We start from the raw sequence: 57,671 nt of genomic DNA, 5'->3' as shown, positions 1-57,671 counted from the left end.
ATCACGGTGCACTTGGTGGCGCCGGGCGCGGTGAACACGCCGCTGGTGCAAAGCGTCGAGCTGGCCGGGGTGAACAAAGAGGACCCGAAGATCAAGCGGCTCACCGCCGCTTTCGCCGAGCACGCGGTGCCGCCGGAACGGGTGGCCGCGGCGATCCTGCGCGGGATCGAACGCAACCGGTTCCTGGTCTACAGCTCGTTCGACATCCGCTTCGGATATTGGTGGGCACGCAAGTTCGCGTTCCCCTACGAGTTCGTGATGCGACGCACCAGTGCGCGTTTCAGCAGGCTGCTGGCTTCGACGGGCAGTTGAGCTGGACGTCGAGCACGCGGGCGCCCGGACCCTCGGCGCCGAGCCGGTCGTGCTCGTTGACCAGGCGGCAGCTGCCAAGCGACAGGCAGCCGCAGCCGATGCAGCCGGTGAGGCTGTCGCGCAGGCGGATCAGCTGAGTGATCCGGTCGTCGAGATCGGCACGCCAGACGGTGGAAAGGGCCTCCCAGTCGCGCCGGGTGGGGGTGCGGCCCTCGGGCAGCTGATCGAGGGCGGCCCGGATCTCGCTCAGCGGTATGCCGACGCGCTGGGAGATGCGGATGAACGCCACGCGACGCAAGGTCTCGCGGGCATATCTGCGCTGATTGCCGCTGGTACGTCTACTCGTGATGAGCCCCTCGCGTTCGTAGAAGTGCAACGCGGAGACCGCGACTCCACTACGCTCGGAAAGCTGCCCGGGGGTCAGCTCCTTCGCCCGCCAATCGGCTGCTGTCGACATGCACGCTCCTCCCAATCACCTCAACAATACTTGAGGTACGGAGGTGCCGGGACCGGATTCGGTGATCGCGGGCGATCGGCATCCGAAGCCGGGAATTCCGTGCTCTCCGGGCCTCGGCGCACTACGGTCTGATCATGGGAGCAGATGCTGTATCCGCGCGGGAGGGTGCGCGCCTGGCCGTGACGTCCGAAGTCGGCACGCTGCGTACGGTGCTGCTGCACCGGCCGGGCAACGAGCTGCGCAGGCTTACTCCGCGCAACAACGATCAGCTGCTGTTCGACGGCATCCCCTGGGTGGAGCGCGCGCAGCAGGAACACGACGCTTTCGCCGAGGTCCTGCGCGGCCGCGGCACCGAGGTGCTGCTGCTGTCGGACCTGCTCGCCGAAACCATCGAGGTCAGCGGCGCCGCCCGCATCCAGGGCATCGCCGCCGCGGTCGACGCGCGCAGGCTCGGGCACACGCTGGCCGACGAGCTGGCCGCCTTCCTGCGCGGGGTGCCCGCCACGGAACTGGCCGAGATCCTGGTGGCGGGAATGACCTTCGACGAATTGCCCTTCGGGCCCGATGCCACCTCGCTGGTACGCCGCATGCACCACGGCGGCGACTTCGTCATCGATCCGCTGCCCAATCTGCTGTTCACCAGGGACTCCTCGTTCTGGGTCGGTCCGCGTGTCGCGATCACCTCGCTCGCGCTGCCCGCCCGCGGCAGGGAAACCTCGCTGACCGACCTCATCTACGCCTTCCATCCCCGGTTTCTCGGGGTGCGCCGCGCCTATGAATCGCACACCGCTCCGATCGAAGGGGGCGACGTGCTGCTGCTCTCGGAAGGAGTGGTCGCGGTGGGCGTCGGGGAGCGCACCTCGCCCGCGGGTGCGGAGGCGTTGGCGCGCAGCTTGTTCGACGACGACCTCGCCCACACCGTGCTCGTGGTGCCGATCGTGCAGACCCGCGCGACCATGCACCTGGACACGGTGTGCACCATGGTGGACGCGGACGCCGTCGTGATGTATCCGGCGGTGCGGGAGTCGCTGTGCGCCTTCACGATTCGCAAGGAGGACGATTACGGCGGACGGTCCGGCAGCGGCCGGGTCGGGATCAGCGGCCCGGACCCGTTCCTGCCCGCGGCCGCCGAAGCCATGGGCATCGGCAAGCTGCGGGTGATCGACACGGGGCTGGACGGCGTCACCGCCGAACGCGAGCAGTGGGACGACGGCAACAACACCCTCGCCCTCGCTCCCGGCGTGGTGGTCGCCTACGAGCGCAACGAGATGACCAACGCCAGGCTGGAGGACGCGGGCATCGAGGTGCTGCGCATCCCCGGCTCCGAGTTGGGCTCCGGCCGCGGCGGACCCCGCTGCCTGTCCTGCCCGCTGTCCCGAGACGACTTGTGAGCGCGGGCATGTTCACCGTCACGGTCTCCCACGAATCCGCTGTGCCGCCCTACGAGCAGCTACGCCTCGCCGTCGTCGCCCAGGTGCGTTCCGGCGAGCTGACGGCCGGAACCAAGATCCCGACCGTCCGCGCCCTGGCCGCCCAACTCGGCCTCGCCCCCAACACGGTGGCGCGCGCCTACCGTGAGCTGGAGGCCGACGGCGTGGTCGAAACCCGGGGCAGGCAAGGCTCGTTCATCGCGTCGTCCGGCGACCCCACCCGCGACGTCGCGGGCCGCGCGGCCACCGCCTACGTCGCGACGGTGCGCAGATTGGGATTGGACGACGCCACGGCCCTGCACTACGTGCAGGCGGCCTTGGAGGGGTAACCCTCACTTCCAGCTGGGCAGCCAGAGATGGTCGTGCCAGTTGCCCGGGGTGATCGGGAGGGCGGTGAGAATGGGCCAGAGCCAGATGAAGTTGGCGATCACCAGGCCCAGGTAGAGACAGACCGCGAGCAGTCCGAGGCTGCGCCGTTCGTTCGGCGGGGCGGGTAGGTAGGTCCCGGCGGGGCTGCGCGGAATGGTGCTCGGGTGCGCCGGGCCCAACACGTCGCCGAGTGCCAGCGCCACGCCCATCACCAGGAATGGGGCCATCGGGACGGCGTAGAAGTAGTACATCTGCCGGTCGAGTGTGGCGAACCAGGGCAGCAGCGCGGCGCCGTAGCCGACCAGCACGGCGCCGTAGCGCCAGTCGCGACGGGTTACGGCGCGCCACAGCATCCAGGCCAGTACCGGGCCCGCGACCCACCAGATGGCGGGCGTCCCGATCAGCATCACGGCCTTCACGCATTGGGTCTGGCCGCAACCGCTGACGCCGCTGTCGGCGTAGTAGTACAGCATCGGGCGCAGACCCATGGGCCAGGTCCATGGTTTGGATTCCCACGGGTGATGGTTGCCCGCCGAGTTGGTCAGCTCCGTGTGGAATTCCAGGGACCTGGCGTTGAAGTACCAGAGCGAACGAAGCGCGCCCGGCACCACGTGCGACCAGAAGCCGCCGGTGCCGATCGCGTCGCTCGGCGCGGACGGATTGCCCGGCATGTACCGGTACACGCCCGTCTCGCTCGCGAACCAGGCCCAGTAGCTGGCCAGATAGACGCCCAGGGGCACGAGCACCAGCGCGTAGAGCGCGGGCCCGATATCGCGCAGCGCGACGCCGAGCCACGGACGGCGCACCCCGTAGTCGCGCCGCGCCGCGAGATCGTAGTAGACGCTCAGCAGGCCGAAGGCGGCGATGAAATAGACGCCGGACCATTTGGTTCCGCAGGCCAGGCCGAGCAGCACGCCCGCGCCGAAGCGCCACCAGCGCACCCCGAGGCGCGGCCCCCAGTCCGTCATGCCGATCCGGCCGTCGGCGTCCGCGCGGGCGAACCGGGCGCGGACCTCGTCGCGGTCGACGATCAGGCAACCGAAGGCTGCGGTGACGAACAACCCCATGAAGATATCGAGCATGCCGATGCGCGAGGACACGAAGGTGAGCCCGTCGGCGATCAGCAAAATGCCCGCGATCGCGCCGATCAGGGTGGAGCGCGCCATCCGGCGCACGATCCGGATCACCAGCAGCACCAGCACGGTTCCGGCCAGCGCGGCGGTGAAGCGCCAGCCCCAGCCGTTGTAGCCGAATATCGCCTCGCCGATCGCGATGAACTGCTTGCCGACCGGAGGGTGCACCACCAGCCCGTAGCCGGGGTTGTCCTCCACCCAGCCGCCGGTGAGCATCTGCCAGGCCTGCGGGGCGTAGTGCTTCTCGTCGAACACCGGGGTGCCGGCGTCGGTCGGGTAGTTGAGCATCGTGAAGCGGGTCACCGCCGCGATCGCGGTGAGGAACGCCGTCACCAGCCAGCCGCGCAGGCGGTCGTCGGGCCCGAAGTCGGGTGGCGGCCGCAGCGGGCCCGGGCTCGACCAGGAGGGCACGTTTCCGAACCGTGCGGTCGCGCGCTGGTCGGTCACCTGGGTCACGCCCCGATCGTATGCTGTGCCGCCTCTGGGAGTATTCAGGCCGTACGCGTTGGGTGGTTTCGCCGAGACCGGAATACGCTACGAACCGATTTCGTCAGCACACGGGTAACTCGCGAATCCTTCGACACCCGACTCGGACGGCCTGACTACTCGGAGAGGCGGAACAGCGACAGTGACGACGGGCAGGCTGGTGCTCGCGGCGACACCGATGGGCGACATCGGGGACGCCTCGCAGCGCCTGCGCGAGGGACTGGCGACCGCCGACGTGGTGGCCGCCGAGGACACCCGGCGCACCAGGTCGCTGGCCAAGGCGCTGGGTGTCGAGATCTCCGGCCGGGTGGTGAGTTTCTACGACCACGTCGAGACCGCGCGGATCCCGATGCTGCTCGACGAGATCGCCGACGGCCGCACGGTGCTGCTGGTCACCGACGCGGGCATGCCGTCGGTGAGCGATCCCGGCTACCGCATGGTGGCGGCGTGCGTCGAGCGCGACCTGCCGGTGACCTGCCTGCCCGGCCCCTCGGCGGTGACCACGGCGCTCGCGCTGTCGGCCTTGCCGGTGGAACGGTTCTGCTTCGACGGATTCCCGCCGCGTAAATCCGGCCAGCGCCGGGAATGGTTGCGCACGCTGGCCGCCGAATCACGTGCCTGCGTCTTCTTCGAGGCGCCGCACCGGCTCGCCGACTGCCTGGCCGACGCGGTCGAGATCCTCGGTCCGGACCGCCGCGCCGCCGTCTGCCGGGAGCTGACCAAGACCTACGAGGAAGTGGTGCGCGGCACCCTGGCCGAACTCGCCCGGTGGGCCGTCGAGGGCGCGCGCGGCGAGATCACGGTGGTGCTGGCCGGCGCCCAGCCTTCCGCCGCCGACCCCGCGGACCTGGTCGACGCCGTCGAATCGCTGACCGCCGCGGGCGCGCGCCTCAAGGATGCCTGCGCGGAGGTCGCCGCCGTTCACGCCGTATCCCGTCGCGAGCTCTACGACGCGGTTCTCGCCGCGCGCCGCACCTCGTAGGCCGGCCGCATCCCTGTGCGGTTTCGCTCCGCCGCGGGTGGTCGACCCGAGGTGGTGCGCCGGGCATGATCATCGGTATGACTTCTCTGGAGAGCAAGGCCACGACGTTCCTCGGATTGCACGTGCCGGGGGACCCCGGAGTCTTCCCGACGGTGTGGGATGCCTGGTCCGCGAAAGTCGCCGTGGCGGCGGGCTTTCCGGCCTTGACGGTCGGCAGTCACCCGCTGGCCGACTCGATCGGCCGCGAGGACGGGGAGAAGATGACGTTCGACGAGTCGATGACCCGGGTACGGCAGATCACGGCGGCGGTGGACGTTCCGGTGTCGGTCGACATCGAGTCGGGATACGGGCAGGAGCCCGCCCGGCTGGTCGACGGGCTGCTGGAAGCGGGTGCGATCGGGCTCAACATCGAGGACACGGTGCACAGCGAGGGCAAGCGGCTGCGCGCGGCGAAGGAGCACGCCGACCTCGTGCACGGCCTGCGCGAGGCCGCCGACGCGGCGGGTGTGCACCTGGTGATCAACGCGCGCACGGATCTGTTCCTGCGTCAGGACGGCGAGGCTTCCGATCGCCTCGACCGCGCCATCGAGCGCCTGAAGCTGGCCGCCGAGGCGGGCGCGGACGTGCTGTTCCCGGTGGGCCGCCACGCCGAGGCCGACATGCGCCGTCTGACCGGTGAACTGCCGCTGCCGATCAGCGCCACCGTCGCGCCGGACCAGGCCGACAAGGCCGCCCTCGCCGATCAGGGCGTCGCACGGATCACCTTCGGCCCGTTCCTGCAAGCCGTGCTGACCAAGGAGATCGAGACCTTGCTCGGCCGCTGGAAGTGAGACCCGCGGCCGGTACCCCACCGGACGACGGGTGGGGTACCGGCCGCGCACTGTGAAAGGCGCGCACGGTAGTGGCGGTATTCAGGACGGAACCGCCAGCCCGAGGGCGGTCATGACGAACTCGACGAACAGCGGCGCCAGATCCGGCACCCGCGCGGGCCCGTCGGAGACGATCACCCGCCGTGTCCGTTCGCCGATCGCGTCCGGGATCAAGGCGATCAGCCCGTCGGAGAGTTCCGGCAGCGCCGGGTCCGCCGCGCGCGCCTGGTCGTAGAACACCCGATACAGCTGGGCGAACCGGTCGACTGCCAGGTCGCGGTAGCCGACGGCGTCCTGGTTCACCTTGAACGACTCCACCAGCACCAGCCGGGCGAAATCCGGCTCGGTGGCGACGGTCCGGCAGAAGGTGACCACGATGGATTCGATCTTCGCGTAGGCGTCGGCGTCCGGCGGCAACTGGGCGAGTTCGTCCGCGATCCGGGTCGCCATGATGTCGACCCCGGTGTGCACCGCCTCGGCGAAGCACTCCTCTTTGTTGGCGAAATGGTCGTAGAAGGTGGTGCGCGAAACCCTGGCTCTGGCAACGATGTCGGTGAGCGTGGTGGCCGGGTAGCCCTTGCTGTCCACGGATTCCACCATCGCCTCGACCAGCCTGCCGCGTTGCGACGTGAGCACGGCTTCGCGTGCCGCCCGATGCCGCTCGGCGAAACCGGACCGGTGAATGGATGCCGTCGCGTGCTGCTGGCCCATATGTGCCCTCTCTGTGCCGGAACCGATCCCGAACGGAACGTCGTCGTACCGATCGCACACGGTCCGGGGTGTCGCCAGGCCGCGAACCGGTGTTTCATTATCCGACAACGCATTCCACGGTGGGAAGGCAGGTGGATCCACCCGTGGGCATGCTGCCGCGCAACAGGGCGAAAGTGTTGTGTGCCTTATCGTTCCGGCCCGCCGCGACGCCGGGCCGCGGCGATCAGTCCTTCGGTTCGACGTACTTGGGGAACACCGGTTCCGGCGCGGGCAGCGTCAGTCCGGGCTCGATCGCGGTCGCGATATCGGCGAACGTCCGGCTGTGTTGCCCCAGCTGGTCGAGGATGCGGCTCGCAGACCCCGGCAGTACCGGCTGCACCAGGATCGCGACGATGCGCAGCACTTCCAGCGTCACGTACAACACGGTGGCCTCGCGGGCGAGATCCTCCGGCGTACCGGACTTCGCCAGCGCCCACGGCGCCTGCGCGGAGAAGTACCGGTTGGTCTCGCCCAGGGTCAGCCAGATCGCCTCCAGCGCGAGATGCATCTGCTGCGCGTCGAACTCGGCCCGGCAGCGCTCCAGCAATCCGCCCGCCAGATCCAGCAGGGCGCGGTCGTCATCGGTGAACTCACCGGGGGTCGGCACCACGCCGCCGCAGTCCCGCGCGACCAGCTTGGTGCTGCGCTGCACCAGATTGCCGAACTCGTTGGCCAGGTCGGTGTTGATCCGGCCCACGATGGCCTCGTGGCTGTAACTGCCGTCCTGGCCGTAGGAGATCTCGCGCAGCAGGAAGAAGCGCACCGCGTCCAAGCCGTAGTTCTCGACCAGTTCCAGCGGGTCGACCACGTTGCCGACCGACTTGGACATCTTCTCGCCCTTGTTGTACAGGAACCCGTGCACGAACACGCGTTTGGGCAGCTCGATACCAGCCGACATCAGGAACGCGGGCCAGTACACCGTGTGGAATCGCGTGATGTCCTTGCCGATGATGTGCACATCGGCGGGCCAGAACTTGCCGAAGGCGGCGGAGGAGGTGTCGGGGAATCCGACGCCGGTGATGTAGTTCGTCAGCGCGTCCACCCACACGTACATGACGTGGTCGGGGTGGCCGGGCACCGGCACACCCCAGTCGAAGGTGGTGCGCGAGATGGACAGGTCCTTCAGGCCCGCCTTGACGTAGCTGACGATCTCGTTGCGCCGGGTGGCGGGCGCGATGAATTCCGGGTGCTCCTCGTAGAGCGCCAGCAGCTTGTCCTGGTAGGCCGACAGCCGGAAGAAGTAGTTCGACTCCTCGGTCCAGGTGACCGGCGTCTTGGACTCGGTCGAGATGCGGGTGCCGTCCTCCAGCACCGTGGTCTCCTCGTCGGTGTAGAACGCCTCGTCGCGCACCGAGTACCAGCCCGAGTAGTTGCCCAGGTAGATGTCGCCGTTGGCCAGCATCCGTTCCCAGATGGCCGCGCTGGCCACCTGGTGATCGTCGTCGGTGGTGCGGATGAACCGGTCGAAGGAGATGTCGAGCGTCTTGTCCAGCGCCTCGAACACGTCGGAGTTGCGCGCCGCGAGCTCTTCCACCGGGATGCCCTCGGCGGCCGCTGCCTGCTGCATCTTCTGGCCGTGCTCGTCGGTGCCGGTCATGAAGAACACGTCGTAACCGTCGAGGCGCTTGAAGCGGGCGATGGCGTCGGCCGAGATGTACTCGTACGCGTGCCCGATGTGCGGTGCGCCGTTCGGGTAGGCGATGGCCGTGGTGATGTAGAAGGCGGGGCGGTCAGCTTCGCTCATGGTGTGTCTACTGTAATGCGCGTGCATTCTTTCGCTCGCGTGAATATGCCCTGCGCCGACGCGCGGGTCCCCGCGTCCGCTCCGCGCGGTGGCCGCCGATGAGCGCAGCACGTCCCGCGCCGGAGCTGCCCGAGCCGCTGGCGCCGATCGTGGACGCGCACACCCACCTGGACGCCTGCGGAGCCACCGACGCGGCGTCCACCGCCGCGATCGTCGACCGCGCCGCCTCGGTCGGCGTCGGCCGAGTGGTCACCGTCGCCGACGACCTGGCGGCCGCGCAGTGGGCGGTGCGGGCCGCGCACTGGGACGATCGCGTGTACGCCGCCGTCGCGCTGCATCCGACCAGGGCGAACGCACTCGACGACGACGCCAAGGCCGAGCTGGAGCGCCTGGCCGACGACCAGCGGGTGGTCGCTGTCGGCGAGACCGGCCTCGATTACTACTGGCCGGGCAAGCTGGACGGCTGCGCCGACATCGAGACGCAGATCGACGGTTTCCGCTGGCACATCGACCTGGCCAAGCGGGTCCGCAAGCCGCTCATGATCCACAACCGCGAGGCCGATCACGACCTGCTGACCGTGCTGCTGGACGAGGGCCCGCCGGATCGGGTGATCTTCCACTGCTTCTCCTCGGACACGAACATGGCGCTGTCCTGCGTGGCCGAGGGCTACATCCTCAGCTTCTCCGGGACGGTGAGCTTCAAGAACGCGCACGAATTGCGGGAAGCGGCGAAGGTGGTGCCCGACGACCAGATCCTGGTGGAGACGGACGCGCCGTATCTGACCCCGCATCCGTTCCGCGGAGCGCCGAACGAGCCGTATTGCCTGCCGTACACCGTGCGGGCGCTGGCCGAGGTGCGCGGCCAGGATCCGCTGGAACTGGCGAAGATCACCACGGACAACGCGCGGCGCGTCTACCGGCTCTGAGCGCCGCGCCCGCATACCCGCGGGGGCTCACGGATGCCCGGAATGCATCGGTGTATGCGAAATGTGTCCTATGTCACTTTCGGTGTTCCGTTTCGTGATTTACCTGCGGGGTCGATATTTGATCGTGATATTGAAAAGGCGCTGTTCCTGAGCTTGCTGTTGTCCGCCCCCGCCCCCCTCGTTATCGTGCTGTGACCATGTCCCCCTTCACGCGGATCAACCAGTCGCGTTCGCCGCTGCTGCACATCGCGGTCGGCGCGCTGCTGCTGACGCTGATCATCGGCGCCGGCCTCGCGATCGTGAATCGCAAGACGGTGACCGTCGTCGTGGACGGTGAGAAGCTCTTCCAGACCACCATGTCGCGCGACGTGCGCGGTGTGCTGAAGGCCGCGGGCTTCGCCGTGACCGATCGGGACAAGGTGGCGCCCGCCCTGGCCGCGCACATCGGCGACGGCGCGACCATCACGCTCAACCGCGCCCGCGAGGTGGATCTGTCCGTCGACGGGATGACCCAGCGGGTCTGGACCACCGGCGTGACCGCGGGGGAGGCGCTCGAGCAGCTGAAGATCTCGAAAGAGGTGTACGTCTCGCCCGCCCGCGACGAGCGGCTCCCGTTGCAGGGCGCCACGCTCATGATCGCGACCCCGCGCGTGGTCTCGCTGGTCGACGGCATCGGTAACCCGGTGGACGTGCGCGCCGCTGCCCCCACCGTGGGCAAATTCCTCGAGGTGGCGGGCATCCCGCTGATCGAGCAGGATTCCGTCGAACCGGCCGCGTCCACTCCGGTGACGAACGGCTTGCGCGTCACCGTGACGCGCAAGCGGGTGGAACAGCACACCGAGACGTTGCCGCTGGACCCGCCGGAGAACGTCATCGAAGACCCGACCATGAACATGAGCCGCACGGTGGTGGAGTCACCCGGCGCTCCCGGCGTCCAGGACGTCACGTTCGCGGTCACCATGGTCAACGGCCAGGAAGTGGACCGTCAGGCGGTCGGTTCCACGGTGACCGTGGCGGCGCAGCCGAAGACCGTCCGCAAGGGCGCCAAGCCGGGCACCGAGGTGCCGCCGGTGCGCGACGGTGCGATCTGGGACGCGCTGGCCCGCTGCGAGTCGACCGGAAACTGGTCGATCAACACCGGCAACGGCTACTACGGCGGTGTGCAGTTCGACCAGGGCACCTGGGAGCGGCAGGGCGGCCTGCGGTACGCCCCCCGCGCCGACATGGCCACCAGGGAAGAGCAGATCGCTATCGCCGAGATCACCCGCCAGCGGCAGGGCTGGGGCGCGTGGCCCGCGTGCACCGGCCGGCTCGGTATCAGCTGACGCTCCACCGGACGCCGGGGGCGTCGCGACGCGGTTGATAGATTCTCGAGGTGTCCGAACCTGAAATCTCCGCTCGTGGAAGCGCGGCGCTGCTCGGGCCCGCCGAAGTGCGGGTGCTCGCCGAGCGGCTGGGGGTGCGGCCGACCAAGCAACTCGGGCAGAACTTCGTGCACGACGCGAACACGGTGCGGCGGATCGTCGCGGCCGCCGGGGTAGGGCGCGGGGACGTGGTGCTCGAGGTCGGGCCCGGTCTCGGTTCGCTGACCCTCGCGCTGCTGGACGTGGTGGACTCGGTGGTCGCGGTGGAAATCGATCCCGTGCTGGCGCGCCACCTTCCGATGACGGTCGCGGACCGGGCGCCGGAGCTGGCGGCGCGGTTGTCGGTGGTCGAGGCGGACGCGCTGCGCGTCAGCGCCGCGGATCTGCCCGCGGCGCCGACCGCGCTGGTGGCCAATCTCCCGTACAACGTGGCGGTGCCCGTGCTGCTGCATCTGCTCGCCGAATTGCCCGGCATCGCGGTCGCTTTGGTGATGGTGCAGGCGGAGGTGGCCGATCGGCTCGCCGCCGATCCCGGCAGTCGCACCTACGGTGTGCCCAGTGTGAAAGCGGGCTTCTTCGGGACGGTCCGGCGTGCGGGAGCGGTGGGCACCCAGGTGTTCTGGCCGGTTCCGCGAGTCGAGTCGGGGCTGGTCCGGATCGACCGCTACGCCCAGCCCCCGTGGCCGATGGACGCCGAGCATCGCCGCCGCGTCTTCGCGGTCGTCGACGCCGCGTTCGCGCAGCGCCGCAAGACCCTCCGTGCCGCGCTCGCCGGCTGGGCGGGCTCGCCCGCCGAAGCCGAACGCCGCCTGCTCGCCGCGGGCATCGCCCCCACCGCTCGCGGCGAAACCCTGGACACCGCCGCCTTCGTCCGCCTTGCGGCCCAGGCGTAGCACTGCGCACAAGGCAGTGGCTCCCCGTACCGGCATCGGCCGGAGCGAGGAGCCACGCGAACGGTCCGGATCAGACGGCGACTTCGTAGCCCGCTTCGTCCACCGCGGCGACGATGTCGGCGTCGGCGATCTGCGCGGTGCTGTCGACGCGGACGGCGCCGCTGGCGAGATCCACCTCCACGCCGGTCACGCCGTCGATCTTGCCGATCTCGGTCTTGACGGAGCTGACGCAGTGCCCGCAGGTCATCCCCGTGACGGTGTAGGTGGTGGTGGGCATGTCCGACTCCTTCGCATCCAGATTCTCATACGGCCGGGGGGTACCCCGACCTTCGAAAGGTACCCCCTATGGGTATGAATCCGCAAGGGTGCCGCGAACTCACACGCCGTCGGCCAGTTCCAGCCAGCGCTCCTCGGCCGTCTCCTTCTCCGCGAGCACCTGCTTGAGTTCCGCGCCCAAGGTGACCAGCTTGTCCGGCTCGGTGGCCGCGTCGGCGAGCGCCGAGTGCAAGCGCTGCTCGCGCTCGGAGAGCTTGTCGATGGCGCGTTCCAGCCGGGTGAGTTCCTTGCGGGCCGCGCGGTAGGTGGCGGAGTCGGTGGCCGGTGCGTCGGCGGGCTTGGCCTCCGGCGCGGCGGCGCGGCTCCGGCTCGCCGTGAGGGCCGCGCGCCTGGTGAGGTACTCCTCGATGCCGCCGGGCAGGTTCGTGAGCTTGCCGTCGCCGAACAGCGCCCAGGTCGAGTCGCAGATCCGCTCGATGAGATACCGGTCGTGGCTGATCACGACCAGCGTGCCCGCCCAGTTGTCGAGCAGGTCCTCCAGCTGTTGCAGGGTGTCGATGTCCAGGTCGTTGGTGGGCTCGTCGAGCAGCAGCACGTTCGGCTCGGACATCAGGATGCGGGTCAGTTGCAGGCGCCGCCGCTCGCCGCCGGACAGGTCGCCGACCGGGGTGCGCTGGCGGGCGGGGGTGAAGCCGAGCCGCTCGGCCAGCTGACCGGCGGACACCTCCTTGTCGCCCAGCATGATTCGCTGTGCGACCTGCTGCACCGCCTCCAGCACCCGCAGGCCGGTCGGCAGGTCGTCGAGTTCCTGGCGCAGCCAGCCGATCTGGACGGTCTGGCCCTGGACGCGCTTGCCCCCGGCCCAGATCGCGCCGGTGTCTCCGGCCAGAGCGCGCAGCAACGTCGTCTTGCCCGAGCCGTTGACGCCGACCAGGCCGACGCGCTCGCCCGGCGCCAGCCGCCAGGTCAGGTCCCGCACCAGCTCCCTGCCGTCCGGGGTGGTGAGCGTGGCGTCTTCCAACTCGACGACGACGCGGCCGAGGCGTTTGCGCGCGAAGGCCGCCAGCGAGACGCTGTCGCGCGGCGGCGGCACGTCGGCGATCAGGGCCTCGGCGGCCTCGACCCGATAGCGCGGCTTGGAGGTGCGCGCCTGCGGGCCGCGCCGCAGCCAGGCCAATTCCTTGCGGGCCAGATTGCGCCGCCGGGCCTCGGAGGCGTCCGCCTGACGGGCGCGCTCGGCGCGGGCGAAGATCCAATCGCCGTAGCCGCCCTCGTAGCTCTCGACCTTGCCGCCGACCACTTCCCAGGTGTTGGTGGCGACGGTGTCGAGGAACCAGCGGTCGTGGGTCACCACGACGAGCGCGCTGCGTCGGCCGAGTAGATGCGCGGCCAGCCACTGCACGCCCTCCACGTCCAAGTGGTTGGTCGGCTCGTCGAGCACCAGCAGGTCGAGTTCGCGCACCAGCGCGGCGGCGAGCGCGACCCGGCGGCGCTCGCCGCCGGAGAGATTGTCCACCGAGGTGTCCAAGCCGAGATCGGCGATGCCGATGCCTTCCATCACCGAGCGGATGCGCGGGTCGGCGGCCCACTCGTGTTCGGCGACCTCGTCGGTCATGGCGTCGTCGGCCAGCCCGGCCAGTACCACCGAACCGACCGTCGCCCCCGGGGGCAGCACGCCGCGCTGGGTCACCACCGCGATACGCAGGCCGCCGAGCCGGCTGACCCGGCCGCTGTCCGGTTCCTCGATACCGGTGAGCACCTCGAGCAGGGTGGTCTTGCCGCCGCCGTTGAGGCCGACGACTCCGATCCGTTCGCCCGCGTGCACGCCGAGCGAGACGTTGTCCAGCAGCGGCTTGATCCCGAAGCTCTTGTGGACCTGTTCGAGATTGATCAGGTTGGACATGGATCCTTCCGTGTCTTGCGGGGGCGGTCCGATGAGACCTGTTTGTCGCGGTCGTGGGCCCCGGGCCAGCGTACCGACCCGGGCGGGGCGTCCGTTCGCCCGGCGAGCAGCGGGAGAGCTTGCGGGACGAACAATGTTCGTTTAGATTGAGCGGCGAACGAACACTGTTCGTTCCATGTAACCGATCCGGCGTTCCCCAGAAGTACAGCCGCAGAGTGGGACGCCCACCTCGCCTCGAGGTGTCGGCGGGCGGCACCCGTCCCATTCCGCATCGCTTCCCCGGAGGAATTCCATGCACGTCGGCCTCGGCCTGCCCATTTCCGATCCCGCCGCCCTGCTCGACTGGGCCCGGCGCGCCGACGCGGGCCCGTTCCGCACCCTCGGCCTGCTCGACCGGCTGGTCTACGACAACCCCGAACCGCTGATCGCGCTGGCCACGATCGCCGGCGCGACCAGCCGCGTCAAGGTGCAGACCGAAGTGCTGCTCGCGCCGCTGCGCGATCCGGTGCTGCTCGCCAAGCAGGCCGCCACGCTCGACCGGATGACCGGCGGACGGCTGGTGCTCGGCCTCGGCGTCGGCGGTCGCGCCGACGACCACCTCGCCTCGGGCACCGACCTGCGCACCCGCGGCCGCCGCCTCGACGAGCAACTCGCGCTCCTGCGCCGCCTGTGGGCGGGGGAGGCCTACAGCGACGAGTGCGGGCCGATCGGCCCCGCGCCGCTGCGCCCGGAAGGGCCCGAGATTCTGTTCGGCGGTTTCCAGCCCGCCGCGCTCGGGCGCGTCGGGCGGTGGGGCGGCGGATTCCTCGCCGCCGCGCCGCCCTCCTGGGCGGGCAACCTCTTCGACACCGTGCGCCGTTCCTGGACCGATCACGGCCGCTCGGGTGAGCCGAGGATCGTCGCCCAGGTCAACGTGGCCCTCGGCCCGGATCACGTCATCGAGGACGCCCGCGCGTCGATGGGCGCCTACTACGCGTTCAGCGATTACGCCGAGGGCTTCCTCGCCGGAATGCTCACCACGCCCGCGCAGATCCGCGCCACCATCGCCGAATTCGGCGATCTGGGCGCGGACGAGGTGATGTTCTACTGCTACGGGCGCGATGCCGATCAGGTCGATCGGCTCGCCGACGCGCTGCCCTGAGCAACGCGCCTTCGTGCCGCGGCGGAGGACTGGACGCTTCAGGGCTGTCCTCGCGTCGCTGCCGGTCGGGCGCCTTCGTCCGTCGGCGAGGCGCTGCCGGTCAGTGCTTCCCCGACGGGTCGGCGCTGAGAACGCGCGCACCGGGCACGGGCCCGCCGGCCGTCCGCACGCTGCGGCAGACGCCCGCGCCCGCGAGTTCGGCGGCCACCGAGATCGCCGATTCCTCGCTCTCGCACAGGAACGCGCACGTGGGCCCGGAGCCGGAAACCAGCCCGGCCAGCGCGCCCGCCGTGACGCCCGCCCGCAGCGTGCGGCGCAGTTCCGGCTTCAGCGACACCGCCGCCGCCTGGAGGTCGTTGCCGAGCAAGGGTGCGAGCTGGTGCGCGTCGCCGGAGGCCAGCGCTTGCATCAACTGCTGCGGTTCGCCGACCCGAGGCGGATCGCCGTGCTCGCGCAACCGGTCGAGTTCGGCGAAGACCGCGGGCGTGGACAGACCGCCTTTGGCGAAGGCGAGCACCCAGTGAAAGGTACTGCGCGACAGCACCGGCAGCAGGCGCTCCCCGCGGCCGGTGCCGAGCGCGGTGCCGCCGTGCAGGGCGAACGGCACATCGCTGCCGAGTTCGGCCGCCACCGCGCTCAGTTCCTCCCTGGACAATCCCAGGTCCCACAGTTCGTTCAGCCCGACCAGCGCGGCGGCGGCGTCGGCGCTCCCGCCCGCCATGCCCCCGGCTACCGGAATGCCTTTGGCGATGGCGATTTCCACCAGGGGAGCGCGGCCGCCGAGGTGCGCGAGCCGGACGGCCGCCTTCCAGACCAGGTTCGTCCGGTCGGTCGGCACGTCCGCGGCGCCCTCGCCGGTGACCCGGACGGCCAGCGAACCCGAGGGGGAGATCTCCAGATCGTCGCTCAGGGACAGCGCTTGGAACACCGTGGTCAGGTCGTGGTAGCCGTCGGCACGCAGGTCGCCCACTCCGAGATGGAGGTTCACCTTCGACGGCGCCCGCACGGTGACGGGACTCGGCACAACTGACAGCACGGTGCTCAAGCCTAATGGGAGCGGCCGGCCGATGCTGTTCCGTAGCGGGCGTTGCGAAAAGGAACCGGGGGCGGGGCGATCCCCGGGCCGTTACAGCAGTCCACCGCCGGTGGCGTCGATCCACTGCCCGGTCACCCAGCGCGCCTCGTCGGAGGCGAGGAACCCGACCACGTCGGCCACGTCGGCGGGCTGCCCCACTCGTTGCAGCGGGGACATCGCCGCCACCGCCGCCTGGGTTTCGGCGTTGCGCAGCCAGTTCGCGTTCATGTCGGTGTCGATGATGCCGGGGGCCACGGCGTTCACGGTGATGCCACGTGCCCCGACCTCCTTGGCGAGCACGCTGGTGAAACTGTCGATGGCGCCCTTGGTCATGGTGTAGGCGATCAGCTGCGGCATGTACGCGCCGTGGGTAAGGCCGGTGGAGATGTTGACGATCCGCCCACCCGGCCGCAACCGGTCCAGGCCGAGACGGGTGATGAAGAAGGGCGCCTTGGCGTTGATCGCGAAGACCCGGTCGAACGCCGCCTCGTCGGTCCCGGCGATCGGCTCCCGGATGCCGTCGGTGCCCGCGTTGTTCACCAGGATGTCCAGGCCGTCGGCGTGCGCGTCGAAGGCCGCCCACAGCGCCTCGGCGTCACCGGGCACGCCCAGTTCGGCGCGGATCGCGAATGCCGCGCCGCCCGATGCCTCGATCGCGGCCACGGTCGCCTTCGCGGCCTGCTCGTCGCTGTTGTAGTGAACCGCCACCCGTGCGCCGTCACGGGCCAGTCGTTCGGCTATCGCCCGGCCGATACCCCGGCTGCTTCCGGTCACCAGTGCCGTCTTGCCTGTCAGTGCGCCCATCACGCGCCCCTTTCTCTAGCGGTCGCTACAGAAAGAAAGGTAGCACATTCTCTAGTGATCGCTATAAAATTGCCGCATGAGTACCACGACCCGCGGGCGGCCCCGATCCTTCGACCGGGACGCGGCACTGGAGAAGGCCATGCGGCTGTTCTGGGAACGCGGGTACGAGGCCACGTCGATCGGAGACCTCACCGCGGCGATGGGAATCGGTGCGCCCAGCCTGTACGCGGCGTTCGGAGACAAGAAAACGTTGTTCGCCGAGGTCGTCGCGACATTCGGCGCGCGCTACGGCGGTTTCGTCACGCGGGCGCTCGCCGAGGAGGGCACCGCCGACGCGGCGGTCCGGCGCATCCTGCGCGAGGCGGCGGTGGAGTACACCCGGCCGGCGTGCCCGCACGGCTGTCTGGTGATCAGCGCGGGCGTCAACACCACGAGCGCCGAGATCGCCGATTTCCTGCGCGACATGCGCAACCGGAACATCGACGCGTTCGCCGCGCGCATCCAGGCCGACATCGACGCGGGCGTCCTGTCGCCGAACCTGGACGCGCGCACGCTGGCCCGCTATGTCGGCACGGTGATGCAGGGAATGTCCCAGGCGGCGCGGGACGGCGCGAGCCGGGCCGAATTGGAGCGGGTGGCCGAGCTGGCGCTGCGCGGCTGGGAACCCTAGTGCCCCGAGGCGCGTCCGTCCTGCACCACCACGGGCAGGCAGGTGCGCACGAAGTCCGCGCCGAAGTCGGTGAGCACCACGCTGCGGTAGATCACCTTGGTGCCGAAACCGGACCGCTTCAGCATCTCCCGCACCGGTGACTGCGCCTCCAGCAGCTGATACCGGTTCGGATTGCCGACCGGCTCGCGCGCGTGCTCGACCAGGCCCAGTCTGCGCAGGTTGGTCAGGTACTGCTGGATCCGGTTGGGGAAGCGCAGGCCGGCGTGCTCACCGATCAGGGTGAGCATCGAGCCGAGGCGTTCGGAACCGAGCGCGCGCGGGCGTCCGGTGCGGATGTCGATCGAGGGCTGCGGCCCGTCCAGATGCAGGAAACGCAGGATGCGCGCCTCGTCGGGGGTCAGCTCGGCGAGCATGCCCGCGAAGGCCGGATGGTTGTCGTCCTCGCCGTGCGGGCTCGCCGACAACCGCAGCAGCGCGGCGCCCTGCTCGCGCAGCGTCGGCACGGCGTCCTGCGCGGGCGGTTGCGCGGCGGCGGACAGGCCGAGCGCTTTGCGCATCGCGTCACGGACTTCGGACTCCGCCTCGGCCAGCACTTCTCGCGGCGGCGCTCCCTCGATGCTGCGCCGCACGACGGTCGAGGTGACGTCGACCGCGGTGCCGACTCCCCAGGAGGTCACCCCGGTGACGGCGGTCCACGCGACCCGTGCGACGCCCGTAGCGGCACGCACGGTGGCCACGGGAACCGTGACCCGTCTTGGTGATTCGTCGGTGTGAGCGATGTCCGAAGCCGGCCGCCGGGCGATCTCCTGCGATGGCCCGGCATTCGCCGCCGTCGCGTCGAGGTGCTCGACGGCCTCGGGATCGCCGTCGTCCGGACTCGCTACAGCCATGATGTCGCCACTCCCGTTCCGAAGATCAGGATATGAGCGTATCCGGCGAAGAGCCCCAGCACGCCGCCATGGACGAAAAGGAGCCATTCATCCTGTTTGATGGCCGCGCGAAGCATGTCGACGAAGTCCGGCGGCGACAACATCGCCATCTGCCTGGCGATGTATTCGTTGATCTGCCTGCCCTGGCGGACATTGAACTCCGGGTCCGCGAACGCGATCGGCGCGATGGACATGGCTTCGTTGGTGAAGGTCGATTGCAGCGAGTCGTATTCGCGGCTGCCGAGCATGAATTTGACCGCAGGGCGCGCGGGGCCGAGCGCGCGGTCGGCGGCCGGGCGCAGCGTGTCCTCCAGCATCTGCATGGTGCGATCCGAGCGCGGGCCGTTGAGCAACTCGTCGCCGATATTCGCCACGGTGATCACCTGGCTGGAAACCAATTCCGCGTATCCGTCAGTGATTTCGGACTTGCGTTTGATCAGCAGGCCCTGCCGCCACGGGACCCACCACTTCGGATATGCGGGCGCGAAGATCATATTGATGCCGATCCAGTTGACCACCCAGCCGATGATCACACCGCCGATCGGCAGCACGACCAGGCTGGACCAGCCGCTCAGATGCAGGATGGCCACCAGCAGCACGCCCATCGGCGCGCCGAAGTAGAAACCGAAGTTCTGCATGAATCGCAGTTCCTTCGCGCCGAGCACTTGGAACAGCGTGTTGAGCAGATGCGGCCGGGCCTGGAAGTAGCGGATCACCATCTGCTTCACATCGAGCAGCTGATCGATATTCGCGCCCAATTCCTCGGTCAGCTCACGCAGGATCTCCGGCAGCTGCTGGCGCACCCTGGCATGCACCATGTCGCGCACCTGGGCGGGCAGGTTGTACCAGAGCTGAGGATGCTCGCGGCGCAGGATGTCCTCGACGATGTCCTTGATCTGCGCGTCGGCGATGCTGGTGAGGTGCTCGGCCAGCTTGTCCGGCTCGAGCTCCCGGTAGAAGTCGGCTACGCTGCCCAGCTTGGCCAGGCCCTTGTCGACCGCGATGCTCGCCATCTTGTCGGCGCGCGACGGGACGATGCCCTGCCACCCGAACCGGCCGTCGTAGCTGAGCAGCGGGAGGACCTGAATTCGCTTGGGCAGGAATGGATACAGCGCGCGCAGGCCCGGCACTCGGACGCCGTGGAAGGCGACCGGCTTGAACAGCATGAGCACGCCGGTCCAGTTGGTGATGTAGCCGATCACGCCGGTGAAAAGCGGTATGGTCACGAGCTCGAGGAGGATCGTGGGGTGGATTCCGAATACGCTCTCTAACACGACACCCTCCTGCCGATACACCGGTGATCGCCGCCTCACCGGCACCCAAAACTAGCACCCCCTCCTCGAAGAAACCCTATTGCGCGCCGCGTGCCGGTCGCACTGTCCGAGTCAGGCGGTGCGAATGACCCGCGACACAAGGGGAAGTAATCTGTGGAGCGGATTCGTTCCCCCCGGCGATATCGGAGAAAACGTGGCAGACGACAGGACCGGACAGGACGTGGCTCGGCCAGGTTCCCGCGCCGTCGAGCGCAGTTCGGATGTCGAACAGCGGCAGATCAGCAATGAGGCACGGCTGATCCGCGGCGTGTTCCGCGCGGCAGGAGTGGCCGCGGGCACCGTCGTGCGCGGAAGCCAATGGGCGGTCGGCACGACCTACGAGGTCACCAGGGAGATCACCCAGGCCGCGCTGGACGGGGAGTCCTCGGCCGAGATCGCCGAGCGGACCGGAAACGCGTTGCGTTCCATCGCCCGCAGCGCTCTCGGCGTCACCGAGGGCTCGGTCCGGGAGATCGTCAGCTACGTCCCGACCTCCAACGGCCCCACCTCGCAGCAGCCGCTGACCGTCGGCCCCTACCTGCGCTCGGCGAGCACCGAGGAGTTGCGCCGCCGTGGCGACGCGCTGCTGGCCAGGTCCGCCGACGTCTACTTCACCGAGGACGTGCACCCGGCCTACGACCGCATCCTCGACGAACTCGCTCCCGACGAGGCGCGCATCCTGCGCTTCATGGCGCTCAACGGCCCGCAGCCCGCGGTCGACGTGCGCACCAACCGGCCGCTGGGGATCGGCTCGGAACTGGTGCAGGGCGATCTCACCTCGGTGCCCGAGCAGGCCGGCGTGCGCTACCCCGACCGCGCGCGCTCCTACCTGATCAATCTCAATCGCCTCGGGCTGACACTGACCTCGGACGATCCGGTGGTGCTCAGCCGGTACATGGTGCTCGAGGTGCAGCCCGTGGTGGAGGCGGCGCTGAAGAAGGCGGGCCGGGCGCCGAAGATCGTGCGCAAGAGTCTCCGGCTGACGGAGTTCGGCGAGGACTTCTGCCGTACCTGCTTCACGATCGGAAGCTGACCCCGAAGTTGATCTTGACCGGACTGCTCCGCTCGCCGTGATAGCAATCTGATACAACCCTCCCAATCCGGCACTCGGGATGGGATTGTTGAGGGTATGGATCAGCGAACCGGCGGGCAGGGGCGCGGCGACCCAGGTTTGGGCATCGCTGGGCAAGTGCGTAACGACCGGGGCACGGGCTCCGGTGGGCCGCAGCGCGACGACCTGGGATTTCCCCCGGTCGGCCAGGAGCGCGGCGGGGTGGACACCGATTCCGGCATACCGGAGCCGGAGGAACGAGATTTCGACCCGGTCGGTGCGGGTCCGGACCGCGACAGGCGGGCGACCAGCGCCGGTGAAGGGGATGCTGACGCCGACGACCCGCTGCGCTTCGACGCGGGAACCATCGACTTCGGCCAGGTGCGCGACGATCCACGGGCGGGCCGCGGCCGCGACGAGCGGGAGCTGGACGACGTCTCGGCGATCTTCCGGCTGAAGTACCGGTACCTGCGCACCCTCGACACCAAATCCTGGGATGACTTCGCCGACACCATGGTGCCCGAGGCGACCGCGACCTACAGCGAATATCTGCAGTTCGAATCACGCGAGGCGTTCATCGCGTTCATGCGCAACACGCTCGGGCCGCACGTGATCACCGAGCACCGCTGCGACCACCCGGAGATCGATGTGGACGGCGACACCGCGACCGGCACGTGGTACCTCGCCGACACGGTGCTCATTCCGGGCCACAACATGCTGCTGCGCGGCGCGGCCTTCTACACCGACCGCTACGTCCGCTGCGACGACGGCCACTGGCGCATCTCGCACACCGGCTACGAACGCACCTACGAAGTGGTGCTCTCCCTCAGCGACCTGCCCAGCCTGCGGCTGACCTCGAGCCGCTGGGGCCTGATCGCGAAAGAAGACGGCATCTCTTCGATCGAACGCGACCCCGGGACCCCGCCGATGCGGCCGGAGTCCGAGGCCGGCTGACTCAGTCGGCGGTGGCCACCAGGGGCTCCAAGGTGAGCGCCGGGTGCTCCTTCTCGATGTATTGCAGCCGCCATTTATCGCTGAACAGCGCGAGCAGCGCACCGTCTGAGCGGGTGAACACCTCCACCCCGCGCTGCCGCCCGAGTTCCTCCGCCGACGCGGCATCGGTGCGCCGGGCCAGCGTGTAGCCGAGGTGTTCCATCGTGGTCTCGACGTTGAACTCCGTGAGCATGCGCGCGGTCACCACTTCGAACTGCATCGGGCCGACGGCCGCCAGGACCGGAGCGGCGTCGCCGCGGATGTCGTTGCGCAGCACCTGCACGACGCCCTCGGAATCGAGCTGGTCCATCGCCTTGCGGAACTGCTTGTACTTGCCCGCGCTACGGGCCCGCAGCACGGCGAAATGCTCCGGTGCGAACGACGGGATCGGCGGGAACTCCACCTTCTTGTCCACGAACAGCGTGTGCCCCGGAGCCAGCGCCGTCGCGTTGACCAGGCCCACGACGTCACCGGGGTAGGCGGTGTCGACGGTGGCGCGTTCGCGGCCGAACACGGTCAGCGCGTACTTGGTGGCGAACGGCCGCCCGGTCTGCGCGTGGGTGACCACCATGCCGCGTTCGAACTCGCCCGACACGATCCGCATGAACGCGAGCCGGTCCCGGTGGGCGGAGTCCATGCCCGCCTGCACCTTGAACACCACCGCGCTGAACGGATCGCCGGTCTCGCGCGGCTTGCCCTCGACATCGCGGCGCGGACCCGGGGCGGGCGCGAGCGCCACCAGGGTCTCCAGCAGCTGCCGCACGCCGAAGTTCAGCATCGCGGAGGCGTAGATGACCGGTGAGGTCTGCCCGGCCAGGAACAACTCCTGGTCGTGGTCCTGGCCGGTGGCCGAGAGCAGTTCGCTCTCCTCCGCGGCGGTGGTCCACGGCTCGCCTTCGCGCGCCTGGGCGGCCTCCGGAGTCAGCGACTCCTCCGGCGCGATGGTCGCGCCGCCCGCGGTGCGGGTGAAGTGGATGTATTCGAGCGCCGCGCCGTCCGGGCCGCGGCGCAGCAGGCCGCGGAAATCTCCCGCGATACCGACCGGGAGGAACAGCGGGGTGGGGGTGAGGCCGATCCGCTCGTCGATCTCGTCGAGCAGCTCCAGCGGAGCCCGGCCCGGCCGGTCCCACTTGTTGATCACGGTGATCACCGGGATGCCGCGGTGGCGGCAGACCTGGAACAGCTTCAGCGTCTGCGGCTCCAGGCCCTTGGCGGCGTCGATCAGCATCACCGCGGCGTCGACGGCGGTGAGCACCCGGTAGGTGTCCTCGGAGAAATCGGAGTGGCCGGGGGTGTCCACCAGGTTGATGACGCTGTCGACCTCGGACCCCGCGGCGCGGTAGTTGAACTGCAGAGCGGTCGAGCTGACCGAGATACCGCGCGCCTTCTCCATCTCCATCCAGTCCGAGACGGTGGACTTGCGCCCGGCCTTGCCGTGGATCGCGCCCGCCTCGGAGATCATCCTGGCGTGCAGGGCGAGTGCCTCGGTGAGCGTGGACTTGCCGGCGTCGGGGTGAGAGATCACCGCGAACGTGCGCCGGCGGGCCACCTCCGCGGACAGCCCGCGGGGTGCGGGCGCGACAACACCCTCAGGGGAGGCGCTCAACGCAAGACAACCTTTCGCAGACGACCGATCGGCAACCACGCCAGCGTACGCGACTCGCTCGAGCGCGAGCCGAACCGCCGGTGACCACCCGATTCAAAGAGCGCCTCTGCGCTGGGGTATGGTGTTCGGGTTGTCTCGGCGAGGGTGACCGCAGACCAGTTTTGCGGCACCGTGATCGACGCGGCTCGGCTTCCGGCCGTCCTCGTTCGGTCTTCGCCCCGACGAGTAGACCACCCCCGTCAGGTGTGCGGAACCCCTGACGTGTAACTGACAGCCCGGAAGAGCCGTAGGAGTAGATCCAGTCATGTCCGACGTCAACCTTCTCGAAGCATCCGTACGTACCGAGTTCGGCAAGGGCGCCGCCCGTCGTACCCGTCGTGCGGGCAACGTCCCGGCCGTGCTGTACGGCCATCAGGCCGACCCGCAGCACCTGTCGGTGAACGCCCAGGCCTTCGCCGCCATCCTGCGTGAGCACGGCACCAACGCGGTGCTCAACCTCGTCATCGACGGCCAGAAGCAGCTCGCGCTGACCAAGTCCGTTGTGGTGCACCCGATCCGTCGATACATCGAGCACGCCGACCTGCTGATCATCAAGCGCGGCGAGAAGGTCACCGCCGACGTGAACGTCACCGTCGCCGGCGACGCCGCCCCCGGCACCCTGGTCACCCAGGAAGCCACCACCGTCTCCGTCCTGGCCGACGCGCTGAAGCTGCCCGAGGCCATCGAGGTCTCCGTCGAGGGTGTCGAGGCCGGCACCCAGATCACCGCGGGCGAGCTGCAGCTGCCCGAGGGCGTCGAGCTGGCCGCCGATGCGGAGATCCTGATCGTCAACGTGATCGCCGCCCCGGCCGCCGAGCCCGTCGAGGGCGAGGAAGCGGCCGAGGCCGAGGGCGAGAGCGCTGAGTAACAGCGCACCGTCCGCCGGGCCCGCGCTCGTCGTCGGACTGGGCAACCCCGGTCCCGAATACGAGCGCACCCGGCACAATGTGGGTTTCCTGGTCGCCGACGTGCTCGCCGAGCGCGTCGGCGGCCGTTTCGGTGTGCACAAGAAATCCGGCGCCGACCTGCTGCAGGCGCGGCTGGATGGGCGCCAGGTGCTGATCGCGAAGCCGCGGTCGTTCATGAATCTGTCCGGGCGGCCGGTGGCCGCGCTGGCGAAGTTCTTCTCCGTGCCGCCGACCGAGGTGATCGTCGTGCACGACGAACTCGACCTGCCGTTCGGCGCCATCCGGCTCAAGCGCGGCGGCGGCGAGGGCGGGCACAACGGTCTGCGCTCCGTCTCCAGCGCCCTGACCACCAAGGACTACCTGCGCACCCGCATCGGCATCGGCCGCCCGCCGGGCCGGCAGGATCCGGCCGACTACGTGCTGAAGCCGTTCTCCGCGCCGGAGCGCAAAGAGGTCCCGGTGATCGTCGAGCAGGCCGCCGACGCGGTGGAGCTGCTGCTGCGCGTGGGTCTGGAGACCGCGCAGAACCAAGTGCACTGAGGCGCGCCTCGCTCGATACGAGGTGCGCCCGGCCGATCATCCGCGCGGCAGGTGGATCGCGGTCGCGGCCCTGCGCAGTTTGCCCGAAGAGGTCTTCGGCAGTGCGCCGGGGCCGAGCACGGTGACGGTGCGCGGCCGAGCGCCGACCTCCGCGAACACCGAATGCACGATCTCGCGCTCGATGCGCTTGACCTCCTCGGGGTTCTGGTGGCTGCCGCTCTCCACCACCACGGCGAAGCTCTCCCGCTTCTGGCCCGCGTCGAGGCGCACCGCCACCGCGTTGCCCGGACGTACGCCGCTCACCCTGGTCGCGGCGCGCTCGATGTCGGTGGGGTAGATGTTGCGGCCGCCCATGATGATCACGTCCTTCATCCGGCCGCACACCACGATCAGCCCCTCGTCGGTGAAGTAGCCGATGTCGCCGGTGTCCAGCCAGCCCTCGTCGTCCTGGGCCGGTTGGAATCCGTCCACCGTCACATACCCGGAAGTGACCGCGGGGCCGCGCAATTCGATCACCCCCACCGACCGGGTAGGCAGCGGCTGACGTTCGCTGTCGACGATCCGGCCCTCCAGATGGTCGACCAGATAGCCGAGGGTGGGCAGCCTGCGGATGTTGGCGGGCTGGCCGTGCTCCTCCGGCACGGGCACCGCCTTGCCGATCGCTTCGAGCAGATCGGCATCGATCACGTCGAGCACCTGTCCGTGACCGGCGTCGGGGATCGACACCGCGAGCGTCGTCTCGGCCATGCCGTAGACGGGGGTGAGCGCCATCGGGTTGAGCCCGAAGCGTTTCCCGGCGGCGGCCAGAGCGTCCATGGTGTCCGGATCCACCGGTTCGGCGCCGTTCCACATGTAGCGCACGCTGCTGAGGTCGAACGCGCCGTCATCGGCCTGCCGCAGCCGCCGGGCCAGCAGCGAATAGGCGAAATTCGGTGCGGCGGTGACGGTTCCGCGGTACTTGCTGATCAGCTCGGCCCACAGCAGCGGCCTGGTGAGGAAGTCCAGCGGCGTCACGCACACCACTTCGGCGCCGAATTGCATGGGGACGCTGAGGAATCCGACCATGCCCATGTCGTGGAACAGGGGCAGCCAGCTGACCATCACGTCGTCGTCGACCTGGAATTTCACCCGGTCGAACATGGCGTGGGCGTTGACGTAGAAGTTCTCGTGCGTGATCCGGACCGCCTTGGGCGAGCCGGTGGACCCGGAGGTCAACTGCTGCAACGCGATATCGCCCTCGGCGGCGGGCACCGGGTCGGTGTCGGGCCCGTCGGGCAGCTGGTCGATGCGCACCACGGTGATACCGCGTTCGCGCAGCAGCGGCTCGGCCGCCTCGAACGGCGCGCCCAGCACGACCGCGCGCGCTTCGATCATGGTCAGCACGGTCTCGGTGTCGCGCGCCCAGACCACCAGATCGGTGCGCGGAGTCGGCTGGTGCAGCATGGTGATCGACGCGCCGCGCATCCAGACGGCCTGGCAGGCCGGGGCGATGTCGACCGGCATGCCCGCGAGCACACCGACCGCGTCGCCGTGCCCGATGCCCGCTTCGGCCAGCCCGCCCGCCATGCGCCGGGCGATCCGGTGGATCTCCGCCCAGGTGCGCCGCAGCGGGGCGCTGGGCTCGCCGGTTACCAGTCCGCGCTCGGAGTTTCGCGCCGTGGCATACATCTCGTCGGTGAACCTGCTCAACGTTCATCTCCTAACCACCAGCTGTCGCCGGGAACCGGCCTCCCCCCACTATCCCGCCATCGCGGGGCGGCGTTAACCCCTTTTCCGGGGGCCCCAGGTCACAGCGACGAGAAGGTGGCCGCGTAGCGATCGACATAGCACCGGCCCGAGCGCGCGGCCAGCTCGCGCATCAGCTCGTCGGTGGCGGCGCGCACCATGTGGCGCTGCTCGGCGGGCGGGTAGCGGCGCGGCGCCCCGAACTCGATGCGCACTTTGCCGAAACGCGGCAGACGACTGCCGCGTGGGTTCACCCGGTCGGTGCCCGACAGCGTCACCGGAACGACCGGCGCGCCGGTGGCCATGGCGACCCGCAGGGTGCCGGTACGGCCGCGGTAGATCCGCCCGTCCGGTGAACGGGTGCCCTCGGGATGGATCGCCCAGACCCCGCCTGCTTCCAGGATGCGGGTGGCCGCCGCCAGTGCGCCCGCGGCGGCGTCGCCGCCCGTCCGGTCGACCGGAACCTGCCCGGAGACCGAGTAGAACCACCGATTGAACCGGCCGCGCAGGCCCTTCCCGGTGAAGTACTCCTGTTTCGCCAGGAACGTCACGCGCCGGGGGATGACCAGCGCGAGGTAGAGCGAGTCGATCACGGCGAGGTGATTGGCCGCGATGATCACCGGCCCTGTGCGCGGGATGTTGTCCGGCCCCGCGACATCGGGCCTGCCCAGCAGCCGCAGCAGCGGACCGAGCAGCACGTACTTGAACAGCGAGTACCACATGTAGACCTCCGTAGACGAACGCGTAGACATTGTCTACCGCATCGCGTAGACAGTGTCTATGTGCGGGAGTGTGGTTCTGCCGTGGCATGCGTAGACAATGTCCGCATGCCCGAGAGCGAGACGCTGCGAGATCGACTGGTCGACGTCGGCGTCGATCTGCTCGAGGAGGTGGGCGCCGCGCACCTGGGGTTGCGCGCGATCACCCGGGCGGCGGGCGTCTCCCACGGTGCGCCGCGGCGCTACTTCCCGACCCACCGCGCACTGCTGGCCGCCATCGCCGCGCGGGGGTTCGCCGACCTCGCCGACCGGTTCACGGCGGTGGAGGCCGAGTCCGCGCGCGACCGTCTCGGGCGGATGAGCGCCGAGTACATCGAGTTCGCCGCGCGGCGGCCGGAGATGTTCACCCTGATGTTCCGGCACGATCTGCTCGAAGGCTCCGGCGAGAATCTGCGGTCGGTCACCCTGCCGCTGTTCGCGCGGTTCGCCGAGCTGGTCGGCGCTGCGGCGGGCACGACCGATCCGCGCGACCGCGCGATCGCCCTGTGGACGAATCTGCACGGCATCGCCACCGCGCGGGCCAATCGCAGCCTGCGTCTGGTCGCACCGGGCGCCGACGTCGAGGCTCTGGTGGCCAGGGCCCTGGCGGTGCATCTGGCCTGAGTGTCGCGGGCCGCTCGCGGCTCAAGCGCGCAGTTCCGCCACCGCGGCGACGAAGCGATCGAGTTCGTCGAAGCCGACGAAGCAGTGCGGCGAGGCGCGCACCACGGAGGCGAGGCCACGGCCGGTCATATCCAGCAGGGTCGAACCGGCGTGGCTGACCGTGACCGTGATGTCCTGCGCCAGCAGCCGGTCGCGCACCTCGCCGGAGTCGACGCCGTCCACGGTGAACGACACGATGCCGCTGTGCCGCAGACCGATGTCGCGCACGGTCACCCCGGGAATCTCCGGCAGCGCCTTGCGCAGGTGCTCGGCGCGGGCCGCGATCGCGGCGTAGACATCTTCCGGGCCCAGTTCGAGCAGGTATCGCACGGCGGCGCCCAGGCCGAGCCTGCCCGCGACGTCGCACTCCCAGAACTCGAAGCGGCTGGCATCGGGCGCGAGCCGGTAGTCGTGCGGGCCGGTCCATTGCGCGCCATGCAGGTCGAGCCGGGCGGGTTCGATCGAGCGCGCCAACTCCGGCCGCAGGTAGAGGAAACCGGTGCCGCGCGGGCCGCGCAGCCACTTGCGGCCGGTGGCCGACAAGGCGTCGACGCCGAGTTCGGCCACGTCCAGGGGCAGCTGGCCGGCGGACTGACAGGCGTCCAGCAGCACCAGCGCGCCGACCGAGTGCGCGATCCGGGTCGCCTCGGCGGCTGGATTGACCAGCCCGCCGTTGGTCGGCGCGTGCAGCACCGACACCAGCTTGACCCGTTCGTCGACCAGCGTCGACAGCGCGTCCAAGTCGATCTGCCCGGTCCCGTCGCTGGGAATCGTCTCCACCGTGGCGCCGGTGGCGCGGGCCCGCTGGAGAGCGGCGATGGCGTTGCTGGCGTAGTCCGCCTCGGAGACCAGGATGCGATCGCCCGCGGCGAGCGGTACCGAGTAGAAGAAGTCCGCCCACGAGCGCGTGGCGCTGTCGCTGAGCGCGATGCTCTCGGGTGCGGCGTTGATCAGCGCGCCGATCACGGTCTTGACATCGGCCAGATCGTCGAGCCGCTCGTTCGCGGCACGATAGCCGCCGATCTCCGCCTCCCTGCGCAGATGCGCGACGACGGTGTCGGTGACGACCCGTGGGGGTAGCGACGATCCGGCGCTGTCGAGGAAAACGGGTCCCGGTCCGGGCCCCGGCGCGCATCCGGGAGTGTCGGCTCGTACGCGATCGTCATCCAGCATGGAGCCGACCTTATCGGGTGAATTGTTCGGCTTCATGTCGGTTTCTTGTCGGCCTGCGTCGCTACGCTGGATGGATCGCCGCACTCGAATTTCGGCCGGGGAGTGGAATACCACCGCGGAGAATGGCGATAACCGAAGAGCAGCGGACTACGTCCCGGAGCCCACTGGAGGTTGGCATGGCGGTCACGCTCGAGAGTCCTGAGTCGGCCGGGTGTGCCACCGAGCAGGGAGAACTGTCCTCCCGCGCGGCGGCGGAAGCATATGTCGGAGGGGTGTGTTTCAAGCTCGGGCCACCGGCGCTGATCGGCGCCGAACTCGAATGGCTCACGGTGCAGGGTGAGTGTTCGGCGTCGGGTCCCTCGGCCGCTCCGCGCCCCCAGCTGTCCGCCATGGCGGACGCACTCGGACCGTACGCACCACGGTCCATCGCCCCCGATTCGCCGGCGCTCGCCTTGCCGGGGGGCAGCCGGGTCACTCTGGAACCCGGCGGTCAGATCGAACTCTCCAGCGCTCCCTACGGAGCTGCCGCGCAGCTGTGTGATCGGCTGCGCGATGATGCCCGCCTGTTGCGGGAACTTCTCGAATCCCGGTCCATCCGGACCGTTTCCGTCGCCGCCGACGCGGACCGCCGCCCCAAGCGCTTGCTTCAGCTGCCGCGCTATCGCGCGATGGAGCGCTCCTTCGGCGGCGTCGGGCCGTTCGGCAAACTGATGATGTGCAATACCGCGGCCACCCAGGTCAGCGTCGACGCGGGGGCCGACCGCGCGGACGTCACCGCGCGCTGGAGCGCCCTGTACGCCGTCGGCCCGGCGCTGCTGGCCGCCTTCGCCTGTTCACCCGGCCTGCGTGGCGCGCCGCCGGGCACATGGGCGTCTCAGCGCATGCGGGCCTGGTTGCGGCTGGACAACACGCGCACCCGCCCGCCGGTGCTGGACTGGGCCGACCCGATCGCCGCGTACGGCAGATGGGCGCTGGACGTGCCGCTGCTGTGCGTGCGCCGACCGGACGGCGGCGCCGAGGGCGGCAACGGCGACTGCGCGGAATGGTCCGCACCGCCCGGTGCGACCTTCGCCGACTGGCTGTCCGGCGCACTGGACGACGAGGTCGGCCGCCGCCCCGGCATCGGCGACCTCGACTACCACCTGACCACGCTGTTCCCGCCGGTGCGCGCCTCGGGCCACCTGGAGGTCCGCTACATCGACGCCCAGCCCGGCGACGCGTGGACCGTGCCGGTGCACGTGATCGACGCGCTCATGTCCAGCCCGGCGGTGGTCGCGGAGGCGAGCTCGATCGCCGCGCCGCTGGCCGGCCGCTGGGTCGATGCCGCCCGCTACGGATTGGCCGATCCCGACATCAGGGCCGGTGCGGTCGCCCTGCTACGCCTGGCGGCCGAGCACACCGCGACCGACGACGCGGCCCGCGCCGTGGAATCCGCCGCGAAACGATGTCGCCACGGACGCACCCCGACCGAGGACGACACCGAGCACAGCACGGAGCCCACGGAGACAGCCCTGTGACCAGCAGCCGACCGCATTTCCCCGACAGCGACCCGGTCGACCGCGCCGAGTCGCCCAGCAGCGCAGACGCCGATCAGCACGAATCCCGGAGACGTTTCCCGTGACCACTTCCCATTCCGCCTTCACCGACCACTCCGGTACCGAACAGCTGCGTGACCGGATCGCCGAGGTGCTCACGCGCGCCCGGCAACGCACGCTCACCCTCACCGACTGCCTCGACGAAGCCGAACTGGTAGCCCAGCATTCGCGACTGATGAGCCCGCTCGTCTGGGACCTCGCGCACATCGGCAATCAGGAAGAACTCTGGCTCGTGCGCGACGTCGGCGGACGCGACGCGGTGCGCGCCGACATCGACGAGCTCTACGACGCCTTCAAACACGCCCGCGCGAACCGGCCCGAACTACCGTTGCTCGATCCCGGCCAGGCCCGCGACTACGTCGGCGCCGTGCGCGACAAGGTGTGGGATGTGCTGGAGCGCAGCGACCTACGAGGTCGGCCACTGATCGATGACGGGTTCGCGTTCGGCATGATCGCCCAGCACGAGCAGCAGCACGACGAGACCATGCTGGCCACCCATCAGTTGCGCGCGGGCGCACCCGTGCTCGCCGCGGCGGCCGCACCCACCGCCGCGGCGCCGGTCACCGGGGAAGTCGTGATCCCCGCCGGCGAATTCACCATGGGCACCTCGACCGACGTGTGGGCGCTGGACAACGAACGCCCCGCCCATCCGGTCCGGGTGCCCGGCTTCGCGATCGACGCCGCGCCGGTGACCAACGAGCAATACCTGGCTTTCATCGACGACGGCGGCTATGAGCGGCCCGAGCTCTGGTCCGAGCGCGGCTGGGCGCACCGCACCGAGGCAGGCCTCGTCGCGCCGCAGTTCTGGGAGCGCGATCCGTCCGGGCGCTGGTGGCGGCGGGTATTCGGGGTGATGACCCCGCTGCGGCCGCGGCAGCCGGTCGTACACGTGTGCTGGTTCGAGGCCGAGGCCTACGCGAACTGGGCGGGTAAGCGCCTGCCCACCGAAGCGGAGTGGGAGAAGGCGGCCAGGTTCGATCCGGCCACCGGCGCCTCGCGCCGATTCCCGTGGGGCGACGCCGATCCCGACGCGACCACCGCGAACCTCGGGCAGCGGCATCTGGAACCCGCCGAGGTCGGCGCGTATCCGTCCGGCGCGTCTCCCGCGGGCGTGCACCAGCTGATCGGTGACGTGTGGGAATGGACCGCTTCGGGTTTCGAGCCGTATCCGGGCTTCCGCGTGTTCCCGTACCGGGAGTACTCCGAGGTGTTCTTCGGCGGCGATTACCGCGTGCTGCGCGGCGGTTCCTTCGGCACCGATCCGGTGGCCTGTCGCGGCACCTTCCGCAACTGGGACCATCCCATCCGTCGCCAGATCTTCGCCGGTTTCCGCCTGGCGCGGGACCTGGGTCCGGGAGAAGGCGAGTGAGCGACGCCCGTCATTCCGGCCTGCGGCCGGACCGTGGTCACGCGGTGAGCGGACCGCACCGGTCGAAGGTGGCTTCGGCGGGTGCCGATGTGTAGACACCTGGGTTACATCGGCCCGCCGGTGCGGGTAGGCGACATGTTGACCCTCGGCTCCCATTCGCTGCGCACGCAGGCGTGGGCGCCGCGCGACATGCGCCACGGCGGCACCATCAACGCCGACGGGTTCGGCGTCGCCTGGTGGCGCGTCGGAGTGGACGACACGGTCACCGCCAGCCGCTACCGCAACGCGGCGCCGATCTGGACCGACCCGGCCGTGGAGGAGGTGCTTCCGCAGTTGGAGTCCGCCGCCGTGCTCGCAGCGGTGCGGTCGGCGACGGTCGGCATGCCGGTCGAGCGGTCCGCCTGCGCGCCGTTCACCCGTGACCGCTGGGCGTTCAGTCACAACGGCGTGGTGCCGGACTGGCGGCGCACGCTGACCGGCGTGGCCGAGGAGTTCGCGCTCATCGCCGCCGAACTCGGCGCCGAGGATCTGTTCACCCCCGCGCGGTTGCTGGAGGCGGAATCCGCCACCGACGCGGCCACGCTGTGGGTACTGCTGTGCGATCTGCTGGCGACCGGCGCACCGGACGGCGAATGGTCCGCCGCTCCGGCGGCACTGCGGCTGCTGGTGTCCGCGATCCTCGACCGGGCGCCGGAAGCACGCCTGAATCTCCTGCTCTCCGACGGCGCACAACTGTGGGCGACCACCTGCCACCATTCGTTGTCGGTGCTGGTCACCGACGATTTCGCGCTCATGTCCTCCGAACCCTTCGACGACGACCCCCGCTGGCGGTCGATCCCGGACCGCAGCCTGGTGAGCGCCAGGCCCGGCGCGCTGTCCGTCGACGCCCTCCTCTGACCCGAAAGGCCCGTGCCATGACCGCAGCCACGCTGGACATCCACCTCACCGAAGACGACCTGAACACGGCGCTCCGCTCGGACGCCACACAGGGCCTGACCGCGACCCCGAAATGGCTGCCGCCCAAATGGTTCTACGACGCCAAGGGCAGCGAACTGTTCGAGCGGATCACCGAACTGCCCGAGTACTACCCGACGCGCACCGAGCGCGCGCTGCTCGAGCGGGTGGTCGACGAGATCGCCGACGCCGCCCAGGCCGAGGTGCTGGTCGAACTCGGCGCCGGATCGGCGGCCAAGACCCGCCTGCTGCTCACCGCCCTCAGCGCCCGCGGACCCTTGAAGACGTATGTACCGCAGGACGTTTCGTCCGCGGCGCTGCGAGCGGCCGCCGACGAGGTCGCGGCCGAGTTCCCTGGTCTCGGCGTGCACGGTGTGGTCAGCGATTTCACCGACACCCTGGACAACCTCCCGCGCGGCGGGCGCCGGATGATCGCCTTCCTCGGCGGCACCATCGGCAACCTCGTCCCCGAGGAGAGGGCCGAATTCCTCGCCGGGATCCACGCCGTGCTCGAACCGGGTGAGCAACTGCTGCTCGGCGCCGGGCTGGTCACCGACCCGGCGGTGCTCGTGCCCGCCTACGACGACGCGGCGGGCGTCACCGCCGAGTTCAACCGGAATGTGCTGCACGTGTTGAACGCCCGCCTGCGCGCCGACTTCGAACCGGAGAAGTTCCGGCACATCGCGGTCTGGGACGCGGCGCGGGAGTGGATCGAGATGCGACTGGAGGCGAGCGAGGACATGACCGTCACGGTCGCCGACCTCGGTCTCACCGTGCGTTTCGGCCGCGGCGAACAGATGCGCACCGAGATCTCCGCGAAGTTCCGGGTCGAGGGGCTCGACGCCGAGCTCGCCGCCGCGGGCTTCGCCACCGGTCATGTGTGGACCGATCCGGACGATCGCTTCGCGCTGATCCTCGCCGGACGGCGCTGACCGGGGCTCCGGTCGGCGGCGGTCACCTGGAGGGCGCGCCGCCGATCACCGCCGCGAGCCACTCGACCAGCGGCCGCATCGTCTCCCACGCGGCGCGGACCTCCTTCGCCGTCCGTGGCGTGTCCAGCCAGCCGGGTGCGCCGAATTCCCTGCCGCACGTGATGGATTTGTGCCGCAGCAGGTCGATGCGCGGATGGTCGGCGTCGTAACCCTTGGGTTTGGTCTTCAGCTTCTCGCCGCCGATGGTGAAGCCGGCGCCGGCGAGTTTCGCGAGGATCGCCGCCAGTTCGCCGCCGCGCACCTCGTCATCGATGGTGGCGCGCAGTTGCGCGAGTTGATCGGGCGAGCCCTGGTAGAAGCCGCCGCCGACGAACAGGCCCGCCGCGTTGACCTGGACATACCAGCCGACGCCGGGCGCGGCGCGCACCACCGCGCCCTGCGCGGTCTTGTACGGCGTCTTGTCCTTGGCGAATCGCACGTCCCGGTATGGCCGGAAGATCTTCGCCGCGCCGAAATCCGGCTCGAGCTCGGCTACGAGCGCCTTCATCGGCGTGAGTATCGATTCTTCGTAAATATTCTTGTGCGCGGTCCAGAAAGCCTTGGAGTTGTCGGCCTCCATGTCTTCGTAGAAGTCCAGCCCGGCCAGCGGGAAGCCTGTGAATCCGGTCATGCGCGCACACTCGCCGCGCTGGTGTCACCGAAGGAACGCATACCGGAAATCTACGTCGTGAAGTCTCCGCCGAACACGGCGAATCCCACGATGAAGCCGATGACCATCCCGACGGCCGCCGCGATCGCTGCCCATTTGCCGAGCGATTCGCCCTTGTTGTGCCCGACGATCCCCAGGACTATCCCGGCCGGACCGAACAAGATCGGGCAGAACAGCACCGCGATCACCGCGCAGACGAACCCGATGATCGAGTACACCTGGCTCCCCGGTGGCCTCGGCGGGGTGGCATACGGTTCGTACCCCTCCTGCGGGTAGGACGGGTAGCCGTACTGCGGACCGGCAGCCGGTTGGTCGTACCCTCCGCCCGCCGGGTACGGAGGTTGCCCGGTCGGCGGATACGGTTGCCCGGCGTCGGCGGGCTGTCCGTACGGCGGGTGGGGCGGTTGTCCGCCCGACCCGTATCGAGCGTGGTCGTCCGGCGTGAACCGGCGCGTCTCCTCGTCGGTCGGAGGCTGGGGAGCGGAACTCGACAGCGGGGATCCCGGCGCGGCGGGTTCGGCGCCCCAGGACTGCTGGCCGCCCGGTCCGTCGGCGCCCCAGGGCTGAGGTTCGGCCGGTTGACCGCTGGGTTCCGCGCCCCACTGACCGCCCAGCGGGCCCGCGGGCGGTGTGCCGCCCGACTGCCACCATTGGTCCGCCGGGCCCTGCTCGCTTTCCGGTGGCCGCGCGGCGGCCGGATCGTGCTCGGTGGGTGGTGCGCCGGTCTGGGCCGGGGCGGCGCCGGTCAGTGGCTGAGCAGGCTCGTCACCCGAGGTCTCACCGGTCGGTTTCGGCAACGACGGTGCCTCCGGCTCCCGCCGCTCGTCGTCGGTGTGGTCCGGATCCTTCGGCGTGCTCATCGCACCCTCCTCGTGTCGTCCCGGTCACGCAACCTATGCCTACCACGCTGCACGCATCGTCATAGCCGATTGCTACAGCGCGGCGCGTCGGGGCGGTATTCGGTTCAGAGGTCCTCGTCGTCGACGAGCTCGATATCGTCGACGATCTCGATCGCGGCCACCTCGGCGGACCGGTCGTCCGCCTCGTCGTCCTCGGTGCGGCCGTCGTGCGGCGTCCACTCCCGATCCAGCTCGTCATCGATGCCGAGCCTGCCGTCGTCCTCGTCCTCGTGGTAGCGGATGCGCAGGTCGTCGGGCGGATCCTCGATATTGCGCTGATACTCGCGGATCTCGTCCTCTTGGTCGTCATCCCCCATCTCGGTCTCCAACGGGTCACGGTCCATACCCCCAGTATCCCCGCCGATCGCCGCGGCTGACGCGAACGCGGAAACGGCGGCCCGGACCGGAGTCCGAGCCGCCGTTTCCGCGGTGTGAGGCTTAGGCGTTGCCGTTGAAAAGGCCGGTGACCGAACCGTTTTCGAAGACCTCGCGGATGGTGCGGGCCAGCAGCGGCGCGATGGAGAGCACGGTGAGCTGCGGGAACTTCTTCTCTTCCACCAGGGGCAGGGTGTTGGTCACCACGACCTCCTTGGCGCCGCAGTTGGCGAGGCGCTCGGCGGCGGGCGCGCTCAGCACGCCGTGGGTCGCGGCGATGACCACGTCACCCGCGCCGGCCTCCTTGAGCACCTTGACCGCGCCCGCGATGGTGCCGCCGGTGTCGATCATGTCGTCGATCAGGATGCAGGTGCGGCCCTCGACCTCGCCGACCACGCGGTTGGACTTCACCTGGTTGGGCACCAGCGGGTCGCGGGTCTTGTGGATGAAGGCCAGCGGCGAGCCGCCCAGCGAGTCGGCCCACTTCTCGGCGACGCGCACGCGGCCGGAGTCCGGGGAGACGACGGTGATGTGCTCGAGGCTGTAGTTGGTGCGGATGTACTCCGCCAGCTGCAGCTGTGCGTGCATGTGATCGACGGGGCCGTCGAAGAAGCCCTGGATCTGGTCGGTGTGCAGGTCGACGGTGATGATCCGGTCCGCGCCCGCGGTCTTCAGCAGATCCGCGACCAGGCGGGCCGAGATGGGCTCGCGGCCGCGGTGCTTCTTGTCCTGGCGGGCGTACGGGTAGAACGGCAGCACAGCGGTGATCCGCTTGGCCGAGCCACGCTTGAGCGCGTCGATCATGATGAGCTGCTCCATCAGCCACTGGTTCAGTGGCGCGGGGAAGCTCTGCAGGACGAAGGCGTCGGAACCACGGACCGACTCCTCGAACCGGACGAAGATCTCGCCGTTGGCGAAGTCCCGCGCGATCTGCGGCGTGACGTGGACGTCGAGTTCCTTGGCGACCTGCTCGGCCAGCTCAGGATGAGCGCGTCCCGAGAAGAGCATCAGGTTCTTCTGGTTATCGATCCATGACGCGGTCACTGCTGATTGCCATCCTTTTGCTCTATTGCCTGACCCGACATCTCCTTGGCCGCGACGGCTTCCGCCGCCGCGCGGGCCGCGTCCGTCCCAGGACGGTGTCGCTGCACCCAGCCCTCGATGTTCTTCTGCGGTCCGCCGGAGACCGCGAGAGCTCCGGGCGGAACGTTTCTGCGCAGTACAGTACCCGCCGCCGTATAGGCTCCGTCACCCACCGTCACCGGCGCGACGAACATGGTGTCGCTGCCGGTGCGCACGTGCGAGCCGACCACGGTGTGGTGCTTGGTCACCCCGTCGTAGTTGACGAAGACGCTGGACGCACCGATGTTGCTGTGCTCCCCGATGGTGGCGTCGCCGACGTAGGTCAGGTGCGGCACCTTCGAATGCGCGCCGATCGAGGCGTTCTTGGTCTCGACGAACGCGCCGAGCTTGCCCACCTCGCCCACGACGGTGCCGGGCCGCAGGTAGCTGAACGGGCCGATGGTCGCCTTCGGGCCGATGGTGGCCCCCTCGCCGTGGGTGCGGATCACCCGGGCGCCGTCGCCGACGACGACATCGGTGAGCGTGCTGTCCGGGCCGATCTCGGCGTCCTCGCCGACGACGGTGTTGCCGATAAGTTGCACGCCGGGGCGAAGCACGGCGTCCCTTCCGATGCGCACACCGGCGTCGACCCAGGTCGAGGCGGGATCCATGATCGTGACGCCCGCGCGCATGTGGCGTTCCAGGATGTAGCGGTTGAGCGTGTGCGCCGCCGAGGCCAGTTGCACCCGGTCGTTGACGCCGGTGACCTTGGCCGCGTCGACCAGGCGTGCGCCGTGCACCGGGTGACCGGCCTCGCGGGCCAGGCGCAGCACGTCGGTGAGGTACAGCTCGTGCTGGGCGTTGGCGGTGGACAACCGGCTGATCATGGTGCGCAGCACCGCCGCGTCGAACGCGTACACACCGGAGTTCACCTCGGTGATCGCGGCCTGCTCCGGGGTGGCGTCGGCGTGCTCGACGATCTCGGCCAGCTGGCCCTCCGCGTCGCGCACGATGCGGCCGTAGCCGTTCGGGTCCGGCGGTACGAAGGTCAGCACGGTGACCGCGGGGCGTTCGGCGTAGCTGCGGTGCTCGTCGAGGAGTGCGGCCAAGGTGTGCCCGTCCAGCAGCGGCACGTCCGCGGAGGTGACCAGTACGTCACCGGTGAATCCGACGGGCAGGGCGGCCAGCGCGCATTGCACGGCGTGCCCGGTGCCGAGCTGCTCTTCCTGGATCGCGGGGGTGATCTCCCGGCCCAGCTCGTCGGCCACCGCGTTCACCGCGGCGCCGACTTGCTCGCGGTCGTGCCCCACCACGGTGATGAGGTACGCGGGGTCGATCTCGTTCGCCGCATGCAGCGCGTGCGCGAGCATGCTCCGACCGGCCAGCGAATGCAGGACCTTGGGGGTCTTCGACCGCATTCGTGTCCCGGCACCGGCTGCGAGAACGACGACGGCGGTCTGCTGTGGCATGGATCTCCCTCGGCTGCCTGTCCTCGTGCGGGGCGTCGTCGTGCTTGGTCAACGATGTGCGGGCCAACGATGGTCATCGTGCTCTCGAGCTCCGCCGCCAGGACTCGAACCTGAACTATCTGAACCAAAATCAGAGGTGCTGCCATTACACCACGGCGGATCGCCACACCGGCGGTTGGCGAACACCCCCGCCGCTGTGCCATGGCACGGGATGAATCCTCGCATACTCGGCCGCCTCCCCGCGAATTGTTCTGCCCGCCTGTCCGCCTATTCCGGCCGTACCAGGGCGGAGCCGGGACGGCCGGAGACACGTCGGCGGCGGACCGGTGGGCCGGGCGGGTGGATCTCCGGCCGGTCTGGGACAGTGGTATCCGAATGTCGGTGTCGTGCGTCGGAGCCCCGGTGCGACGGCCGACTCGACACGCACGAGGGCAACTCGCCGGGCTCGCCCGCGACCCGCCCGGCATGCGACCGTCGGTCGGAGGGACCGCCGAGGCACTCACGACCGGCAACAACGCGGAGAGGGCGGAGGAGCAGGGGTGTCTTCGGGTGAGTCGCATCGAGTGTCCCGGCCGCGGATGACCGGCACGCAGCGGCGTCAGCAGCTCATCGAGATCGGGCGCGCGCTGTTCGCCGAACGCGGTTACGACGCGACCTCCATCGAGGAGATCGCGCAACGCGCCCAGGTCTCCAAACCCGTGGTGTACGAACACTTCGGCGGCAAGGAGGGGTTGTACGCGGTCGTCGTCGACCGCGAGATGTCGATGCTGCTCGACATGATCACCTCCTCGCTCACGCAGAACCGATCGCGTATCCGGCTCGAACAGGTCGCGCTGGCACTGCTGACCTACATCGAAGAACGAACCGACGGGTTTCGAATTCTGGTGCGCGATCAGCCCGCCGCGGCGGCGGAGGGCAGGTACTCCAGTTTGCTCAACGAGGCGACCAATCAGGTGGCGCACATCCTGGCCGGAGATTTCGCGCGGCGCGGATTCGACACCAGTCTGTCCACCCTCTACGCGCAGGCGCTCGTCGGCCAGGTCGCCACCGCCGCGACCTGGTGGCTCGACGAGCGCCAACCCTCGAAAGAGGTTGTGGCGGCACACTTGGTGAACCTGTGCTGGAACGGGCTGAGCCATCTGGAGGCCGAGCCGCAACTGAGTTCGGAGTGGCGCGCGAGCGCAGGTGAGTGACCCGGATTGTTAACCAGCAAATTGCGCGGCGGGTCTTGCCGAATGCTCGAATTGGCTGCCGGGCGCGCGCCTGGTGGTACGGTTCACCCATCCTTTGGGTGCTGTTCGGGCGGTAAGTCGGTCAACTTCGGGATGTCGGTCTACTTCAGGATGGCTGGTTTTGGGATGACAGGCGGATCTGATGGCTAGGCAAGCGCGCGCGGAGATCACCCGCGACTCCGTCCTGGCAGGCGCGGCCGATGTCTTTCTGCGCTTGGGATATGCGAATGCGAGCCTGAGCGAGATCATCGCGCAGTCCAATGTGACCAAGGGCGCCTTGTATTTTCACTTCGGCTCGAAGGAAGAGCTGGCGCGCGCCGTGGTCGACCAGGGCAACGAGCGACTCACCAGCTCGTGTCAGGGCTTCTTCGATCCCCGGGTGCCCGCGCTCGAAGCGTGCATCGGCATCACCTACGTCGTCGCCGATCTATCGATGAACGACCCGATGGTCGGCGCCATGCTGAAGCTGACCCACCAGATCGGCGACTACCGCGGCGCCCAAGGCGACAACATCGCCAAGAACTGGGGCGACACCTACCGGCTGCTCGCCGAGCGCGCCATCGCCCAGGGCGACCTGATCGCCGACCTGGACGCGGAGGTCATCGGCCTGCTCTGGCAGGAGATGGCCGCGGGCGTGCACATCATCGCCGTCGGCACCGAATCCATCGACCAGATGGCGGTCCGGATGGAGCGCGCGTGGTACTTCCTGCTCCCGGCCCTCGTGCCGGCGGAGAAGTTGTCCTACTTCCGCGAGTTCGCCGCCAGGCGCCTGCGCCGCTACGTGCCGTAACTTTGGCAGCGCCTGCGGCGCTGCGTGTTCGCGGCCCCTTTGTGGCTCGCGTTTGCGCGACCGCCGCTTGCTCCTTCGTCGCGTACGCGGCGGTCGCGCAAACGCGAGCCGGGCCGCGAACGGCGCATGCTCGGTCTCGCTTCGCTCGGAACCGGGAGTTGTGGTGCGCTGGGCGCGTCGGTGCGCGAGGTTTGGACGAAGTGCACGCGGCTCGGATGGTGGGGTTCGGGTCGGCCGGTGGGGGTGATTCGTTGGCCCTTCGCGACAACGCCGGTGCTCCGACCAGGTGGCCGGAGCGCAACCAGGTGATCGCCGCGTTCGCGACGGACAAGGCCGAAGGCGGTGGCTTCGGCGTACACCGGCGGTAGCCGTGAGCGCGCGTCCCCGCAGGCGCTGCAATCAGGGGACATCCGCTTAACTAGACTCGGTTGGCCGCTCGAACCGTGTCGCCTGCGCTCAGGAGTTGTCGATGTCCACCCACCGCCCACCGTTGGCGGGACTGGCCGCTGCGGCCGGTGCCGATACCTCGCTACGGACCGTCGCGGAGCTGATCGGCACCACGTCGGTCGCGTTGGTCGCGCCGTCGGCGGTGCGGCCGTTCGTCGCGGCGCGGGTGGCCGCCGAGCGGCCGCTGGTGGTGGTCACGGCCACGGGGCGCGAAGCCGACGACCTGACCGTCGAGCTGGCGGAGATGCTCGGTCCCGCGGTCGCGCAGTTCCCGTCCTGGGAGACGTTGCCGCACGAGCGGCTCTCGCCGGGCGCGGACACGGTGGGGCGCAGGCTGGAGGTGCTGCGCCGGATCGCGCACCCCGACGACCCGCATTTCCCCGCGCCACTGCGCGTGGTGGTGACCACGGTGCGATCGCTGATGCAGCCGATGGCGGGCGGTCTCGGCGACATCGAGCCGATCGTGCTGCGCGTGGGCGTCGAGCTGGACTTCGACGAATTGCTCGTGCGGCTGGTGGAATTCGCCTACACCCGGGTCGACATGGTGGGCAAGCGCGGCGAGTTCGCGGTGCGCGGCGGCATCCTCGATGTCTTCCCGCCCACCGCCGACCATCCGGTGCGTGTCGAGTTCTGGGGCGACGAGATCACCGAACTGCGGCCGTTCGCCGTCGCCGACCAGCGCTCGCTGCCGGACGTCGCGGTGGACGTCGTGGTCGCGCCGCCGTGCCGGGAGCTGCTGCTCACCGCCGAGGTGCGCGAGCGGGCCGCCGAGGTGGCCACCGCCAACTCCGCCGACGCGGCGCTGGGGGAGATGCTGGAGAAACTGGCCCAGGGCATCCCGGTCGAGGGCATGGAAGCGCTGCTGCCGGTGCTGCGACCGGGGCAGCTGCGGTTGCTCACCGAGGTGCTGCCGGAAGGCACCCACGTGCTGCTGTGCGATCCGGAGAAGATCCGCACCCGTGCCGCCGACCTGGTGCGCACCGGTGAGGAATTCCTGGAGGCGTCCTGGACGGCTGCCTCCTTCGGTGGCGCCGCGCCGCTCGGCGGCCACGGGCTCGACCTTGCCGCGTCGGCCTACCAGCCGCTGTCCGACGTCCACGCCAGCGCCGACCGGCAGGGTCTGCCCTGGTGGACGCTGAGCCCGCTCGCCTCCGGCGATTCCTCCGAGGTCGTCCTGCGGGTGCTGCCCGGCCCCACCGCGCGCGGGTCCGACGAACTGGTCGCGACCATGTTCGCCTCGTTGCGCGCCCACGTGACCACCGGCGGCAGGGCCGTGGTGGTCGTCGCAGGTCACGGCACCGCGCAGCGCGTAATGGAACGGCTGGCGGATGCCGACGTGCCCGCCGCGGCGCTGGAGACGGGCGCCGAGCCGAACGAGGGCGTGGTGGGCGTGCTGTGCGGCTCGCTGCACGACGGCCTGGTGTTCGAAGACGCCCGTTTGGTGGTGGTCGCCGAGTCCGACCTGACCGGCAACCGGGTCACCGCGCCGACCGAGGGCAAGCGGATGCCCGCGAAGCGGCGCAACCAGGTCGACCCGCTCGCGTTGAGCGCCGGTGACATGGTGGTGCACGACCAGCACGGCATCGGCAAGTTCGTCGAGATGATCGAACGCACCGTCGGGGGCGCCCGCCGCGAGTACCTGGTGATCGAGTACGCGCCGGGCAAGCGCGGCCAGCCCGGCGACCGGCTGTTCGTGCCGATGGAGTCGCTCGATCAGCTCTCCCGCTACGTCGGCGGCGAGATGCCCAGCCTGTCCAAGCTCGGCGGCTCGGACTGGGCGAACACGAAACGCAAGGCGCGCAAGGCCGTTCGCGAGATCGCGGGCGAACTCGTGCAGCTGTACGCGGCCCGTCAGGCCGCGCCGGGCCACGCCTTCGGGGCCGACACGCCGTGGCAGAAGGAGATGGAGGACGCGTTCGCGTTCACCGAGACCGTCGACCAGATGACCGCCATCGCCGAGGTGAAGGCGGATATGGAGAAGCCGGTCCCGATGGACCGCGTGGTCTGCGGCGACGTCGGCTACGGCAAGACCGAGATCGCGGTGCGCGCGGCGTTCAAGGCGGTGCAGGACGGCAAACAAGTCGTCGTGCTGGTGCCGACCACACTGCTCGCCCAACAGCATCTACAGACGTTCGCCGAGCGTGTCGCGGGTTTCCCGATCACCGTGAAGGGCCTGTCCCGCTTCACCGATCCGCCCGAGGCCCGCGCCGTGCTGGAGGGAATGGCCGACGGCAGCGTCGACATCGTGGTGGGCACCCACCGGCTGCTACAGACCGGCGTGCGCTGGAAGGACCTCGGCCTCGTCGTGGTCGACGAGGAGCAGCGGTTCGGTGTCGAGCACAAGGAGCACATCAAGGCGCTGCGCACGCATGTCGACGTGCTCACCATGTCGGCGACCCCGATCCCGCGCACCCTGGAGATGAGCCTGGCCGGGATCCGCGAGATGTCGACCATTCTCACCCCGCCGGAGGAACGCCACCCGGTGCTCACCTACGTGGGCGGATATAACGACAAGCAGGTCACCGCCGCGATCCGCCGCGAACTGCTGCGCGACGGGCAGGTCTTCTATGTGCACAACCGGGTGTCGTCGATCGACAAGGCCGCCAAGCGGATTCGTGATCTCGTGCCGGAGGCGCGGGTGGCGGTCGCGCACGGCCAGATGAACGAGGACGCGCTGGAGTCCACCGTGCAGGGTTTCTGGCAGCGCGAATACGACGTGCTGGTGTGCACCACGATCATCGAGACCGGCCTGGACATCTCCAACGCCAACACGCTGATCGTGGAACGCGCCGACGCGCTGGGCCTTTCGCAGTTGCACCAGTTGCGCGGCCGGGTCGGGCGCAGCCGGGAACGCGGCTACGCCTACTTCCTGTACCCGCCGGAGAAGCCGCTCACCGAGACGGCCTACGACCGGCTGGCCACCATCTCGCAGAACTCCGACCTCGGCGCGGGCATGGCGGTCGCGATGAAGGACCTGGAGATCCGCGGCGCGGGCAACGTGCTCGGCGCCGAGCAGTCCGGTCACGTCGCGGGCGTCGGCTTCGATCTCTATGTGCGGCTGGTCGGCGAGGCCGTCGAGGCGTACCGCGCCGCCGCCGACGGCAAGCCGATCATCACCGAGGAGGTCAAGGAGGTGCGCATCGACCTGCCAGTGGACGCGCACATCCCGCCCGACTACATCGCCAGCGACCGGCTGCGCCTGGAGGCGTACCGCAAACTGGCCGCGGCGCAAGAGGATTCGGCGCTCGCGCTGGTCGTGGACGAACTCGTCGACCGTTACGGCCCGCTGCCGGTGGAGGTCGGGCGCCTGGTGTCGGTGGCCAAGTTGCGGCTGCTCGCCCGCGAGTACGAGGTCACCGAGATCGCGGTCACCGGGACGACGTTGAAGATCTCGCCCCTGCATCTGTCCGATTCCAAGCAGATGCGGCTCAAGCGGCTCTACCCGAGCGCGGGATACCGCGCCGCGTCCGGAGTGGTGCAGCTTCCGTTGCCGCGTGTCGAGGACAGTGTCGGGGCTGAGCGCGTCCGAGATGTGGTGCTGCTGCAATTCGTCGCCGATCTGCTGCTGGCGATGGACGGGAAGGCGCAAGGGGCGGTCGATCTCACCGTCGCCGCCGAGATGGCGCCGCGATGAGTTCGACGGGTCGCGACGAGTCCGTCCTTCGGGCCGCCCGGCATCGTGCCGCCGCGGGCGTGCCGGCCGGTAGCGCGCCGAACGGCGACTCGCTGCCGCCAACGGACACGGCGGTGGTCGCGGCGGGGCTGGCCGGTGCGGTCGAGGTGATGGACCGCCTCTGGCATTTCGGTGGGTGGGAGGTCACCCAGACCCATGATTCCCTGCGTCCCTATCTGCTCGAGGAGACCTACGAGCTGCTCGACGCCATCCAGCACAGCGATGCCGAGACGATCAAGGAAGAACTCGGCGACCTGCTGTTGCAAGTGCTGTTCCATTCCCGGATCGCCGAGGCAGCGGGGGAATTCACGGTCGACGACGTCGCCGCCGCCCTGGTCGCCAAGCTGGTCAACCGCAGCCCGCACCTGGCCGACGCCCCGATCGATCCGTCCGCGTCGGTAGCGGAGAAGATCGCCGCGCAGGAACGCGCCTGGGAGGAGCGCAAATCCGCCGAGAAGTCCCGCCGCTCCTGCCTGGACGGCATCGCCATGGCCCAGCCCGCCCTGGCACTCGCCGAGAAGGTCGTCTCCCGCAGCATCAAGGCCGGTCTCCCGTCCGATCTCGTCCCCGAAGCGCTGCGGGTGGTGCGTCTCGGTGGTCCGGAAAGCGCCGAGGAACGTCTCCGCAAAGCGACGCTGACGTTCGCCGCCGCTATCCGTGCGACGGAGGACGCGGCGGAAAAGAAGCGCGGCGAACGCCTCCCGCTGACCGCCGAGGATTGGCGTGTTTTCTGGCCGGAGGAAAACGAGTAGGCCGCCGGGCTTCGGGCGCGGAGTCGGTGACCAACCTGATGACCTGCGCCTTTTCATCAGTCGGCGCAGTTGCACCACAAGTAGATCCGCAGCCTGCACCCAGTGGACGGCCCGGGCGATCCGGTCGCGGAGAAGATCGCCGCGCAGGAACGCGTCTGGGAGCAACGCAAATCCGCCGGTCGTCGGAATCAGGGACACTGAGACAATGCCGTACCCCGAGCTGAGCGCACGACCACGATGGCAATCGACCGGGAACGGCAGGTTTCCCGTCGCCGCCCACGTCGACGGCCAGTGGTGGGCCTTGCGGATGAACGGTTTTCCCGATCATCCGCTGTGGACACTGTTCATCGACGGCGCACCGCGTTTCGGCCTCGACGACCCCCCGGCCACCTGGGGTCGGCCGAGCGCCCGATCTCTACCGCCGCTCGAGCCCGACACAGCCGAACAGATCTTGGAGCGCGTCAAGGACTTCATGGCCTACGGCAGTGAAGTAGGAAACCCCTGCGACGACCCGGTCTGCTGCGGTTGACGGATGTGCGCATGGACATCCAAGGGCCCACGATTCCGGTGATCAGCCGGTCCGGAAGAGCGGAAAGTGCCGCGTGGCGTGAGGATCGACCATCCCGAGATCCTGCGATGGGATCGCGCAACCATCCGCGCGGCGGAAGGCGCCGGCCGAGGAAAATCGCGGCCGGCGCCTTCCGATCACAGTCGGCGATCGGCGCGAATTCTGGTCGGAACGAACCCGGCTTCGGAGAGCCCGGGTTCGCCGATGCGCGGCGTCGGCAGGCCGCTGACTGCTTGGCCCGTGCGGATCATCTGTCGATTGTGCTGTCCGGGATCTGCTCGGCTCGGGCGATCGTTTCGGTGAGCAGATCCACCGTTCTGTTCAGTTGCTCCTCGGTGTGCTCGGAAGTGATGAAGAAGCGGAGGCGTTCCTGTCCGGCCGGGACGGCGGGGGAGGAGATCAGGCCCGAGTAGACGCCGTTCTCCAGCAAGGTGGAGGAGACGTACCCGGCGCGGATCTCGCCGGGAACGATGACGGGCACGATCGGCGTGCCATGGGAGACACCCAGATTCACGCCGCGTTCGGACAGCGCACCGTGGAACAGGGCGGCATTCGCCCACAGGCGGGTCAAGCGTTCCGGCTCCTGCTCGAGCACGTCGAGTGCCGCGAGTGCGGCGCCGATCGCCGCGGGCGCGGGTGCGCCGGTGAGCATGGCGACGCCCGGCGCGGACGACTTCATCGCGCCGATGAGATCCGCGTCGGCCGCGACGAATCCGCCGGTGCTACCCAACGCTTTGGACAACGTCGCCATCCAAATGTCCACGGCGTCACCAGGCAGACCGTAGTGCTCGCGGATGCCGTGCCCCTTGGCGCCGAAGACTCCGAAGGAGTGGGCCTCGTCGACCATCACCGCGCAGTCGTACTCCCGCGCGATGGCGGCCAATTCCTCGATGCGGCCGACGGTGCCGTCCATGCTGTAGTGGCCCTCGAGCACCACCAGCGCACGATCGAAGCCGCTGCGCGAGGTACGCAGCACGGACCGCAGCGACTCGGGGTCGTTGTGCCGGAAATTGATGCGTCGCGCACCGGACCACTGAACGCCGGAGATGACGCTGCCGTGTATGAGCGAGTCGCAGACCGCGACATCACCCTCACCGAGCAGAAAGCCGATCACACCGGCATTGGTGAGGTAACCGCTGGTGGTCACCATGGCGTCGCCGACACCGTAGATGTCGGCGAGGCGGCGTTCCAACTCTTCGTAGAGCGGGATCTCACCGGCGACGATGCGGCTGGCCGACGCCGAGGCCCCGAACTGATCCAGGGCCTTCTTCGCGCCGTCGACCACGCGCGGATGGTTGGCCAGGCCGAGGTAGTTGTAGGCGCTGAAGTTCACCAGATCCATGCCCGCCAGCCGCGGCTCCATGACGTGGATAACCGTGTCGTTGGGTCCTGTCCGAGGCAGGAACAACGGGTTCACCAGCTGGGTCTGCTCATACAGTGACGCGATCATCACTCGTTTCTGTACGGCTGCCGCCACGTCCGGATGATCGGCGAACTGGCGGCCGGGCCCGCGGCGTTGCCGCGACCGCGTCACCGGTCGCACCGGCGGCGCAGTCGCCGCGGGGCTGCCGGAACTGTTATTCGCCAGTAGTTTTCGCGCCAAGTCGCGCGCCGACTCGGTCATGCCTGCACCGTCGCCGCGCCGATCGGTGCCCCATGTGAGCCGACGCCTTGGACGATCGCCTCCGCGGCCTTGGCGCCGGCCTGCTCCAGACTGAACGACCGTCCGAGCTTCAGGGAGATCAGTTCGACACCCAGGGATTGCGTGACGAGCGAACCGAATTCCACCGCCATGAGCGAGTCCAGGCCCAGTTCCGGCAAGGGCAGGGTCAGGTCGATCGATTCAGCGGACACTCCCATCACCGACGCCAGCTGCTCGGCCAGCATGTGCGCGACCACCTCGTTGCGTTTGGCCTCGTCGAGGGCGGCGAGCTCGGTACGAAGGCGGCTGGCGGCGGAATCGTTCTGTGCCGCCGCCGCGATCATGGACTCGATCCGGCCGGTCAGGGCCAGCTGCGGTCCGGTGGCGGCGACCCGGGTCCAGTTGATCGGGAAGATGTCGACTCTCGTGACGCCGAGTCGCAATGCCTCCTCCAGATATTCCGGTCCCTCGTCCATTTCGATCGTGTCGAAACCCGTATTGACCAGGTAGCGCGCGAGATTCTCGTCGGCCGCCGCCATACCGGCTCCGGCCATATGGCCCCAGCCCACCGCCAGCGCGTTGACTCCCTCGCGGGCGAGGGCTTGCGCATACGCGTTCACCGCGATATTGGCCGCGGTGTAGGAGTAGTGGCCGATCCCGCCGAAGATGGCACTACCCGAGGAGAACAGGACGAACTGGTCGAGCTGTGCACCGGCCGCGACGACTCCGGCGTACAGGGCTCGCGCGCCGTCGAGCTTGGGCAGGAAAACCTTGGCCAGGCTGTTGCGATCCATCGCGTGGATCCGCTTGTCGTCTACCGCGCCCGCCGTGTGGAAGATGCCCTTGAGCGGATGCTCGGCCCGGTGCGCCCGCGCTATCACAGCACCGACGGCCTCCGGGTCGGTCACATCGACCAGCTCTGTGGTCACTTCGACACCCTGCTGCTCCCAGACGGCCAGTTGTTTCCTGGCCTCCTCGGTGGTCGCGCCGCCGCGTCCGAGCAGGGTCAGGCGCCGAACGCCCTTGCCGACCAGCCAGCGGCCGATCGCCAGCCCGAACCCGCCGAAACCTCCGGTGATCAGGTACTGCGCGTCGGAGTGGAACACGACATCGGGAATGCGCGGACGCACCCGTGGCGCCTGTTCGTCCATGCGCAACACGACGCGGCCGATCCGCGTGGATCGCGCCACTTCCTCGAACGCCTGGGCCACCTCGGCAGTGCCGAACGTGTCGAAGGGCAGCGGCCGATAGGTGCCGTCGTTGAGCCTTCCGTTGACGGCTTTGACGAAATCGAAGACCTTGTGCTGCCGCAGCTTCATCATCCGGTCCAGGTCGAACGAGGAGTACGTCACGTTCTTGTCGAAGTGCCGCAGCTCGAGCACGCCGCCGAAGTAGATGTCCGCCTTGCCGACCTCGATGATGCGCCCGAACTCCGCGACCGCGGCGAAGTTCTGCACCACGATCTCGCCGGGCGCGGAGCTGATCACCACATCCGCGCCGCGACCGCCGGTGAGTTCGAGGACGTCGTCGACGAAGTTCAGCGACCGCGAGTGCAGCGCGTGGTCCGCACCTTGTTCCAGCACGTAAGCACGACGCTCGGCGGTGCTGGCGGTGCCGATCACCGTGGCGCCGTGGAGTTTCGCGATCTGCACTGCCGCCGAACCGACACCGCCGGCCGCGCCGTGCACGAGCACCGTCTCACCGGGCTGTAGCCGGGCCAGCTCCAGCAACGCGTACTCGGCGGCGACGAACGAGGTCGAACTGCTGCATCGGCCGGGTTCGAAGCCGTCGCCGACGCGCCAGACCAGATCCGCGCTCAGGGTGTTGAATCGGCCGATCATCCCCTTGCACGCCAAACTGACCTGGTCACCGATCTCGAATCCGGTGACACCAGGGCCGACGCGGACGACGGTCCCGTCACCCTCCATGCCCGGCGCGGTGCCGAAGAAGGTGTCGCCGAGTTCGCGATCACCGAGCAGTCCGATGACCCGCAGCGAGTCCTTGTAGTTGAGGCCGATGGCCGCCATGCGCACCTCGACTTCACCCGGACCGGGCTCCCGCCGCTCGCTACGCCGCCAGCCCAGCCGCGAGAAGGTCTTGGTCCTGGGGATCTCCAGCCGGAAATCGGCTTCCGGATCGGTCAGCGGCTCGGCCTCGTCCAGGGCGTCCAGGCGATCCTGCAACGTCCGGCTCACCACGGTGGTCCAGCGCAACCCGTTGCGCAGGAACACCTCGTCGGCGCGGTCGAAGACGAAGGCTCCCGGAATGGTCAGTTCCGCGCGCAGATCCGCATCGGCGACGTCGGCTTCGACGTCGATCAGCCGCCACCGCAGCCGGGTCTGCTCATTGAGCAGCGCACGACGGGCACCGGCCAGTGCGGCATGGCTCGGATTCGGCGCGGCATCGCCCTCCGGGTGGGTGTAGGCGCGCTCGGTGACCAGGGAGGCGTAGAAGGTGTCGTCACCGAGGACATCCCGGTCGGAACCTTGTTCTACCAGCCAGCTATCGAGGAAGTCCTGCGCGGTCGAGTCGAGGAACTGTTGCGCGGCCAGGGCAACCCGCCGCAGTGTCCAGAGGTTGTCCATATCGTCGTAGCTCGACCCGGCGACCACCACCAGGTGCAGGCGGCCGACGCCCGGCTGCGTCCGAGCGGCCCGAAGCCGTTCGGTCACCACCGTTTCCAAATCGTCACGGGACGGGTCACCCGTGACGATCAGGGGCGAAACCTCGCCCGGTACAGCAGGAGCGGTGATGCGGACGATATGCTCGGCCCGCTCCGTCGCCGCGCGGTCCATCGCGACGACCACGGTGAACAGGTCGTCCGTCGCAGGCAGTGCGGCGCGGTCGATCCGATCGCGCATCTCCCAGCGGTCCTCGTAGAAGAAGTCGATCATCCGCTGCATCGGGCCGGGTCGCGGCGCGATCGATCCGAACCTCATCCCGACGATCTGCATGCGCAGGTTGTGGTCGGCGTCGAGCAGGTCGATGTCCGCCGTCGGCTCGTCCGTCGTGTCCAGCCGAGCCACCACGGTGACCTCCTCGGGCAGCGAAGCGAACAATCGCACCGCACCGACCGCGACCGGGACCATCGCGCCGTCCTGCTTGCTGCCCGCGCCCGCGAGCAGTGCGGCCACGCTCTGCAACGCCGCATCGACGACCGCCGGGTGCGCTGGATGCCCCGCCTTGCGGGCGATGGTGCCATCCAGGGTGCCGACGACCGTGGAGCCGGAGATCCGAATCGAGGTCGCGCGGCGGAATGTGGGCCCGTAATCGAGTCCGTGCGCCGCGAGGCCGGTGTAGAAGTCGACGGGATCGACCTCGAGCATGGAATCGTCATCGGGCACGTCGATCTTGGCCGGTTCGTACACGCCCTCCACGAGCCGTCCGACGGCATTGATCGTCCACACCGAACCCGCTACGCCGCGCGAGCGAATGGTGAAGCGCCGGGTCGACTCCTCGAGGTCGAACTCCATGATCGGCGTCTCGCCCTCGTCGATCACCAGTGGTGCGACGAAACGTACGTCTTCGACCGCCACGGACGCCGACTCGGTCCGCAGCGCCGCGGCGCTGAGCGCGGCATCCAGATAGGCCGAACCGGGCAGGATCCGCGAGCCGCCCACGACATGGTCGGCCAGCCACGGCAGCGATTCGATGCCCAGCTCGACCCGCCAGGTCGAGGCGTCGTCCGGATCCTGATCGCCCAGCATCGGATAGGCGTCGGGAGTGCCGTGCCGCTTGCGCTGGTATGCCGGGATGTCGTTGCGCAGATGGGTCCGCTGCCACGGGTAGGCAGGCAGATCGATATGCCGTGTGGGGGAGGCCGAATCGGCGAACAGCGCGTCGATATCGAGGGCTCCGGCGTTGTACAGTCCCGCGATGGTCTGCCTGATGCTGTCGGCATCGGACTGCTTGCGGTTGAGCGTCGCGACGGACGCTCCGGTCTCGCCCGCGGCGATGAGGATTTCGCGGATATTGGCGCCGAGTACCGGATGTGGGCCGACTTCGAGGAACACCCGGCTGCCCGCGCGCACGAGTTCGGTGATCGCGTCGTGGAAGCGAACCGCCTGCCGGACGTTTCCGCACCAGTACTCGGCATCCCAATCCGGTTCGGTGACGCGCGCACCGGTGACGGTGGAGAACAGCGGGATGCGCGGCGGTCGCAGCTCCAGTTCGCTCAGTACGGAGCGCAGCTCGTCCAGGATGGGGTCCATCAGGTGGCTGTGGTACGGCACCTCGACCTGTAGTCGGCGGGCGAAAACACCCTGTTCGGTGAGTGCTTCCGCGATTTCGTCCAGGCGGAGGGCGTCACCGGCGAGCGTGACGGCCGACGGACTGTTGACGGCCGCGACATCCACCCGTCCATCGCCCGCGATCAGTTCCCGCACGTCGGCGAGCGCCAGGCCGACCGCGAGCATCCCGCCGGATCCGGCGGTCGTGGCCTGTAGCCGGGCGCGGTGATAGCTGACCAGCAGGGCGTCGCGCAGCGACAGCATGCCGGTCACGTAGGCGGCCGACACCTCGCCGACGCTGTGACCGACGATCGCCGCGGGCTTGATGCCGAGCTCGTCCAGCATGGCGTACAGGGAGACCTGAACGAGGAAATTCGCGGGCTGCGCCACAGCGGTCGTCGTCACGCGCGACTCTTCCTCGGGCCGCAGCAGTTCCTCGACGATCGACCAGCCCGCGATCTCCCGGAACACCGCGTCGATGCGCTCGGCCTCCGCGGCGAAACTGCCACCGTTCTGCAACAGTTCACGACCCATCGCCCACCATTGCGGACCCATACCGGTGAACACGAATACCGGTTCGGGCACGTTGCGAGCGACGGTCCGGCTCACCCGTCCCGCGCCGCCCGCGAATTCGATCAATGAGCGAACCAATTCGGTGTCGTCGCCGAAGGGTATCCCGGCGCGAAGCAGATGGTGATTGCGGCGGGTCCAGGCGGCCTCGGCGAGGCGGCCCGGATCGGCGCCATCGGCAACGCGCTCGGCGAAACCCCGCGCCAGATCCCGTGCGGCCTGCTCGCTGCGCGCTGAGATCGGCAGCACCCCGAAATGTTTCGGCTGACGTTCCGCCGCGATCGAAGGCCGATATTCCTGCAGGATCGCGTGCGCGTTGGTGCCGCCGTAGCCGAATCCGTTGACCGCGACGGTCATCCGCTCGACCTCCGGGCCGACTTCCTCGGCCTCCAACTGCAACCGGAGCCCGAGTTCGTCGAAGGGGATGTCCGGATTCGGCGTTTCCAGCCAACCCTGCGGTGCGATGGTCCGTTTGGACACGGCCAGCGCCGACTTGATGACACTCGCGATACCGGACGCGGCCTCGGTGTGGCCGAGCTGGGCCTTGACCGAGCCGACACCCAGCGGTGTGGTGCGGCCCTCGACGGCGCCATACGCACGGCCGATCGCCCGTAGCTCCAGGGGATCTCCGACCGGGGTTCCGGTGCCGTGTGCCTCCACGTAGGTGACCTCGTGCGGCCGGATGCCCGCGCGGCGGGTCACCATCTTCGCCAGCGCCTCCTGCGAGTCGGCGTTGGGTACCGTGATCGCCGTGGTGCGGCCGTCCTGGTTGGATCCCGTCGCCTTGATCACCGCGTAGACCCGATCACCATCGCGTTCGGCGTCGGCCAGCTTCTTCAGCACCACCATCCCGGCGCCCTCACCACGACCGTAACCGTCGGCGGCGGCGTCGAAAGGCTTGCTGCGGCCGTCGGCGGCGAGGAAGCCGCCCTTGCACATGGAGACGAACGGCTCGGGCTCGGCCAGCACGGTCACCCCACCCGCGACGGCGACCTCGCAGTCGCCGTTGTCCAGGGCTTGGCAGGCCAGGTGTACCGCGACCAGCGATGACGAGCACGCGGTGTCCACGGTGATGGCGGGGCCGACCAGGTTGAGCGCGTACGCGATCCGGTTCGAGATCATCGTGTAGGAGGCGCCGGCCGCGGTATGCATGTCGACGAACGGCAGCGCCGGGCCGCCGACCGAAACGCCCAGCTGGTCCATGGTGAACGCGCCGGCGTACACGCCCAGCGGGGCGCCGCTGACCCGTCCTGCGATACCGGCGTCGTCGAAGGCCTCCCAGGTGACCTCCAGCACGAGGCGCTGCTGCGGGTCCATCGCCGCCGCCTCGCGCGGTGAGATGCCGAAGAAGTCCGGGTCGAACGCCCACGGGTCACCGGTCATGAAAGCCGCTCGCTTGGTGTACATCCGGCCCGGTGTCCTGCGATCCGGGTCGTAGAAGCGCCGGTAATCCCAACGGCTCTCCGGGATATCCATGACACCGTCGCCTTTTCCGACGATGAATTCCCAGAAGGATTCGGGGGAATCGATACCTCCGGCGTACCTGCAGCCGATACCGATAATTGCAATGTCGGACACAACACTCCCTGGATCGAACTCGAAAATTTCCCCGACGAGAATGGGAATTTGAATCGCGCTGCCGGTCCCGGCTACGCGCCGTCGTTGCGCGGCGGCCGACGAGCCACCACGTTCATTTCCGGACCATTTTTGCCCAGCACCGTCTTGGCCACCGGTTCGAGGCCGAAGGCACGGTAGTAGTCGACATTGGCGTCCTTGCAGAGTCCGTACAGCAGAACCGATTGCGCGTCGGCCTTGGCCACGAGTGAGCCGAACAGCGCGCGCCCGATACCGCTGCGCTGCACCCCGGGGTCACACCCGAGGTACACACAGCAGAGATTCGGCTCGGCGGGCGCCGCCCGCTCGATGGTGGTGTCCACGACGACTCCGCGTCGCGTCGCGGTGCCCATCGCGAACAGCAGCTGAACCCCCGAGACGAGTTCGCGCCAGAAATCTTTCCGGTATCCGGCCGGATACCAAAGCAGCACTCCGGCTACCTTGTCGTCGACGATGGCAACCTCAGCGCCGCCCGCGGGCAGGAATCGGTACTCGATCATCAGCCGCAGCATCCGCGCAGCACGACGATGACGCACTCGCTCGTCCGGGAAGACGAAGTCCTCGATCGGATCGTCATGGGCGAAGGCGGCACTGAGTACGCGCACCATTTCGGTCACATCATCACGCGTCGCCGGACGCACGACCGGTCCGTTCGCCTGCTTCAAAACTGTTGTCCCTCATGGCATATCGGTCATCTACGGACTGCGCGGCAGCACTGTGAAAGAAGCTACCGATCAGTAGACTACATGAATCCGCGCGCAGTACTACCTGCCGGTAGTATGCAATATGTAACGCGTTCCAATGTTGTCCCCTGCGGCAGTCTTGAGCGGTTGGGCGCCACTCTGCAAATCTCTGGCTTACCATTCGTGGGAGTACCGGGACCGGCAGTGGGCCTCGAATTGGACATTTCAGGCCAAAGCAAAGTGCTATCAGTCGACATGGTCGCGGCGATAATGCCGTCGATATCGGAAACGGCAACGCACGCCATCGGCATGAGTGAGTGTCCGTCGCGGGCGTCCGGCGGATGCGCAGCGTCAGCACCTCGTCGTATCAGCGCCCCGCGAGAACGCGACAGATCGGCTCGCGCGCACGAGTCTCCACGAACGGTGCTATGCGCACCGTCGAGCGGAAGACCCGGCGCGGCGGCCGTGGAAGGAGAACGCGGTCAGACGTTGACGCCGTAGTCGCGGGCGATGCCCGCCAGGCCGGAGGCGTAGCCCTGGCCGATGGCGCGGAACTTCCACTCGTTGTTGTGGCGGTACAGCTCGCCGAAGATCATGGCCGTCTCGGTGGACGCGTCCTCGGTGAGGTCGTAGCGAGCCAGTTCGACGCCCGTGCCCGCGTCGACCACGCGGATGAAGGCGTTGCGGATCTGGCCGAACGACTGGCCGCGGGCGTCGGCGTCGTGGATGGACACCGGGAAGAAGATGTTGGTGATCTCCGGCGGGGCGGCGGTGAGGTCGACGTTGATCACCTCGTCGTCGCCTTCGCCCGCGCCGGTGAGGTTGTCGCCGGTGTGCTCGATGGACCCATCGGGCGAACGCAGGTTGTTGTAGAAGATGAAATGCTGATCGGACAGCACTTTCAGATTCGGTCCGCAGGCCAGCGCGCTGGCGTCGAGGTCGTAGTCGGCGCCGGTGGTGGTGCGTACGTCCCAGCCGAGCCCCACCGACACTTTGGTGAGATTCGCCGCCTGCTTCGACAGCGAGACGTTGCCGCCTTTGGCCAGAGTGACGCTCATGATCCCCTTCCGCGCGGCACGGCCGGTGCCGCCTTCTCTCTGCTCCCGGAAACGTCGGGCTGCTTCGGTTCTAGTGGTCGGCCCAGGATCGCAGTGTGCTCACCCGGTCCTTCAGCGCGCGCAGTTCGCTCTCGTCGTCGAGCACCGTGCGCTGGATGCCTTGCACGACCGCGAAGGCCGACTGGCGGTGGTCGTCGATCACGTCGACGTCGATGCGGACGGCGACGTAGTCGTCGGCGCCGGGCATCTGCTCGGCGACCACGTGCGCGGTGCCCCGGGCGCACATCGCCACGTTGCCCCCGCCGAGGATCAGCAGCGCCACCTCGGGATGGTCGCGCAGCCGGGCCAGCGAGCCGCGATCGTACTTGAGGCTGAGCAGGATTCGCCGGTCACCGGCCCGCACCGGCCAGGACACCGGAATCGCATGCGGCGCGGGGTCGGTCGTCACCAGCACGCCGATCGTTTCCAGGGGCCATTCCGGGAGCACGTCCAGCTCGGGATGATCTGTCGAGTTGTGCTGACGTTGGGCGGGGCTCGCTCCGGCTGCCATCTTCGTCACCTCATGGATCGTCGAGCGCGGCGGGCTGTGCCGCGCTTGATAGCAGTCTAAGGTGCTGTGCCCCTTGCGCGCTGGCGCTGGGCGCTTTGTCCGGACCTCACTTCGGTGACCCGCGGCCGGTGCGCGGCGCCGGTCAGGCCGAGAGCAGCGCGGGAATGTCGAGCGCGGCGGCCCATCGCCGAGCCATGTCCCGGACGCGGATCTCGGTCGAGGCGTCGTGCCGCGCGTGTTCGCCCAACTGGACGGCACCGCGGGCGATGAGCTTCTCGGCGATGATCTCGCCGCCGCGGTTGAATGTATCGCCGTAGACGGTGTCACCGAGTCCGAACACGGCGAACCGCAGCCCGCTCAATTCCGGCGCGAGGCGGTCGAGCGCGTCGGCGAAGGGCTCGGCGCCGGTCGGCAGGTCGCCGTCGCCGTAGGTCGAGCACACGACGACGTGGAAGTCGCGGACGTCCAGATCCTCGACGTCGAAGTCCGCCATATCGTGCACCGAGACCTCGTGCGCCCCGCGCAGTTCCTCGGCGATGCTGTCCGCCGCGGACTCCGCGGTACCCATCTCGGTTCCGAACAGGATGACGACACGCACCGGCGCGACCCTTTCTCCAGCGTGATTATGGTGAGGCTACCCTAACTATAGCCGAAGATGCGCTGCGGCTTCCACGGATGGGCGTCACCGGCGACGGCGGTCGAACACACGCGGTCCAGCTGCAACGATTGACGGAATCCCCAGCGCGTTGCATCATTCGTAAGGGTGCCCGGTGTTTTCTGGGCTGACCACTTTTTCGCCGGCCGATGACCGTCCGGCTGCGCGGTTGCCACCCGTGCCCTTCGAGTTCTCGCACGAGTGCAGCGCTTCCATCCATGACGCTTCGCGCGTCCGGCCGTGAGTGAGGTGAATACGAAATGGTCTACCAGTCGTCTGCATTCCAGGTGATCAATTCGCGCGCCCGCTTCGGCTCCCTTCCCCACTTCTGAATGTCACCGCGCCGGGCGCGGTCTTCTCTCGCCGATGTCTCGCATCGGCGGACTCGCGGCTCGGCGCGGTGCCCCGGACGTATCGAAACCGGTGGATCGACGGATGTGGAGACAGTCATGGTGGACAGGGGAACAGTGGATTCGGGGGCAGTGGAAATGGTGACGCGGCTCATGGCGAGCAACTTCGCCGTGTCGGCCGCGACGATCGCGGATCTCGGGTATCTGCGCGC

The 57,671-nt window shown here is 69.1% G+C and carries 49 protein-coding genes and 1 tRNA gene (1 of these 50 running past the window's edge); 24 read left to right on the top strand and 26 right to left on the bottom strand.

Annotation, left to right across the window (positions count from 1 at the left end; all coding sequences use genetic code 11):
* Positions 1-312, top strand: the final stretch of a protein-coding gene (locus ON29_RS24375) for an SDR family oxidoreductase (RefSeq protein WP_083864043.1). 579 nt of this gene lie to the left of the window's left edge; the window shows 312 of its 891 coding nt (coding positions 580-891); its start codon lies off the left edge, out of view; the stop codon is at positions 310-312.
* On the opposite strand, the gene soxR is transcribed toward ON29_RS24375, so the two are convergent.
* Positions 281-769, bottom strand: coding sequence for a redox-sensitive transcriptional activator SoxR (gene soxR / locus ON29_RS24370; protein ID WP_040869825.1), 489 nt, complete (start codon positions 767-769; stop codon positions 281-283). The two genes, ON29_RS24375 and soxR, sit on opposite strands and share 32 nt — an antisense overlap.
* Positions 770-903: 134 nt before the next feature.
* Between soxR and arcA the strand changes: the two genes are divergently transcribed.
* A complete protein-coding gene (gene arcA, locus ON29_RS24365; protein ID WP_040869824.1) occupies positions 904-2,160 on the top strand; it encodes an arginine deiminase in 1,257 nt (418 codons plus the stop codon).
* An 8-nt stretch (positions 2,161-2,168) separates the two neighbouring features.
* Positions 2,169-2,528, top strand: coding sequence for a GntR family transcriptional regulator (locus ON29_RS24360; RefSeq protein ID WP_040869989.1), 360 nt, complete (start codon positions 2,169-2,171; stop codon positions 2,526-2,528).
* A 3-nt stretch (positions 2,529-2,531) separates the two neighbouring features.
* Here the strand turns inward: ON29_RS24360 and ON29_RS24355 are convergent, their stop codons facing one another.
* Positions 2,532-4,157, bottom strand: a complete 1,626-nt coding sequence (locus ON29_RS24355; protein ID WP_040869823.1) for a dolichyl-phosphate-mannose--protein mannosyltransferase — start codon at positions 4,155-4,157, stop codon at positions 2,532-2,534.
* Between the two features lie 172 nt (positions 4,158-4,329).
* On the opposite strand from ON29_RS24355, the gene rsmI reads away from it, so the two are divergent.
* Positions 4,330-5,169, top strand: coding sequence for a 16S rRNA (cytidine(1402)-2'-O)-methyltransferase (gene rsmI / locus ON29_RS24350; RefSeq protein ID WP_281032564.1), 840 nt, complete (start codon positions 4,330-4,332; stop codon positions 5,167-5,169).
* Between the two features lie 77 nt (positions 5,170-5,246).
* On the top strand, positions 5,247-5,999 hold the full coding sequence (locus ON29_RS24345) for an isocitrate lyase/PEP mutase family protein (protein ID WP_040869986.1): 753 nt from the start codon (positions 5,247-5,249) through the stop codon (positions 5,997-5,999).
* Between the two features lie 81 nt (positions 6,000-6,080).
* Here ON29_RS24345 and ON29_RS24340 read toward each other — a convergent pair whose 3' ends face one another.
* Both ON29_RS24340 and metG read right to left on the bottom strand, forming a co-directional pair.
* Positions 6,081-6,749, bottom strand: a complete 669-nt coding sequence (locus ON29_RS24340; protein ID WP_040869821.1) for a TetR/AcrR family transcriptional regulator — start codon at positions 6,747-6,749, stop codon at positions 6,081-6,083.
* Positions 6,750-6,972: 223 nt separating this feature from the next.
* Positions 6,973-8,559, bottom strand: a complete 1,587-nt coding sequence (gene metG, locus ON29_RS24335) for a methionine--tRNA ligase (protein WP_281032563.1) — start codon at positions 8,557-8,559, stop codon at positions 6,973-6,975.
* Between the two features lie 71 nt (positions 8,560-8,630).
* Between metG and ON29_RS24330 the strand changes: the two genes are divergently transcribed.
* From ON29_RS24330 to rsmA, 3 genes are all read left to right on the top strand, one after another.
* The gene (locus ON29_RS24330) at positions 8,631-9,458 is read left to right on the top strand and encodes a TatD family hydrolase (protein ID WP_040869818.1); all 828 of its coding nucleotides are present in this window, start codon (positions 8,631-8,633) and stop codon (positions 9,456-9,458) included.
* Positions 9,459-9,655: 197 nt separating this feature from the next.
* Complete coding sequence (locus ON29_RS37525) at positions 9,656-10,783, top strand: resuscitation-promoting factor (protein ID WP_040869817.1); 1,128 nt, start codon at positions 9,656-9,658, stop codon at positions 10,781-10,783.
* 50 nt (positions 10,784-10,833) lie between these two features.
* Positions 10,834-11,715 carry a 16S rRNA (adenine(1518)-N(6)/adenine(1519)-N(6))-dimethyltransferase RsmA gene (rsmA, locus tag ON29_RS24320; protein ID WP_040869815.1) on the top strand — a complete coding sequence of 294 codons (882 nt, stop codon included), beginning with the start codon at positions 10,834-10,836 and terminating at the stop codon, positions 11,713-11,715.
* A gap of 70 nt (positions 11,716-11,785) precedes the next feature.
* Here rsmA and ON29_RS24315 read toward each other — a convergent pair whose 3' ends face one another.
* Together ON29_RS24315 and ON29_RS24310 are read right to left on the bottom strand one after the other, a co-directional pair.
* Positions 11,786-11,992, bottom strand: a complete 207-nt coding sequence (locus ON29_RS24315) for a heavy-metal-associated domain-containing protein (protein WP_040869813.1) — start codon at positions 11,990-11,992, stop codon at positions 11,786-11,788.
* Between the two features lie 99 nt (positions 11,993-12,091).
* A complete protein-coding gene (locus ON29_RS24310) occupies positions 12,092-13,894 on the bottom strand; it encodes an ABC-F family ATP-binding cassette domain-containing protein (protein WP_040869811.1) in 1,803 nt (600 codons plus the stop codon).
* Between the two features lie 292 nt (positions 13,895-14,186).
* On the opposite strand from ON29_RS24310, the gene ON29_RS24305 reads away from it, so the two are divergent.
* Positions 14,187-15,035, top strand: a complete 849-nt coding sequence (locus ON29_RS24305; RefSeq protein WP_040869809.1) for an LLM class flavin-dependent oxidoreductase — start codon at positions 14,187-14,189, stop codon at positions 15,033-15,035.
* A gap of 100 nt (positions 15,036-15,135) precedes the next feature.
* Here the strand turns inward: ON29_RS24305 and ON29_RS24300 are convergent, their stop codons facing one another.
* Together ON29_RS24300 and ON29_RS24295 are read right to left on the bottom strand one after the other, a co-directional pair.
* On the bottom strand, positions 15,136-16,071 hold the full coding sequence (locus tag ON29_RS24300) for a 4-(cytidine 5'-diphospho)-2-C-methyl-D-erythritol kinase (protein ID WP_040869984.1): 936 nt from the start codon (positions 16,069-16,071) through the stop codon (positions 15,136-15,138).
* Between the two features lie 90 nt (positions 16,072-16,161).
* A complete protein-coding gene (locus tag ON29_RS24295; protein WP_040869808.1) occupies positions 16,162-16,914 on the bottom strand; it encodes an SDR family oxidoreductase in 753 nt (250 codons plus the stop codon).
* Between the two features lie 76 nt (positions 16,915-16,990).
* Between ON29_RS24295 and ON29_RS24290 the strand changes: the two genes are divergently transcribed.
* Positions 16,991-17,584 (top strand): TetR/AcrR family transcriptional regulator, encoded by a 594-nt coding sequence (locus tag ON29_RS24290; RefSeq protein ID WP_040869806.1) that lies wholly within the window; start codon positions 16,991-16,993, stop codon positions 17,582-17,584.
* On the opposite strand, the gene ON29_RS24285 is transcribed toward ON29_RS24290, so the two are convergent.
* Positions 17,581-18,474 carry an Abi-alpha family protein gene (locus tag ON29_RS24285; RefSeq protein ID WP_040869804.1) on the bottom strand — a complete coding sequence of 298 codons (894 nt, stop codon included), beginning with the start codon at positions 18,472-18,474 and terminating at the stop codon, positions 17,581-17,583. The genes ON29_RS24290 and ON29_RS24285 overlap by 4 nt on opposite strands.
* Positions 18,465-19,739, bottom strand: a complete 1,275-nt coding sequence (locus ON29_RS24280) for a DUF445 domain-containing protein (RefSeq protein ID WP_245549089.1) — start codon at positions 19,737-19,739, stop codon at positions 18,465-18,467. Before ON29_RS24280 ends, ON29_RS24285 begins: the two co-directional genes overlap by 10 nt.
* A gap of 241 nt (positions 19,740-19,980) precedes the next feature.
* Between ON29_RS24280 and ON29_RS37255 the strand changes: the two genes are divergently transcribed.
* On the top strand, positions 19,981-20,859 hold the full coding sequence (locus ON29_RS37255; RefSeq protein WP_083864042.1) for an Abi-alpha family protein: 879 nt from the start codon (positions 19,981-19,983) through the stop codon (positions 20,857-20,859).
* Positions 20,860-21,303: 444 nt separating this feature from the next.
* The gene (locus ON29_RS24270; RefSeq protein ID WP_040869980.1) at positions 21,304-21,831 is read left to right on the top strand and encodes a nuclear transport factor 2 family protein; all 528 of its coding nucleotides are present in this window, start codon (positions 21,304-21,306) and stop codon (positions 21,829-21,831) included.
* Between the two features lies 1 nt (position 21,832).
* On the opposite strand, the gene ON29_RS24265 is transcribed toward ON29_RS24270, so the two are convergent.
* On the bottom strand, positions 21,833-23,476 hold the full coding sequence (locus ON29_RS24265; protein ID WP_040869803.1) for a peptide chain release factor 3: 1,644 nt from the start codon (positions 23,474-23,476) through the stop codon (positions 21,833-21,835).
* A gap of 304 nt (positions 23,477-23,780) precedes the next feature.
* On the opposite strand from ON29_RS24265, the gene ON29_RS24260 reads away from it, so the two are divergent.
* Together ON29_RS24260 and pth are read left to right on the top strand one after the other, a co-directional pair.
* On the top strand, positions 23,781-24,383 hold the full coding sequence (locus tag ON29_RS24260; RefSeq protein WP_040869802.1) for a 50S ribosomal protein L25/general stress protein Ctc: 603 nt from the start codon (positions 23,781-23,783) through the stop codon (positions 24,381-24,383).
* Positions 24,376-24,963, top strand: coding sequence for an aminoacyl-tRNA hydrolase (gene pth, locus ON29_RS24255; RefSeq protein ID WP_040869799.1), 588 nt, complete (start codon positions 24,376-24,378; stop codon positions 24,961-24,963). Before ON29_RS24260 ends, pth begins: the two co-directional genes overlap by 8 nt.
* A 36-nt stretch (positions 24,964-24,999) precedes the next feature.
* Here the strand turns inward: pth and ON29_RS24250 are convergent, their stop codons facing one another.
* Together ON29_RS24250 and ON29_RS24245 are read right to left on the bottom strand one after the other, a co-directional pair.
* Complete coding sequence (locus tag ON29_RS24250; RefSeq protein WP_040869797.1) at positions 25,000-26,652, bottom strand: fatty acyl-AMP ligase; 1,653 nt, start codon at positions 26,650-26,652, stop codon at positions 25,000-25,002.
* Between the two features lie 98 nt (positions 26,653-26,750).
* On the bottom strand, positions 26,751-27,410 hold the full coding sequence (locus tag ON29_RS24245; protein WP_040869796.1) for a lysophospholipid acyltransferase family protein: 660 nt from the start codon (positions 27,408-27,410) through the stop codon (positions 26,751-26,753).
* Positions 27,411-27,515: 105 nt separating this feature from the next.
* On the opposite strand from ON29_RS24245, the gene ON29_RS24240 reads away from it, so the two are divergent.
* A complete protein-coding gene (locus tag ON29_RS24240) occupies positions 27,516-28,070 on the top strand; it encodes a TetR/AcrR family transcriptional regulator (RefSeq protein ID WP_040869795.1) in 555 nt (184 codons plus the stop codon).
* A gap of 21 nt (positions 28,071-28,091) precedes the next feature.
* Here the strand turns inward: ON29_RS24240 and ON29_RS24235 are convergent, their stop codons facing one another.
* The gene (locus ON29_RS24235; RefSeq protein WP_040869977.1) at positions 28,092-29,282 is read right to left on the bottom strand and encodes an aminotransferase class V-fold PLP-dependent enzyme; all 1,191 of its coding nucleotides are present in this window, start codon (positions 29,280-29,282) and stop codon (positions 28,092-28,094) included.
* Positions 29,283-29,458: 176 nt separating this feature from the next.
* On the opposite strand from ON29_RS24235, the gene egtA reads away from it, so the two are divergent.
* The 4 genes from egtA (at position 29,459) to egtD (ending at position 34,132) form a co-directional block, all read left to right on the top strand.
* The gene (egtA, locus tag ON29_RS24230) at positions 29,459-30,799 is read left to right on the top strand and encodes an ergothioneine biosynthesis glutamate--cysteine ligase EgtA (protein ID WP_040869793.1); all 1,341 of its coding nucleotides are present in this window, start codon (positions 29,459-29,461) and stop codon (positions 30,797-30,799) included.
* Between the two features lie 100 nt (positions 30,800-30,899).
* Entirely contained in the window at positions 30,900-32,246 is a 1,347-nt protein-coding gene (gene egtB / locus ON29_RS24225; protein ID WP_051175550.1) for an ergothioneine biosynthesis protein EgtB, read from the top strand.
* Between the two features lie 87 nt (positions 32,247-32,333).
* The gene (egtC, locus tag ON29_RS24220) at positions 32,334-33,143 is read left to right on the top strand and encodes an ergothioneine biosynthesis protein EgtC (protein ID WP_040869792.1); all 810 of its coding nucleotides are present in this window, start codon (positions 32,334-32,336) and stop codon (positions 33,141-33,143) included.
* A 17-nt stretch (positions 33,144-33,160) separates the two neighbouring features.
* A complete protein-coding gene (gene egtD, locus ON29_RS24215) occupies positions 33,161-34,132 on the top strand; it encodes an L-histidine N(alpha)-methyltransferase (protein WP_040869791.1) in 972 nt (323 codons plus the stop codon).
* Positions 34,133-34,154: 22 nt separating this feature from the next.
* On the opposite strand, the gene ON29_RS24210 is transcribed toward egtD, so the two are convergent.
* From ON29_RS24210 to ON29_RS24185, 6 genes are all read right to left on the bottom strand, one after another.
* A complete protein-coding gene (locus ON29_RS24210; RefSeq protein WP_040869790.1) occupies positions 34,155-34,802 on the bottom strand; it encodes a DUF2461 domain-containing protein in 648 nt (215 codons plus the stop codon).
* 50 nt (positions 34,803-34,852) lie between these two features.
* Positions 34,853-35,701 carry a DUF4190 domain-containing protein gene (locus tag ON29_RS36730; protein ID WP_040869788.1) on the bottom strand — a complete coding sequence of 283 codons (849 nt, stop codon included), beginning with the start codon at positions 35,699-35,701 and terminating at the stop codon, positions 34,853-34,855.
* Positions 35,702-35,805: 104 nt separating this feature from the next.
* Entirely contained in the window at positions 35,806-36,084 is a 279-nt protein-coding gene (locus ON29_RS24200) for a hypothetical protein (RefSeq protein WP_040869787.1), read from the bottom strand.
* A 94-nt stretch (positions 36,085-36,178) separates the two neighbouring features.
* Entirely contained in the window at positions 36,179-37,159 is a 981-nt protein-coding gene (locus ON29_RS24195; protein ID WP_040869786.1) for a ribose-phosphate diphosphokinase, read from the bottom strand.
* Positions 37,156-38,646: a bifunctional UDP-N-acetylglucosamine diphosphorylase/glucosamine-1-phosphate N-acetyltransferase GlmU gene (glmU, locus tag ON29_RS24190; protein ID WP_040869784.1), complete on the bottom strand. Its 1,491-nt coding sequence runs from the start codon at positions 38,644-38,646 to the stop codon at positions 37,156-37,158. Before glmU ends, ON29_RS24195 begins: the two co-directional genes overlap by 4 nt.
* Before the next feature lie 89 nt (positions 38,647-38,735).
* Positions 38,736-38,806: transfer RNA gene (locus tag ON29_RS24185), tRNA-Gln, on the bottom strand.
* A gap of 418 nt (positions 38,807-39,224) precedes the next feature.
* On the opposite strand from ON29_RS24185, the gene ON29_RS24180 reads away from it, so the two are divergent.
* The 5 genes from ON29_RS24180 to ON29_RS24160 all read left to right on the top strand — a co-directional run bounded on the left by ON29_RS24180 (position 39,225) and on the right by ON29_RS24160 (position 46,069).
* Positions 39,225-39,839, top strand: a complete 615-nt coding sequence (locus ON29_RS24180) for a TetR/AcrR family transcriptional regulator (protein ID WP_040869782.1) — start codon at positions 39,225-39,227, stop codon at positions 39,837-39,839.
* A gap of 181 nt (positions 39,840-40,020) precedes the next feature.
* Complete coding sequence (locus ON29_RS24175; protein WP_039800936.1) at positions 40,021-40,668, top strand: TetR family transcriptional regulator; 648 nt, start codon at positions 40,021-40,023, stop codon at positions 40,666-40,668.
* Between the two features lie 469 nt (positions 40,669-41,137).
* Positions 41,138-44,749 (top strand): transcription-repair coupling factor, encoded by a 3,612-nt coding sequence (mfd, locus tag ON29_RS24170; protein WP_040869780.1) that lies wholly within the window; start codon positions 41,138-41,140, stop codon positions 44,747-44,749.
* 149 nt (positions 44,750-44,898) lie between these two features.
* A complete protein-coding gene (locus ON29_RS24165; RefSeq protein ID WP_245549093.1) occupies positions 44,899-45,540 on the top strand; it encodes a nucleoside triphosphate pyrophosphohydrolase in 642 nt (213 codons plus the stop codon).
* Between the two features lie 205 nt (positions 45,541-45,745).
* Positions 45,746-46,069 (top strand): hypothetical protein, encoded by a 324-nt coding sequence (locus ON29_RS24160; protein ID WP_040869779.1) that lies wholly within the window; start codon positions 45,746-45,748, stop codon positions 46,067-46,069.
* Between the two features lie 286 nt (positions 46,070-46,355).
* On the opposite strand, the gene ON29_RS24155 is transcribed toward ON29_RS24160, so the two are convergent.
* The 6 genes from ON29_RS24155 to ON29_RS24130 all read right to left on the bottom strand — a co-directional run bounded on the left by ON29_RS24155 (position 46,356) and on the right by ON29_RS24130 (position 57,052).
* A complete protein-coding gene (locus tag ON29_RS24155) occupies positions 46,356-47,732 on the bottom strand; it encodes an aminotransferase class I/II-fold pyridoxal phosphate-dependent enzyme (RefSeq protein ID WP_040869778.1) in 1,377 nt (458 codons plus the stop codon).
* Positions 47,729-54,127: a type I polyketide synthase gene (locus tag ON29_RS24150; RefSeq protein ID WP_051175549.1), complete on the bottom strand. Its 6,399-nt coding sequence runs from the start codon at positions 54,125-54,127 to the stop codon at positions 47,729-47,731. The genes ON29_RS24155 and ON29_RS24150 overlap by 4 nt, the downstream gene beginning before the upstream one ends.
* A 71-nt stretch (positions 54,128-54,198) precedes the next feature.
* A complete protein-coding gene (locus tag ON29_RS24145) occupies positions 54,199-54,771 on the bottom strand; it encodes a GNAT family N-acetyltransferase (RefSeq protein WP_245549092.1) in 573 nt (190 codons plus the stop codon).
* Between the two features lie 557 nt (positions 54,772-55,328).
* Complete coding sequence (locus ON29_RS24140; protein ID WP_040869776.1) at positions 55,329-55,904, bottom strand: TerD family protein; 576 nt, start codon at positions 55,902-55,904, stop codon at positions 55,329-55,331.
* Positions 55,905-55,974: 70 nt separating this feature from the next.
* On the bottom strand, positions 55,975-56,454 hold the full coding sequence (locus tag ON29_RS24135) for a hypothetical protein (RefSeq protein ID WP_040869971.1): 480 nt from the start codon (positions 56,452-56,454) through the stop codon (positions 55,975-55,977).
* A 142-nt stretch (positions 56,455-56,596) separates the two neighbouring features.
* Positions 56,597-57,052 (bottom strand): flavodoxin domain-containing protein, encoded by a 456-nt coding sequence (locus tag ON29_RS24130; RefSeq protein ID WP_040869775.1) that lies wholly within the window; start codon positions 57,050-57,052, stop codon positions 56,597-56,599.
* Between the last annotated feature and the right edge of the window lie 619 nt (positions 57,053-57,671).

Source organism: Nocardia exalbida NBRC 100660 (genome assembly GCF_000308575.1).
Taxonomy (GTDB): domain Bacteria; phylum Actinomycetota; class Actinomycetes; order Mycobacteriales; family Mycobacteriaceae; genus Nocardia; species Nocardia exalbida.
The sequence above is the reverse complement of the archived record's forward strand: the minus strand, read 5'-3'. Positions and strand labels throughout refer to the sequence as shown.

What these genes read in the sequence shown, in the direction of transcription:
- soxR (WP_040869825.1), bottom strand. Translation starts at nt 769, where the DNA reads ATGTCGACAGCAGCCGATTGGCGGGCGAAGGAGCTGACCCCCGGGCAG.
- arcA (WP_040869824.1), top strand. Translation starts at nt 904, where the DNA reads ATGGGAGCAGATGCTGTATCCGCGCGGGAGGGTGCGCGCCTGGCCGTG.
- ON29_RS24360 (WP_040869989.1), top strand. Translation starts at nt 2,169, where the DNA reads ATGTTCACCGTCACGGTCTCCCACGAATCCGCTGTGCCGCCCTACGAG.
- ON29_RS24345 (WP_040869986.1), top strand. Translation starts at nt 5,247, where the DNA reads ATGACTTCTCTGGAGAGCAAGGCCACGACGTTCCTCGGATTGCACGTG.
- ON29_RS24340 (WP_040869821.1), bottom strand. Translation starts at nt 6,749, where the DNA reads ATGGGCCAGCAGCACGCGACGGCATCCATTCACCGGTCCGGTTTCGCC.
- metG (WP_281032563.1), bottom strand. Translation starts at nt 8,559, where the DNA reads ATGCACGCGCATTACAGTAGACACACCATGAGCGAAGCTGACCGCCCC.
- ON29_RS24330 (WP_040869818.1), top strand. Translation starts at nt 8,631, where the DNA reads ATGAGCGCAGCACGTCCCGCGCCGGAGCTGCCCGAGCCGCTGGCGCCG.
- ON29_RS37525 (WP_040869817.1), top strand. Translation starts at nt 9,656, where the DNA reads ATGTCCCCCTTCACGCGGATCAACCAGTCGCGTTCGCCGCTGCTGCAC.
- ON29_RS24315 (WP_040869813.1), bottom strand. Translation starts at nt 11,992, where the DNA reads ATGCCCACCACCACCTACACCGTCACGGGGATGACCTGCGGGCACTGC.
- ON29_RS24310 (WP_040869811.1), bottom strand. Translation starts at nt 13,894, where the DNA reads ATGTCCAACCTGATCAATCTCGAACAGGTCCACAAGAGCTTCGGGATC.
- ON29_RS24305 (WP_040869809.1), top strand. Translation starts at nt 14,187, where the DNA reads ATGCACGTCGGCCTCGGCCTGCCCATTTCCGATCCCGCCGCCCTGCTC.
- ON29_RS24295 (WP_040869808.1), bottom strand. Translation starts at nt 16,914, where the DNA reads ATGGGCGCACTGACAGGCAAGACGGCACTGGTGACCGGAAGCAGCCGG.
- ON29_RS24290 (WP_040869806.1), top strand. Translation starts at nt 16,991, where the DNA reads ATGAGTACCACGACCCGCGGGCGGCCCCGATCCTTCGACCGGGACGCG.
- ON29_RS24285 (WP_040869804.1), bottom strand. Translation starts at nt 18,474, where the DNA reads ATGGCTGTAGCGAGTCCGGACGACGGCGATCCCGAGGCCGTCGAGCAC.
- ON29_RS24260 (WP_040869802.1), top strand. Translation starts at nt 23,781, where the DNA reads ATGTCCGACGTCAACCTTCTCGAAGCATCCGTACGTACCGAGTTCGGC.
- ON29_RS24245 (WP_040869796.1), bottom strand. Translation starts at nt 27,410, where the DNA reads ATGTGGTACTCGCTGTTCAAGTACGTGCTGCTCGGTCCGCTGCTGCGG.
- ON29_RS24240 (WP_040869795.1), top strand. Translation starts at nt 27,516, where the DNA reads ATGCCCGAGAGCGAGACGCTGCGAGATCGACTGGTCGACGTCGGCGTC.
- ON29_RS24235 (WP_040869977.1), bottom strand. Translation starts at nt 29,282, where the DNA reads ATGCTGGATGACGATCGCGTACGAGCCGACACTCCCGGATGCGCGCCG.
- egtA (WP_040869793.1), top strand. Translation starts at nt 29,459, where the DNA reads ATGGCGGTCACGCTCGAGAGTCCTGAGTCGGCCGGGTGTGCCACCGAG.
- egtC (WP_040869792.1), top strand. Translation starts at nt 32,334, where the DNA reads ATGTGTAGACACCTGGGTTACATCGGCCCGCCGGTGCGGGTAGGCGAC.
- egtD (WP_040869791.1), top strand. Translation starts at nt 33,161, where the DNA reads ATGACCGCAGCCACGCTGGACATCCACCTCACCGAAGACGACCTGAAC.
- ON29_RS24210 (WP_040869790.1), bottom strand. Translation starts at nt 34,802, where the DNA reads ATGACCGGATTCACAGGCTTCCCGCTGGCCGGGCTGGACTTCTACGAA.
- ON29_RS36730 (WP_040869788.1), bottom strand. Translation starts at nt 35,701, where the DNA reads ATGAGCACGCCGAAGGATCCGGACCACACCGACGACGAGCGGCGGGAG.
- ON29_RS24200 (WP_040869787.1), bottom strand. Translation starts at nt 36,084, where the DNA reads ATGGACCGTGACCCGTTGGAGACCGAGATGGGGGATGACGACCAAGAG.
- glmU (WP_040869784.1), bottom strand. Translation starts at nt 38,646, where the DNA reads ATGCCACAGCAGACCGCCGTCGTCGTTCTCGCAGCCGGTGCCGGGACA.
- ON29_RS24180 (WP_040869782.1), top strand. Translation starts at nt 39,225, where the DNA reads ATGACCGGCACGCAGCGGCGTCAGCAGCTCATCGAGATCGGGCGCGCG.
- ON29_RS24175 (WP_039800936.1), top strand. Translation starts at nt 40,021, where the DNA reads ATGGCTAGGCAAGCGCGCGCGGAGATCACCCGCGACTCCGTCCTGGCA.
- mfd (WP_040869780.1), top strand. Translation starts at nt 41,138, where the DNA reads ATGTCCACCCACCGCCCACCGTTGGCGGGACTGGCCGCTGCGGCCGGT.
- ON29_RS24165 (WP_245549093.1), top strand. Translation starts at nt 44,899, where the DNA reads ATGGACCGCCTCTGGCATTTCGGTGGGTGGGAGGTCACCCAGACCCAT.
- ON29_RS24160 (WP_040869779.1), top strand. Translation starts at nt 45,746, where the DNA reads ATGCCGTACCCCGAGCTGAGCGCACGACCACGATGGCAATCGACCGGG.
- ON29_RS24155 (WP_040869778.1), bottom strand. Translation starts at nt 47,732, where the DNA reads ATGACCGAGTCGGCGCGCGACTTGGCGCGAAAACTACTGGCGAATAAC.
- ON29_RS24145 (WP_245549092.1), bottom strand. Translation starts at nt 54,771, where the DNA reads ATGGTGCGCGTACTCAGTGCCGCCTTCGCCCATGACGATCCGATCGAG.
- ON29_RS24140 (WP_040869776.1), bottom strand. Translation starts at nt 55,904, where the DNA reads ATGAGCGTCACTCTGGCCAAAGGCGGCAACGTCTCGCTGTCGAAGCAG.
- ON29_RS24135 (WP_040869971.1), bottom strand. Translation starts at nt 56,454, where the DNA reads ATGGCAGCCGGAGCGAGCCCCGCCCAACGTCAGCACAACTCGACAGAT.